Origin of the sequence: Roseivirga sp. (assembly GCF_965216855.1) — a bacterium.
Classification (GTDB): Bacteria; Bacteroidota; Bacteroidia; order Cytophagales; family Cyclobacteriaceae; genus Roseivirga.
The window spans coordinates 4197230-4254900 of the sequence record NZ_OZ244204.1 but is presented as its reverse complement, the minus strand read 5'-3'; the positions used below and the strand labels follow the sequence as shown (position 1 = coordinate 4254900).

At 41.9% G+C, this 57671-nt stretch carries 55 protein-coding genes and 1 tRNA gene (2 of these 56 running past the window's edge); 16 read left to right on the top strand and 40 right to left on the bottom strand.

The features are described from left to right. Positions 1-587, top strand: the end of a protein-coding gene (locus tag ACOOEY_RS18780) for an amidohydrolase family protein (protein ID WP_420386264.1). It extends 838 nt beyond the left edge of the window; the window shows 587 of its 1425 coding nt (coding positions 839-1425); the start codon falls outside the window, past its left edge; the stop codon is at positions 585-587. A 107-nt stretch (positions 588-694) separates the two neighbouring features. On the opposite strand, the gene ACOOEY_RS18775 is transcribed toward ACOOEY_RS18780, so the two are convergent. The 8 genes from ACOOEY_RS18775 to ACOOEY_RS18740 form a co-directional block, all read right to left on the bottom strand. Then, positions 695-1168, bottom strand: a complete 474-nt coding sequence (locus tag ACOOEY_RS18775) for an ankyrin repeat domain-containing protein (protein WP_420386263.1) — start codon at positions 1166-1168, stop codon at positions 695-697. Positions 1169-1273: 105 nt separating this feature from the next. Further along, complete coding sequence (locus tag ACOOEY_RS18770; RefSeq protein WP_420386262.1) at positions 1274-1912, bottom strand: flavin reductase family protein; 639 nt, start codon at positions 1910-1912, stop codon at positions 1274-1276. A gap of 164 nt (positions 1913-2076) precedes the next feature. Then, positions 2077-2694, bottom strand: a complete 618-nt coding sequence (locus tag ACOOEY_RS18765) for a pyridoxamine 5'-phosphate oxidase family protein (protein WP_420386261.1) — start codon at positions 2692-2694, stop codon at positions 2077-2079. Positions 2695-2696: 2 nt separating this feature from the next. Beyond that, a complete protein-coding gene (gene gap, locus ACOOEY_RS18760; RefSeq protein WP_420386260.1) occupies positions 2697-3686 on the bottom strand; it encodes a type I glyceraldehyde-3-phosphate dehydrogenase in 990 nt (329 codons plus the stop codon). 5 nt (positions 3687-3691) lie between these two features. Further along, complete coding sequence (locus ACOOEY_RS18755) at positions 3692-4105, bottom strand: DUF1348 family protein (protein WP_420386259.1); 414 nt, start codon at positions 4103-4105, stop codon at positions 3692-3694. Positions 4106-4185: 80 nt separating this feature from the next. Continuing rightward, the gene (locus ACOOEY_RS18750) at positions 4186-4734 is read right to left on the bottom strand and encodes a carboxymuconolactone decarboxylase family protein (RefSeq protein WP_420386258.1); all 549 of its coding nucleotides are present in this window, start codon (positions 4732-4734) and stop codon (positions 4186-4188) included. 223 nt (positions 4735-4957) lie between these two features. After that, positions 4958-5521 (bottom strand): TetR/AcrR family transcriptional regulator, encoded by a 564-nt coding sequence (locus tag ACOOEY_RS18745; protein ID WP_420386257.1) that lies wholly within the window; start codon positions 5519-5521, stop codon positions 4958-4960. Between the two features lie 136 nt (positions 5522-5657). Continuing rightward, positions 5658-6572, bottom strand: a complete 915-nt coding sequence (locus ACOOEY_RS18740; RefSeq protein WP_420386256.1) for an SRPBCC family protein — start codon at positions 6570-6572, stop codon at positions 5658-5660. A 211-nt stretch (positions 6573-6783) separates the two neighbouring features. Here ACOOEY_RS18740 and ACOOEY_RS18735 point away from each other — a divergent pair, with 211 nt between their 5' ends. Continuing rightward, positions 6784-7449: an OmpA family protein gene (locus ACOOEY_RS18735; RefSeq protein ID WP_420386255.1), complete on the top strand. Its 666-nt coding sequence runs from the start codon at positions 6784-6786 to the stop codon at positions 7447-7449. 11 nt (positions 7450-7460) lie between these two features. Here ACOOEY_RS18735 and ACOOEY_RS18730 read toward each other — a convergent pair whose 3' ends face one another. Next, a complete protein-coding gene (locus ACOOEY_RS18730) occupies positions 7461-8363 on the bottom strand; it encodes an SMP-30/gluconolactonase/LRE family protein (RefSeq protein ID WP_420386254.1) in 903 nt (300 codons plus the stop codon). 66 nt (positions 8364-8429) lie between these two features. Here ACOOEY_RS18730 and ACOOEY_RS18725 point away from each other — a divergent pair, with 66 nt between their 5' ends. Continuing rightward, entirely contained in the window at positions 8430-8657 is a 228-nt protein-coding gene (locus ACOOEY_RS18725; RefSeq protein ID WP_420386253.1) for a DUF3820 family protein, read from the top strand. On the opposite strand, the gene ACOOEY_RS18720 is transcribed toward ACOOEY_RS18725, so the two are convergent. Beyond that, entirely contained in the window at positions 8650-9798 is a 1149-nt protein-coding gene (locus ACOOEY_RS18720) for a serine hydrolase domain-containing protein (protein ID WP_420386252.1), read from the bottom strand. The two genes, ACOOEY_RS18725 and ACOOEY_RS18720, sit on opposite strands and share 8 nt — an antisense overlap. A gap of 63 nt (positions 9799-9861) precedes the next feature. Between ACOOEY_RS18720 and ACOOEY_RS18715 the strand changes: the two genes are divergently transcribed. Then, on the top strand, positions 9862-10215 hold the full coding sequence (locus ACOOEY_RS18715; RefSeq protein WP_420386251.1) for a hypothetical protein: 354 nt from the start codon (positions 9862-9864) through the stop codon (positions 10213-10215). A 108-nt stretch (positions 10216-10323) separates the two neighbouring features. On the opposite strand, the gene ACOOEY_RS18710 is transcribed toward ACOOEY_RS18715, so the two are convergent. The 3 genes from ACOOEY_RS18710 to ACOOEY_RS18700 form a co-directional block, all read right to left on the bottom strand. After that, on the bottom strand, positions 10324-13236 hold the full coding sequence (locus tag ACOOEY_RS18710; protein WP_420386250.1) for a TonB-dependent receptor: 2913 nt from the start codon (positions 13234-13236) through the stop codon (positions 10324-10326). Between the two features lie 266 nt (positions 13237-13502). Next, positions 13503-14267 carry a LytR/AlgR family response regulator transcription factor gene (locus tag ACOOEY_RS18705; RefSeq protein ID WP_420386249.1) on the bottom strand — a complete coding sequence of 255 codons (765 nt, stop codon included), beginning with the start codon at positions 14265-14267 and terminating at the stop codon, positions 13503-13505. Further along, entirely contained in the window at positions 14264-15286 is a 1023-nt protein-coding gene (locus tag ACOOEY_RS18700; protein WP_420386248.1) for a sensor histidine kinase, read from the bottom strand. Before ACOOEY_RS18700 ends, ACOOEY_RS18705 begins: the two co-directional genes overlap by 4 nt. Positions 15287-15528: 242 nt before the next feature. Between ACOOEY_RS18700 and ACOOEY_RS18695 the strand changes: the two genes are divergently transcribed. Then, entirely contained in the window at positions 15529-17934 is a 2406-nt protein-coding gene (locus tag ACOOEY_RS18695) for a TonB-dependent receptor (RefSeq protein WP_420386247.1), read from the top strand. Positions 17935-18113: 179 nt separating this feature from the next. Here ACOOEY_RS18695 and ACOOEY_RS18690 read toward each other — a convergent pair whose 3' ends face one another. Next, positions 18114-20054, bottom strand: coding sequence for a CHRD domain-containing protein (locus ACOOEY_RS18690; RefSeq protein WP_420386246.1), 1941 nt, complete (start codon positions 20052-20054; stop codon positions 18114-18116). 144 nt (positions 20055-20198) lie between these two features. On the opposite strand from ACOOEY_RS18690, the gene ACOOEY_RS18685 reads away from it, so the two are divergent. Then, positions 20199-20738, top strand: coding sequence for a DUF1905 domain-containing protein (locus tag ACOOEY_RS18685; protein WP_420388669.1), 540 nt, complete (start codon positions 20199-20201; stop codon positions 20736-20738). 143 nt (positions 20739-20881) lie between these two features. Continuing rightward, positions 20882-21340: a CBS domain-containing protein gene (locus ACOOEY_RS18680; RefSeq protein WP_420386245.1), complete on the top strand. Its 459-nt coding sequence runs from the start codon at positions 20882-20884 to the stop codon at positions 21338-21340. Between the two features lie 69 nt (positions 21341-21409). Here ACOOEY_RS18680 and ACOOEY_RS18675 read toward each other — a convergent pair whose 3' ends face one another. After that, positions 21410-21694 carry a GNAT family N-acetyltransferase gene (locus ACOOEY_RS18675; protein ID WP_420386244.1) on the bottom strand — a complete coding sequence of 95 codons (285 nt, stop codon included), beginning with the start codon at positions 21692-21694 and terminating at the stop codon, positions 21410-21412. A gap of 17 nt (positions 21695-21711) precedes the next feature. On the opposite strand from ACOOEY_RS18675, the gene ACOOEY_RS18670 reads away from it, so the two are divergent. After that, positions 21712-22323: a DUF6134 family protein gene (locus tag ACOOEY_RS18670; protein ID WP_420386243.1), complete on the top strand. Its 612-nt coding sequence runs from the start codon at positions 21712-21714 to the stop codon at positions 22321-22323. A gap of 8 nt (positions 22324-22331) precedes the next feature. Here the strand turns inward: ACOOEY_RS18670 and ACOOEY_RS18665 are convergent, their stop codons facing one another. After that, complete coding sequence (locus ACOOEY_RS18665; protein WP_420386242.1) at positions 22332-22901, bottom strand: hypothetical protein; 570 nt, start codon at positions 22899-22901, stop codon at positions 22332-22334. 291 nt (positions 22902-23192) lie between these two features. On the opposite strand from ACOOEY_RS18665, the gene ACOOEY_RS18660 reads away from it, so the two are divergent. The 3 genes from ACOOEY_RS18660 to ACOOEY_RS18650 all read left to right on the top strand — a co-directional run bounded on the left by ACOOEY_RS18660 (position 23193) and on the right by ACOOEY_RS18650 (position 24832). Beyond that, positions 23193-23266, top strand: a tRNA-Asp gene (locus tag ACOOEY_RS18660). A gap of 123 nt (positions 23267-23389) precedes the next feature. Then, entirely contained in the window at positions 23390-23632 is a 243-nt protein-coding gene (locus ACOOEY_RS18655) for a zinc ribbon domain-containing protein (protein ID WP_420386241.1), read from the top strand. Positions 23633-23956: 324 nt separating this feature from the next. Continuing rightward, positions 23957-24832: a hypothetical protein gene (locus tag ACOOEY_RS18650; RefSeq protein WP_420386240.1), complete on the top strand. Its 876-nt coding sequence runs from the start codon at positions 23957-23959 to the stop codon at positions 24830-24832. A 116-nt stretch (positions 24833-24948) separates the two neighbouring features. Here the strand turns inward: ACOOEY_RS18650 and ACOOEY_RS18645 are convergent, their stop codons facing one another. The 4 genes from ACOOEY_RS18645 to ACOOEY_RS18630 all read right to left on the bottom strand — a co-directional run bounded on the left by ACOOEY_RS18645 (position 24949) and on the right by ACOOEY_RS18630 (position 32004). After that, positions 24949-26229 (bottom strand): hypothetical protein, encoded by a 1281-nt coding sequence (locus ACOOEY_RS18645; RefSeq protein ID WP_420386239.1) that lies wholly within the window; start codon positions 26227-26229, stop codon positions 24949-24951. 26 nt (positions 26230-26255) lie between these two features. Beyond that, the gene (locus ACOOEY_RS18640) at positions 26256-30038 is read right to left on the bottom strand and encodes a hypothetical protein (protein ID WP_420386238.1); all 3783 of its coding nucleotides are present in this window, start codon (positions 30036-30038) and stop codon (positions 26256-26258) included. 419 nt (positions 30039-30457) lie between these two features. After that, positions 30458-30946: an Imm52 family immunity protein gene (locus ACOOEY_RS18635; RefSeq protein WP_420386237.1), complete on the bottom strand. Its 489-nt coding sequence runs from the start codon at positions 30944-30946 to the stop codon at positions 30458-30460. A gap of 2 nt (positions 30947-30948) precedes the next feature. Beyond that, a complete protein-coding gene (locus tag ACOOEY_RS18630) occupies positions 30949-32004 on the bottom strand; it encodes a pre-toxin TG domain-containing protein (protein WP_420386236.1) in 1056 nt (351 codons plus the stop codon). 311 nt (positions 32005-32315) lie between these two features. Here ACOOEY_RS18630 and ACOOEY_RS18625 point away from each other — a divergent pair, with 311 nt between their 5' ends. After that, positions 32316-32630, top strand: a complete 315-nt coding sequence (locus ACOOEY_RS18625; RefSeq protein ID WP_420386235.1) for a helix-turn-helix domain-containing protein — start codon at positions 32316-32318, stop codon at positions 32628-32630. Between the two features lie 386 nt (positions 32631-33016). Here the strand turns inward: ACOOEY_RS18625 and ACOOEY_RS18620 are convergent, their stop codons facing one another. The 15 genes from ACOOEY_RS18620 to ACOOEY_RS18550 all read right to left on the bottom strand — a co-directional run bounded on the left by ACOOEY_RS18620 (position 33017) and on the right by ACOOEY_RS18550 (position 49323). Then, positions 33017-34117, bottom strand: a complete 1101-nt coding sequence (locus ACOOEY_RS18620; protein WP_420386234.1) for an RHS repeat domain-containing protein — start codon at positions 34115-34117, stop codon at positions 33017-33019. A 271-nt stretch (positions 34118-34388) separates the two neighbouring features. Beyond that, complete coding sequence (locus ACOOEY_RS18615) at positions 34389-34754, bottom strand: hypothetical protein (RefSeq protein WP_420386233.1); 366 nt, start codon at positions 34752-34754, stop codon at positions 34389-34391. Between the two features lies 1 nt (position 34755). After that, positions 34756-35025 (bottom strand): polymorphic toxin type 17 domain-containing protein, encoded by a 270-nt coding sequence (locus ACOOEY_RS18610; protein ID WP_420388668.1) that lies wholly within the window; start codon positions 35023-35025, stop codon positions 34756-34758. 181 nt (positions 35026-35206) lie between these two features. Then, positions 35207-35647, bottom strand: a complete 441-nt coding sequence (locus tag ACOOEY_RS18605) for a hypothetical protein (protein ID WP_420386232.1) — start codon at positions 35645-35647, stop codon at positions 35207-35209. Positions 35648-35653: 6 nt separating this feature from the next. Next, on the bottom strand, positions 35654-36862 hold the full coding sequence (locus ACOOEY_RS18600; RefSeq protein WP_420386231.1) for an RHS repeat-associated core domain-containing protein: 1209 nt from the start codon (positions 36860-36862) through the stop codon (positions 35654-35656). 466 nt (positions 36863-37328) lie between these two features. Further along, positions 37329-37733 (bottom strand): hypothetical protein, encoded by a 405-nt coding sequence (locus tag ACOOEY_RS18595; protein ID WP_420386230.1) that lies wholly within the window; start codon positions 37731-37733, stop codon positions 37329-37331. Between the two features lie 10 nt (positions 37734-37743). Continuing rightward, positions 37744-43146 carry a DUF6443 domain-containing protein gene (locus tag ACOOEY_RS18590; protein ID WP_420386229.1) on the bottom strand — a complete coding sequence of 1801 codons (5403 nt, stop codon included), beginning with the start codon at positions 43144-43146 and terminating at the stop codon, positions 37744-37746. Between the two features lie 5 nt (positions 43147-43151). Further along, the gene (locus ACOOEY_RS18585) at positions 43152-43655 is read right to left on the bottom strand and encodes a lipocalin family protein (protein WP_420386228.1); all 504 of its coding nucleotides are present in this window, start codon (positions 43653-43655) and stop codon (positions 43152-43154) included. A gap of 483 nt (positions 43656-44138) precedes the next feature. Then, positions 44139-44951: an ABC transporter permease gene (locus ACOOEY_RS18580; RefSeq protein ID WP_420386227.1), complete on the bottom strand. Its 813-nt coding sequence runs from the start codon at positions 44949-44951 to the stop codon at positions 44139-44141. Further along, positions 44948-45853, bottom strand: coding sequence for an ABC transporter ATP-binding protein (locus ACOOEY_RS18575; RefSeq protein ID WP_420386226.1), 906 nt, complete (start codon positions 45851-45853; stop codon positions 44948-44950). Before ACOOEY_RS18575 ends, ACOOEY_RS18580 begins: the two co-directional genes overlap by 4 nt. 23 nt (positions 45854-45876) lie before the next feature. After that, positions 45877-46413: a DUF4252 domain-containing protein gene (locus tag ACOOEY_RS18570; protein WP_420386225.1), complete on the bottom strand. Its 537-nt coding sequence runs from the start codon at positions 46411-46413 to the stop codon at positions 45877-45879. Positions 46414-46592: 179 nt separating this feature from the next. Then, complete coding sequence (locus tag ACOOEY_RS18565; RefSeq protein WP_420386224.1) at positions 46593-47129, bottom strand: DUF4252 domain-containing protein; 537 nt, start codon at positions 47127-47129, stop codon at positions 46593-46595. A 13-nt stretch (positions 47130-47142) separates the two neighbouring features. Then, positions 47143-47694: a hypothetical protein gene (locus tag ACOOEY_RS18560; RefSeq protein ID WP_420386223.1), complete on the bottom strand. Its 552-nt coding sequence runs from the start codon at positions 47692-47694 to the stop codon at positions 47143-47145. Continuing rightward, positions 47684-48196, bottom strand: coding sequence for an RNA polymerase sigma factor (locus ACOOEY_RS18555; RefSeq protein ID WP_420386222.1), 513 nt, complete (start codon positions 48194-48196; stop codon positions 47684-47686). Before ACOOEY_RS18555 ends, ACOOEY_RS18560 begins: the two co-directional genes overlap by 11 nt. 110 nt (positions 48197-48306) lie before the next feature. Further along, positions 48307-49323 carry a tetratricopeptide repeat protein gene (locus tag ACOOEY_RS18550; protein ID WP_420386221.1) on the bottom strand — a complete coding sequence of 339 codons (1017 nt, stop codon included), beginning with the start codon at positions 49321-49323 and terminating at the stop codon, positions 48307-48309. A gap of 113 nt (positions 49324-49436) precedes the next feature. On the opposite strand from ACOOEY_RS18550, the gene ACOOEY_RS18545 reads away from it, so the two are divergent. From ACOOEY_RS18545 to ACOOEY_RS18530, 4 genes are all read left to right on the top strand, one after another. Then, positions 49437-50132 (top strand): hypothetical protein, encoded by a 696-nt coding sequence (locus tag ACOOEY_RS18545; protein WP_420386220.1) that lies wholly within the window; start codon positions 49437-49439, stop codon positions 50130-50132. A gap of 55 nt (positions 50133-50187) precedes the next feature. Then, the gene (locus ACOOEY_RS18540) at positions 50188-51720 is read left to right on the top strand and encodes an arylsulfatase (RefSeq protein ID WP_420386219.1); all 1533 of its coding nucleotides are present in this window, start codon (positions 50188-50190) and stop codon (positions 51718-51720) included. A gap of 4 nt (positions 51721-51724) precedes the next feature. Next, a complete protein-coding gene (locus ACOOEY_RS18535) occupies positions 51725-52147 on the top strand; it encodes a DUF1801 domain-containing protein (protein WP_420386218.1) in 423 nt (140 codons plus the stop codon). A 124-nt stretch (positions 52148-52271) separates the two neighbouring features. Beyond that, on the top strand, positions 52272-52619 hold the full coding sequence (locus ACOOEY_RS18530; protein ID WP_420386217.1) for a hypothetical protein: 348 nt from the start codon (positions 52272-52274) through the stop codon (positions 52617-52619). On the opposite strand, the gene ACOOEY_RS18525 is transcribed toward ACOOEY_RS18530, so the two are convergent. From ACOOEY_RS18525 to ACOOEY_RS18505, 5 genes are all read right to left on the bottom strand, one after another. After that, positions 52616-53935 carry an ABC1 kinase family protein gene (locus ACOOEY_RS18525; protein WP_420386216.1) on the bottom strand — a complete coding sequence of 440 codons (1320 nt, stop codon included), beginning with the start codon at positions 53933-53935 and terminating at the stop codon, positions 52616-52618. The genes ACOOEY_RS18530 and ACOOEY_RS18525 overlap by 4 nt on opposite strands. Before the next feature lie 9 nt (positions 53936-53944). Further along, on the bottom strand, positions 53945-54610 hold the full coding sequence (locus tag ACOOEY_RS18520) for a TetR family transcriptional regulator C-terminal domain-containing protein (RefSeq protein ID WP_420386215.1): 666 nt from the start codon (positions 54608-54610) through the stop codon (positions 53945-53947). Positions 54611-54673: 63 nt separating this feature from the next. Next, positions 54674-55954, bottom strand: coding sequence for an erythromycin esterase family protein (locus ACOOEY_RS18515; protein WP_420386214.1), 1281 nt, complete (start codon positions 55952-55954; stop codon positions 54674-54676). Positions 55955-56048: 94 nt separating this feature from the next. Further along, the gene (locus ACOOEY_RS18510; RefSeq protein ID WP_420386213.1) at positions 56049-56741 is read right to left on the bottom strand and encodes a LytR/AlgR family response regulator transcription factor; all 693 of its coding nucleotides are present in this window, start codon (positions 56739-56741) and stop codon (positions 56049-56051) included. Then, positions 56738-57671, bottom strand: the 3' portion of a protein-coding gene (locus ACOOEY_RS18505) for a sensor histidine kinase (protein WP_420386212.1). 134 nt of this gene lie beyond the right edge of the window; 934 of the gene's 1068 nt are visible here — the last part of the coding sequence; its start codon lies beyond the right edge, outside the window; its stop codon occupies positions 56738-56740. Before ACOOEY_RS18505 ends, ACOOEY_RS18510 begins: the two co-directional genes overlap by 4 nt.

The following is a 57671-nucleotide window of genomic DNA, read 5'->3' as shown; positions in this document are numbered from 1 at the left end:
CGGCCTATAATCACCTGTATCGCACGATGACTGAGGGTGAGAGTTTCCTCAATACCATTCCAATGGAGCAGATCACCCCTGCTATTCAATTCCTGGGGAAGAAAAGCCTGGAAGAATGGAAGGCACCCCAGCAAAGTAGCTATGACTGGACTATGAAGAAATATGCCTTTATGGAATACCTGGTAGAATTACTGGACCAGGAAGATGTGCCTCTGCTACTAGGTACCGATACAGGACCTAACCTGACGGTTCATGGCTGGAGTGTACACAGAGAGATAGAGCTTCTGCAGGGAATGGGAATGAGTAACAAGAAGATTCTTAAATCTGCTACAGTCAATGCCGCTCCCATTTTAAACAAAGGTAATTTCAGTGGAAGCATCAGGGCCGGAGCATATGCCAACTTCCTGGTGGTAGATCAAAACCCCTTGACTAACCCTGAGACAATGGAAATGCCCATGGAAATCTATCTGGGTTCAACTCATTACAGCCGGGGAGATCTCCTGAATATGAGACAGTATGCCATTGATAATTTCTATCCCTGGTACTTCTCTGCCGGACAGTTGATCAACAGTGTGCTTTTCAAATAAAGGGGGAAGGCTTATTAAAACATAATACAAGCAACAACACCGATGACCTTAATTTCCGGTGTTGTGATTTGAGTGGGTATCGGTGCGCTTGCCGATACCTGTTTTTTTTAACTGAAAGCGTCAATAAAGGCCTGATTTCCCTGGGCTTTGGCATGGTCAAGTGGAGTCATGCCTCTGTTGTCTTTAATGGTATGGTCTGCCTTTACCTTCACCAACATGTCAATGATTTCCGGCTTACCATAGCCTGCAGCATAAGTCATGACATTAGCACCATTGTAGTTCCTGGCATAAACGGAAGCTCCCTTTTCCAGCAGATAGGCTACTATATCGGGGAAACCTTTGAATACAGCTCCCATCAACGCGGTATTGCCGGCACCGTCTACCTCATTGATTTTAGCTCCCTTGTCTATTAATATTTTCAATATATCGAGTCGATCGAAGTAAGCGGCCATAATGAGCGGTGTAAAACCACGGTCATCAGCTTCATTCACCAGGTCGGGGTGTTCGTCAATTAAGGAAGTTACTGCTTCCACCGAATTGGAACGGATAGCTTGCTGAAGGGACATAATGAGTTCACTCATAACTGACAATGGTTGGTTTTTAATGGTTTACGAATCATAAATGTCTGGTACACCTTGCCTGAAATCAAATTGATAATCTTTAAAGCTTATAGATGCTGACAATATCTAGGCTTTTTGTTCCGGTGTCCATTCACTGACTCTGGCATATGGAAATGTATCTTTCTTCTCTAACTGATAGTAGCTGTTCAATCCCGAAATACCCGCCAGGTTAAGCTGATCTAAATGAATATGGCCGGCTTGATCTACAGCATCATCATTGACAAAGAGATGTTTGATTTCACCAATGAGCATAATGGTGCCATTTCTTTTGATGGGTAATTCTTCCACCAGCTCCATGCCAAGCTTCAAGGGACTCTCTTTGACGAAAGGGGCATCAAAGTTTTCCAGATAGACAGACTCAAAACCACATTGCTCAAACTCTGACTGGTCTTGCTCAAATTTTGCAGAAGTATAATGTGCCTGCTCCCGATGCTCCACACTTACACTGTTAATGGTGTAAATACCGGTGGCTCTGATGTTCGCATAGGTATGTCGTGGTACTTCATCCACCGGCCGGGTCACCATACCAATTAGGGGCGGGTTACTTCCCAGGTGAATTACCGAAGAGAAGATGGCCAGGTTTTCGTGCCCTTCCCTGCTTTTTGTCCCGATCAGATTGGCTGGTTTTATTCCACTTACTGAATTGATCAGGTTTAGCCGATAGATTTTATCCAGTGACTGTATATCGTTTCCGCTTAGATACATGCTGCATTTTTCTAACCAACACCACCCGAGCCAAACTGTTTGAAGATGCCGGAATTATTGCGGAATAAGATGAAAGCTGAGCCGCTATAAAGTATAATCCCCTTCTACCTGCTCATGCTTACAGGCGAAGGGGATATTGAAGATGAAAAAGGACTAAATCTGGGTTATCTAGCACCTTCAACCAACTCACGTAACTGCTTCACTTCATCTTCAAGTGTTTTGATATAATGAGTCTGATCTTCTAAAGCTTCTTTGATATCCTGTTCGGTATATCTCGGGGTAATGTGTTGGGGACAGTTCCAGTCGAATGCTTCGACATGGTAAAGGATAATCCGCTCCGGTTTAGCCTTATATCCATCTGTCCATAACCACGACTCCAGTTCAGGTCTTTCACCCAGTTCAACTACCTCGGCCCTGGCATACAACTTCATGCGTGCCCTGTTGGGATAATCCATCAGAATCAGCGCTACTTTGTCGCTGTGCTTTACATTACCCAGGGTAATGAACTGACGATTTCCGGCAAAGTCGAGAAACCCGAGGGTTTTATCATCTACCACTTTTAAGAAGCCCTGAGGTCCTCCTCTATGTTGTATGTAAGGAAAATCATTTTCGCCTACACTGGCTACATAAAAACTATCTCGTAATTCGATAAATCGGGTTTCGTTGGCGGTGAGGCCATCGTAAGAACCAAACTGCTCTACCCGCTCATAACTTTTTCTGCTACCATTCTCCGTCTGCAATTGCCTGATGGAGTCGGTAAATGCCAGTTTAGCGTAATTCATGTCTACAGACTTAAAATTTCTCTGATCATCTGATTGGTAAAGCCCCACTCATTGTCATACCAGGTGAGTACTTTAACCAGGGTTCCATCGACCACTTTGGTCATAGGCAAATCAGCTATTGCTGCATAGGGGCTTTTGATGATATCGGATGACACTAATGGCTCACTGCTGACTGCAAAAACCTCCTGATATCTATCCGTGGCCGCTTCTTGTCTCAGTATTTCATTGATTTCATCCACGCTGGTTCTTCTGCTGGTTACCAGGGTAATATCTGACAATGAACCCAGTGCTACAGGTACTCTTATGGCCATACCATCGAACTTACCCTGATATTGGGGCATCGCTTTAGTAGTGGCTACGGCAGCTCCGGTAGTGGTTGGAATCAGGTTATTCATTCCTGTTCTTCCCATTCTGAAATTCTTGGCAGAAGGTGAATCTACCATGGTATTGCTGGAAGTATTGGAGTGAACGGTAGTCATAATGGCCTTCTCTACTCCTATTCTCCTTCCCAGAATTTCAATGACCGGACTGATATTATTGGTCGTACAGCTGGCGCAAGAAAAGATATTGGTTTCTCCATTGGCTGAGTTCACACCATGTACTACAGTAGGAACATCCTGACTTTTACTCGGTCCGGAAAGCACTACTGTTTTGGCTCCTGCTTTAATATGACGGGCGGCATCTTCCTGTTGGGTGAAAATACCAGTACTCTCAATGACTACATCGATATTCAGTTCAGCCCAGGGCAGGTCTTCAGGGTTTCTTTGATTATAAAAATGGATAGGCCTGCCATCGATCACCAGTTGCTGTTCCTGATGGCTCACTTCGCGTTCGAAGGTGCCGTGCATACTGTCATATTTGATGAGGTAAGCGATATTCTCAACAGAGGCGATATCGTTTACGGCTACTAGTTCAAGTTCGGGTGTATCAAGGATGACTTTGAGCGATGCGCGGCCAATACGGCCCATTCCATTGATGGCTATTCTTTTCATGTTGGTTAGAGTTTTCTTTCAGATGCCTGTATAGGCAGATCGTTGATGCTGGCATAGCGCCTTTTCATCAGTCCATTGGCATCGAATTCCCAGTTTTCATTTCCGTAAGCCCTGAACCATTCTCCAGCTTCATTCTGGTATTCGTATTCAAAGCGGACGGCAATACGGTTGTCGGTATGTGCCCAGTATTCCTTTCTGAGCTTATAGTTCTTTTCTTTCTTCCATTTCTCTGTGAGAAATGACCTGATCTCTTCACGGCCATTGACAAACTGTGAACGGTTTCTCCACTCACTGTCGACTGTATAGGCCATTGATACTCTTTCCGGATCCTGGCTGTTCCAGGCATCCTCAGCCATTTGAATTTTCTGTCTGGCAGTTTCTTCAGTAAATGGCGGTACGGGTAACTTTTTGGTTTCCATGTTGCTTTGGTTTCAGATCAGGGCCGGCATTTCTGCCGACCCCTTTCATTGATTATCAACCCAACTCACATGATAAATTCTTATGCTTCAACAGCATCCAGTTCCTGAGCCATTGGGAAGTCTACAGGAATCTGAGTAAGATTATGCAGGTAGTTCATTACTACTTTGTCTCCTACAGCGATGATCACATCTACCAGGTTACCTTTGGTATAACCTGCATTGTAGAAGTTCTCCAAAGTGCTGTCGCTTACTCTACCTCTGTTGTTGTTTACTTCAGAAGCCAATTTCACAAGAGCATCCAGTTTATCGCTGAATGAAGCATTACCAGCTCTAAGCTCAAGGATTTGCTCGTCAGTAAAACCATTCATTTTACCGATTGCAGTGTGTGCGCTCTGACAGTATACACAGCCATTGCCTTGGCTTACCGCCAGGTTAACAGCCTCTTTTTCTTTGTTTGAGAGTGAGGTTTTTCCTTGTTGGAACTGCAGATAGTTACCCAGTGCAGTTTCTGAGTGTGCCATAGCGGCATAAAGGTTAGGTACGAAGCCGACAGCTTTTTTCAGGTTATCGAAAATAGCCTGATTACTTTCGCTTACTTCTTCTCTGGTTGGTACATTAAAGGTTTCCATAATTGTTTGTTATAAATGTTTGTTACAAATACTTTAATTATATACAGACAAGTCTGTTCGTTTTAATCAAAGCTTTCAGAAGGACTCAAGCCTTCTTCAAATTTTTGATGACTCTACCGAAGACAATCGATAGTTAATTATTCATCCCCTCTGCTTAAACTCTTTTGTTATTGCGTCAAAGACAAACTACAAACAGACTAGTCTGTTCTTTTAGTTCAAAATATTAAGAATTTTCTTTAATTATTTTTTCGAACATGCCTTTAGCGGTCAGAATCGGCCATTCTGCCCTAAATAAATGACTCTCCATCAATGCTACTTCATACAATAAATAGAGATGGTTGGCTACTTCTTCGGGTCTGTTGGCTTTCAGGTTGTCGGCCACCAGTTTTTGCAGCCAGGCTTTGAAGCGCTTCTTCTGATTCTGGATTTCTGTGTTCACCAGTAAATCGTCATGCGGCATTTCGGCAATGGTGTTCAGACTCCAACAACCTCTGAAGTTTTTCTGAAAAAAGAATTCGTGGACGAAATCGATCACGGCCATCACCCTATCTGGTCCTTCGGGAACACTTTCTACTTTAGTGCTCAGGTCTTTCATCAGCTGTTGGTCCATATGACGCAGGTATTCTACGCACATCTCTTCTTTAGACCTGAAATGTTGATACATACTGGCCTTGGCCACTCCGGCCTTCTCCAGAATCTCATTGATTCCGGTTCTGTTATAGCCTTTCTGATAGAAAAGCTCAGAAGCCGTATTGATCAATCTATCGCGTACAGGTAACTTTTTCATAGCTTTAAAGACAGAGAACAGACAAGTTTGTATATATGTTCAATTTTACCAAATCTAATTGGCATTATTGCTCTATAATGAGAGGTAGGGGTCTGATCAACCTTACCTGTAGAACCGAAGACCATCGATCAGGCAATCACTTCACAGCAAATCGAATTGCAGACTGGTATTCCAATGGGTCGGTGGTGGAAGGATCATTGAGGTACTCCTCAAAAGGGTGAATCTTCTTATTATACCTGAACACTTTGGAGCGTTGTAAATTGCTCATCAATGACCAGGCATTACCTAAATGCTCGTATGGTCCGGTATGTACCACGGTATATACAGGCGTGGCTGGTACTTCTCCGGTAATGAAACCACCAGGAAGATCATCAGGGATTTTGCTCACGGGAATCGCTACAGTATACTGACATGTGCCTTTCACGAACTTCCATTGATGGTAAATAGAAATAGGATTGCCATTGACCAGATCCATCTTATCGTGCATATAAGCCCACATCTTGTCAAAGTCCTGGGACATTTCAGTACCAAGATCCGCGATCTTACATTGCTTTTTGATGCCTATGTATTGACAACCGGCATAGTTTCCTTTTTCCTGAATTTCCAGCTTGGAATGAACTTCTCCATCCTCAACATAGTCTTTCAATAAGCGCAGCCCTCTCTCATAGTCCATACCTACGAAAGCCTCCATCATTTTGGTCATAAAGAACATAAAGAAAGGCATAGAACTATCCATGGTCCAGGTGACAGTTGTTTGCTCTCCTTTAGATTTCAGGATAAATCCTACTTTGGCCTTTGACTTCCATGGCTTTAAAAATACCAGATCAAGATCTACCCGCTCATTTTCCTTTTCTGAAGTGATGGTCATATGACCGGAACCGGTTCGTTCTCCCTCCCACTCGTAGTATTTAGCATCGTCTCTTACCGTTACCTTAGTTTCAGGTTCCAGGATTAACCAGGGAGACCAGGCGGTCCAGTGGTTTAAGTCATTGATCTTTGAGAAAACTTTGTCTACCGGTGCGTTGATCTCGATAGACTTCGAAATGTTCATCTTTGCCATAGTCGAAAAAATAGTGATTGAATATAGACATTTTAGAAATCAATTGTTAACCGTCTGAACACTATTAGCAAGATTTTCATTTTGATAAACTGTTCTCATTTCGACAAGACTCTGTTCTCAGAAAAGCTCATTTCCTTCTAAAAAACGAGGTTTTCTTCCGGTGGCATACCGATTGACCATAGAGGTATCAAAATTCTAAACCATGAAAAACAAACTGAAACTATTTACGATCACACTTTTATCTGCTTTGGTTCTTTACGGTTGTAAAGCCAGTAATACTTTAAAAGGAAGTGCCATTGGTGGAGCTGCCGGTGGTGTTTTAGGCGGAGTGATTGCAGGTAAGGACAATACAGCAACAGGGGTAATTATTGGTGCAGCTATTGGTGGTACGGCCGGTGCATTAATCGGTAAAAGAATGGATAAGCAAGCCGAAGAATTGAGACGCGATCTGGAAGGTGCTGAAGTAGAGCGTGTAGGTGAAGGAATCAAAATCACCTTTGACTCAGGCCTTATGTTCGCCACCAATCAATCGACCCTGAATGTCAACACCAAGACCAATCTTCAGGATTTAGCCACTGTGCTTCAGAAATATGAAGACACTAACGTATTGATTGAAGGACATACCGATAGCACAGGAGAAGCTGCCTACAATCAGACGCTTTCAGAAAAAAGAGCCTCAGCCGTACAGGATTACCTGATTAGCCTCGGACTTGACTACCAAAGACTTAGCATTGCCGGCTATGGTGAATCGCAACCCATTGCAGACAACAGTACCGCTACCGGCAGACAGGAAAACCGTAGAGTAGAAGTGGCCATTTATGCCAACGACAAAATGAAGAGAATGGCCAAAAGAGGTGAGCTGAATTAATCCGCTCCTTCTTACCACTTAAGATGTAAGACTCTGATGACCACAGGACCTATGTTTCTGTGGTCATCGTTTTTTCCAACCACATCATTCACATATAAGAGGTTATGATCGGGGCTAAAGGCCAGGTCATTGGGAAAATGAAATGTACTTTCATCCGCATCGCCATCTTTATTCCCTGCTTCTCCGGAACCCGCCATCAGCATCTTATTGCCTTCCATGTCTATGGCCCAAATCTGATGGGCCTTTCGGGCCACAACGAATAAAATACCTCGGTAGAAAACCAGGTGTCCATTATTACTTCCCGGTAATGTAGCAAAGACACTTACATTGCCTCTTGGGTCTATTTTTATGATATCTCCATTGGCAAAATTAGCTGCATAGAGGTTCCCACCGGGGTCCATTTCCAGGCCGTTGGGGCACTTGAGTAAATCGCTCTTGGCGAAAACGGTAGAATTCATCTCCGAATCTATCTTCTGAATAGTGCCACTTCCACAATTAGCAACAAAAAGTGCCTCCGGTGCTTTGACCAGGCCTACCGGGCTGTATATTCCTTCGGAAGTGTAGTCGGTCACCGAACCATCAGCATCAATAACACTGATTTTATTTCCACTGATGTTGCTTTGATAGAAGCGTCCATCGGGGCCTATATCGCTCCCTGAGGCTCCATTGATCTGATCAGTGAATACCGAAACTTCTCCTATGGGGCTGATTTTAAAGACCTCCTTTCCTCCTGCCTGATTCAGGATTTTACCAAAGTTACTCATGTAAATATTTCCCAGCCGGTCAACTTCCATGCCTCCACTGCCTGCATCGATGGTATCAGTAAGTGTTGTGACCTTTTCAACTTTTGGGAAACGTTGTGCCATCGCTGACTGGATGACTAAGAAAAATAGTATGGTGTATTTGAGTTTCATAACACCAAAAAATTAGAGTTAATTAAGCGTTCATTGGGAAAAAGATATAAGATTTGCCCTTGTTCTATGGAAAACCAGCCTGACCCTACCCTGCTACTGAGTCTTGTAAAGCATGAAATGCCCTTTGGAAAATATAAAGGACAAAAGCTCAGCGATCTCCCTATTCACTATCTGGAATGGTTCGCCCGCGAGGGATTCCCGCAAGGCAAACTGGGTATGCAGTTACAAACGGTTTATGAAATTAAGCTCAATGGACTGGAAGATATTCTCCGTCAGCTGAAAAAGGCTATTTAACAGCAGCCAGTACCTTCTGCATCATCTCAGCTATTTTGTTAGGCTCCAACCAACGGGTAACTACCACCATATTGTTGGTCTTATCTACAATGATAAAGTTTCCTCCAAAGCCGGCCGCATAATAAATTCCTTCGTCTTCAACACCGGCCCATTTTCTCGGGCCTCTGTTCAACCACCACATATAGCCATAGCTCTCCATGGCTTCGGAAGGTTGCTGAACGGCTTGAACCCAATCTTTAGAAATTAACTGGTTACCATTCCACCGGCCTTCATTGAGGAATAGCAGGCCAAAGCGGGCATGGTCATAGGTATTGATAAAAACACCTCCGCCTGAATGTCCTCCGCCCGTTACAGATTGCATTTTAACACCATCTACATTCACCCATGCTTTGTCGCCTCCATACCACCTCCAGGTGGTTGAGGCGCCAATAGGATCCATAATTCGCTCTTTTAACACCTGTGGTAAGGGTTTTCTCCAAACCTGAAGAAGGGAATAGGCTAAAACGTTCACCCGCACATCGTTATACTCCATTTCTGTACCTACAGGAACAGGCTTGGCTAATCTCCAATCGTCAATATCTCCTCTTCGGGGAGGTCTGTCTGCCCAATCGTATAGTCCGAACAGCTGACCTGTCCAGGCTGAAGATTGATTGAGCAGGTGATGCCATTGAATGGTCTGGTTATGCGCACCATCGAAAGTACCATCCCATACATAGTCCTTCACAAGATCAGCTGTACTGGCGATCAAACCATCGTCAACCGCTAAGCCCGCCATGGTGGAGAGGTAGCTCTTGGTCACGCTAAAGGTCATATCTACTCTATCAACATCGCCCCACTGCGCAACGATGTAGCCATCCTTGATAATCAAACCGGCAGGCCCTCCTCTTTTCTTAGTCGGGCCGAGAATTTCGTGGAATGGTTCTGACCTAAAGCCTTCCAGAATAGCCACCCTTAAATCACGGGAACCTGAGTATTCGTTTTCCTCTGCAAATTTCACTGCTGCATTAAGCAGCTCCTGACTGAGTCCCAGTTCATTGGCTGACCTGGCTTCCCAGCTTCCTCTTGGAGGAAAATACTGTTGGGCCGCCGTCTGGAAACTGATCAAAACAAAGACTAAGATGGATATATACCGATTAGACATGGCTATGAGATTTTGGTGTAGATTTATGAATTATTTAGTCTAATCACAATAGCATTTTTACCGATGGAATTGCCTCATCCTTTTTATTCAGGTTTTTCCACTGCTCTTTATCTGCTGCTGATCTACCTTCTTGTCGTAGGTTTTCTTCAGCACTATCGGATGGAGTGGTTAAGACATCCTGTATTGAGGCGCTCTTTAATTCCGGTGGGTGTTATAGCTCTGACCACCGGTTTCTGGGGGCTCATTAGAAATACTCAGGAGACTTTTGATGCTATTGAAGCAGCTGGTGACATAAGCCCGTCTTTGGTAGCAGGAGCAATTTCCAGTGGTTATCCTTTGCTCCACCTGGGCTTACTTTGTCTGATTGTAAGTTTGGTTTTTTACTATTTCAATCATAAAAAAGAAAGGAGGTCATGACACCTCCTCTCACCTAATCGAAAACATGAACAACTCTGTTATTCACGTTCAGGACCCAAAAATAGCAAAGCTTTGACTTTGTCAAGTACATTTCACTTTTAATTTATTCTAGAAAGTGTAATTGAGTCCAATTCTCATTTGCCATCTCGACTCTATACCGATATGATCTATATAGGAAGAGCGTTGGCTAAGATCGAAGAAGTAAGCAGGCTCTCTTATTCCGGGGTTCACTGTAATTCCCAATGGCTGTGTACTGACTGGTAATTTTCTCACTCTCCACTCAGAATTGAGGAGGTTATGAAAGTTGATAAGGTCTATGGTCAATTCCAGCTTTTGATCATTCCAGCTGATGGCTTGTGAAGCCCTTAGGTCAAGCCCCCACTGCCAGGGCATTCTAATGCCGTTACGTTCCACATACTCTCCTCTTCTCGAGCTTAGGTAAGGATCTTTATTAATGAAGTTATTGAAGGCCACCTTCTGAGCATCGATCAATGGCACAGAACCGGCAAAACTATAGTTAGCAATTTCATCTGCAGTAGGTATATAGAGCAGGTCATTATTATTAATGCCATCACCATTAGCATCTCCTGCATAAGTGTAGTCATATCGCCCTCCACGAGTAATATCATTCAACAGACTCAAGCCAGTACTCATTTTACCATAGCTGAAGGTTTTACCAACAACGGCCAGCACTCTATGCTGATTTCCAAAAGCTGAAGGACTCAATACGGCTGCATTGGTATTGTCTACCACTGCATTGGCCGCCAGGGCGTCACTCAATATGGGTGATGACATGGAGCTGATATTCTGTGCATCGAGATAGTTATAAACTACCATCGTATATATATCATTGGTCCATTGTCTTTCTACAGACAGGTTGAAATTGACACTTCTTCCCTTGCTTTCTGATTCGAGTACATATGCATCCTGTTCAGGATTACCAAATGGATTTTCAGCCCTGTCAGTTGGCTGATAATACAGGCGGGAGTCTACACCTGCCAAAGCGGAAGACGGAGCTGCCAAACCATAGTTCCTAACTATCGGTGCATTGATATCCTGAGTGTAGGTTATACCTGCTCTGACCTGAAAGCGCTTCACTGTTAAGTTAGCTTCCAGGTGGTTTCTCCATACCTGTGGGATTCTGAAATCTGCCCCCAAAAGGGCATAATTATAATATTCTGATTGATCGACCTGATTGTTCAACCAACTACCTGGTACACGACCATTGTATATTCCGGAAAGCAAGGAAAGGTGCAGATCTGATTGATCTTCGGCCCTGTATTCCAATGCTACTCTCGGTGAGATGAGTAAAGGGGTATCGGGTAACTCGCTGTGATCAAATTGTATCGTCTGCCCATTATTATCGAAATAATTTAGCTGTGGAGCGTAACTACCTTCGAACAGGTTTTGATTAGGGTCAATGATTCCTCCCTTTCGATTGATCGCCTCCAGTATTTTATCAGCGGTATTAAAGTATGTCGGCTTTTCCACCCTGATGCCCATTGACAGGTCTAGTTTCGGGTTAATTGAAAAGTCATCCTGAATGTAAAAGGCGAACTGGCCGAATGCATTTTCTGAGCGATCCCAGCTATTGGTTACCGTTCTCTGGATATGCTCTTGCCTGGCCCTGGCTACTACCGGATCGAAGAAACCTAAGGACACAAAAAGGAAGAAGTCATTCATGCTGGTGAAGCCTGTTCCGTAGGTTCCTCCTGGATACCCCAAGTCATTCGGTTCGTAGGCATCAAAGTTGAGCGAAGCATCATAAGTATATTTTTCAAATGACAATCCCGCAGTTAATGAATGCTTACCGGCCTGATAGGCGATTTCATTATTAACCTGCAACACCTGCTGATCAATCCGATTATTGATTGAAAATGGCTCATGACCAGCTACTATGTAGTTGATGCCATTTTGCCTGATATTAATGACTGGGAATGGAGAGCTCATAGGGTCTCTTGAATCGCTGGTATGACTGTATCCTGCCTGAAGTTTATTCGTCAACCCCTCAGATAAACGGGCATCCCATTGCAACATCGCTCCATGAATTTCACTATTGGCCGTATACCCTGAGTTCTCGAACTGAAGCACTCCATTATCTGGCCCCCGATGGCCCAGCAGGTCAGAAGCAGCATTGCGTTCGGCTTCTCCGGAAAAGTAATTGTAGCTCAGCATGAGCTGATGATTTGGGTTCAGTTCCCAATCGAATCGAAGGAAGGCTTTATTACTGTTTCTCTTTCGGGTGAAACCCTCGAACCTTCCGGGGTCATAGTCATACAGGGAAATAAGTGCCGCACTTACAAAGCTGATGTCATCAAACTGTACACGCGACTCATTGGTTTCTCTTTCTGTTCCCCGTAATGCCACAAAGTTGGAGCCCGGTTCTTCACCAGACTCTGTTTCAAAGCTGGCGTAGTAAAAGAGTTTGTCTTTTATAATAGCTCCTCCAAGGTCGAACCCGCCCTGGAAGAGTGAATGGTTGGCTAAATCGATCGACTGTCCATTGACTTTATTCCCGGTCAATGATGCTCCGGAATAGTAGCTAAAAGCGGAAGCGAAAGTCTTATTATCTCCTCTTTTCGAGGTGAGTTCAATCAGTGCTCCATTGAAGCCCGATTTTGAGAGATCAATGGGGTTGGCCAGCACTTGTATACGATCGATGGCCTGCATGGAGATCATCTGGGTATTGACCTGGTCTCCGTTAATTACACCGTCAAAACCAAAAGAGTTGTTGATAACAAGGCCATTGAGCGTATACCGGTTGTAAAGCGGATTATAACCCAGAAATGAGCCCTCACTGTAATAGGGAACCAGTTTATAGAAATCTCTGAACTGCCTGTTGATGTTGGGAACAGTACTGAAGGTAGATGAATCTAGTAAATAGGCACCAACGGATACCTTTTGGGTAGTATCTGCCTGAGATGAGTTAGTGCTGTTGTTGATAATCTGCTGTTCAGTACTTTGGGCCTTTATGATCTGGCTTAAACTGAAGAGGATGAGGACAGTTAGGATTTGTTTCATGAAAATGGATAGTCTTAAATCTAACAATCAAAAGTCAGATAGTCCTTACTAAACCATAAAAAAGGAGGCCTCACAACCTCCTTTTCAACTTACTCTGTTAACAAAACTAATCTTAAAATAGGGCAGCCTGTAAAACAGACCACCCCGACTCAACCAACTAATCAGACACGCTTCACTTATTGTGCAGCGGAATTTCTTGTATTGTGCCTAGATGTACGAGGTAAAGAAGTGGTTTGGATTTAAGCGGGGTAGATTAATTCAAAAATTTATTGATCCAGCCATTTTTTGAACTCCGTAGCCTTCTCTTCTGAGACAGTCACAGGTTCATCTGTTTCGAATGATGTCTTAATTAACAGCTTGCCTTTGAAGTATTTCTCGACAGAGCGAATGAATCTAAAATTGATGAGGAATTGCCTGTTGGCTCTAAAGAACTGCTTTGGATCCAGTTGGCGGCTTATTTCATCCATCGTCTGATCCATAATTAACCTCTCATTGGTAAAGGTTTGAAGAAAAAGCACTCCGCTTTTGATATGGAAACAAGCTACATCTTCAGAAGGTACTGAAAGTAGTTTACTGCCCTGTCTCACCAAAAAGCGGGATTTATATTGCTTATCGGTCAACTGGATACTGGAAATGAGGTCTTTGATTTCCTGCTGTTTATCTACACTAAAAATGCTTCTAAGTTGCTCCAGCTTGATCAGGCTTCTTCTAAGCTCTTCCGGTTTTATGGGTTTGAGCAAATAGTCGATACCATTGACCTTGAAAGCATTGAGCAGATACTCATCGAAGGCGGTTGTAAAGATTACGGGAGCAGGCACATTGCATTGCTCAAATATTTCGAAGCTCAATCCATCACTCAGTTGAATGTCCATAAAGGCCACATCGAGCCTCTCCCCTTTGCCGAACCATTGTACAGCGGATTCTACACTGTCGAGGACATCGATCAGTTCAAGATAGGGAATGAGTTCTTCAAGAATCTTATGTAGTCTTCTGAAAGCGGGTGCTTCATCTTCAATAATCAATACCCTCATATGGCTTCAAACATTCCTTCTTTATGACTTTCAACCTCCAACAATGGCACAGAAACCAAAAAGCTGTTATCATCCTGCTGGATGACTATCTCTTTCTGACTGAAGAAAGCATAGCGCCTTTTGATATTGTCCAGACCAGTCTTGGTCGATTTCTCCAGTGATTTTTTGAGTTGCAGGTTATTGCGAACCACAATATTGTTCCTTTGGTCTATATATACCTCAATATGCAGTGGATGTTGCTTGCTCACCACGTTGTGTTTGATGGCATTTTCAATGAGCATCTGAATAGTTAAAGGGGCAATATGCCGGTTAAGTTCTTCCGCTGCTATCCGAAAATTGGCTGAGAGATTCTCCGGGAATCTCATTTTCAACAAATACAGGTAGGCCTCAGCAAAGCTCAGCTCTTCCTTTAGGGTGACCAAATCTTTTTCTTTGTTCTGGAGAATATAGCGGTAAACATCGGATAGGTTATCGGTAAACTCCTGTGCCTTATTCTGGTCTTCGGCTATCAGGGTGGAAAGCGTATTCAGGCTATTGAAAAGAAAATGAGGACTCATTTGATTCTGAAGCACTTCGAATTGCGTTCTGATCTGTTGATTCTTTAAAGCTTCATTAATTCTTATGGTATTCTTCCATTGTTCAAAGAAATAAATCGCCTCATACATCATTCCCACCACTACTCCGGCAACCAGCGTGGGAATGGCCTTGTTAAGGTTATAATCATCAATACCTGTGCTGCTACCTTCAATGTAAACACAGATGAGAAAGTCGCCTGTGAGCATAATCGCCACCAGCGACAGAGAGGCATAAATGAGGCGTTTAGGCGTTTGCTTGATCAGCGGAAACCGCCTTCTGAAATAGAAAAACATATAGCAGGCACTATTCCAGTAAAATGCGGTATAAAGGAGGGCCATTACATACTTTTCACCAAAGGTCTCTCCGGGGTCTGTACCGAATACCAGCGACATGATCAAAGCCAGAACAGGAATACCAATGATTCTGATATGTATTTCCTTCATTTTCATACCCCAAGTAAAGATAATCTTTAAAACGAAAGTGTCTCTATCCTTGACAAACCCCGGTATAGGCCAATGAAACCGGAATTTTCAATACTCAAACCTTTAGAGTCAATTTTACCTGACATTTCAACTTCATTACTCCTCTTCCCTGCTTCGATATACACAATCCCCAGCTTAGCATTAATTCCATTTATTAAGGCAAAAGCCGATTCTAGATTCGAACTGAATCAAAAACCATCAAAATGAAAAATATTAAACTATGGCTATTCGCTATTATACTCTTCGGGTCGGTACAGGCCATGAGTCAGACCCAGGTGGTCAAGGGCAAGATCTATGATGCCCAGAGTGAGTTTCCGCTTTTTGGAGCAAACATTATTCTGTTGGACTCTGACCCTATTGTGGGCGCAGTATCTGATCCGGATGGAAACTTTAGAATTGATAATGTGCCTGTAGGACGTCAGGTCTTTGTGGTGCAGTATATCGGTTATAAGACCATTACCTTACCCAATGTGCTGGTCACAGCCGGTAAAGAGGTGGTGCTCGATATTAAGCTGGAAGAATCGGTAGAAACACTGGAGTCTTTTGTGGTTACTTCTGATGCTGATAAGGACCTGCCCCTAAATGATATGGCGAAGGTTTCGGCCAGAACCTTTGACCTGGAAGAGGTTACCCGTTTTTCGGGAGGACGAAATGACATTGCCAGGCTGGCCACTACTTTCGCTGGCGTAAGTGCACCAAACGACTCAAGAAACGACATTGTCGTCAGGGGTAACTCTCCCACCGGCCTGCTCTGGAGAATCGAAGGCATACCTATCGGTACGACCAACCATTTCGCAACACTGGGTACTACCGGAGGTCCGGTCAATGCACTAAATACCAACCTCTTACGGACTTCTGATTTTCTGACAGGAGCTTTCCCCGCAGAATATGGCAATGCCAATGCAGCCGTATTCGATGTTAACTTTAGAAACGGTAACACTGATAAGGTAGAGTTTACCGGACAAGTGAGTGCCTACAGTGGTGCTGAGCTGATGGTAGAAGGCCCTATTAGCCGTAAAAATGAATCTTCTTACCTGGTTTCCTACCGCTATGGTATAGCCAGCCTGGCAGCTACTGGCACCAGTGCCACTCCATACTATCAGGACTTATCTTTCAAGGTGAACCTCGGTCAAACCAAAATTGGTAAGGTAGAATTGTTTGGGTTTGGTGGTACCAGTGATATCGACTTTCTGGGTGATGAAATTGATGATACCGACCTCTTTTCTAATCCAAACCAGGATGCCTTTATTGAAAATGAACTGGGGCTGGTTGGTCTGAGCCATACAATCCGTTTAGACAACACTGCTTACCTCAAAACTGTCTTTGGTGCTTCCACCAACTTTAATCAATACCTGCAAGACAACCTTATTAAAGATAATAATGGCAATACGCTCAACAGCTACAGAGCTACCAATGTCTTCAACCGTGAAAATCGCTTCACCGTGAGCTCAACCCTCAATAAGAAGTTCAGTGCGAGATTCAATTTAAGAGCAGGACTGGTGAATGAAAAATACGATCTGGATCTATTCACTTCAGATCGCGATAACCGCTCGGAAATCCCTGATGACAACAATGACGGAATACCTGATTACCTGGTCAATATTCGGGACTATCAGGATGGATACCATATCACTCAGGTATTTGCTCAGGGAGAATATAAGTTCAATGATGACTGGAGCCTTACCGGTGGTATACACAGCCAATACCACGGCTTTACCGAAGACATGTCGCTAGAGCCCAGGCTGGCCTTAAGCTGGCAAGCAGACAACTCCAAGCGTTTTAGTCTGGCCTATGGCAGACATGCACAAAGTATTGCCGCTCCTATCTTGTTTTTGAGAGAAGAAGTGGCCGACAACCAGTTTGAAATGACCAATCGCGATCTGGAATTTATGTACAGCAACCATTATGTATTTGCTTTCGACTGGAACCTGGCTCCCAGCTGGAGATTAAAGGCTGAAACCTATTATCAGGACATTTTCAATGTGCCCGTACAGGCAACACCGAGCAGCTATTCCGTAATCAATGAAGGGGCTGATTTCATTTTTGACGAAGAGGGTTCATTGGTTAATGAAGGCACAGGACGTAATCTGGGATTAGAAATTACTCTGGAAAAGTTCTTTAACAATGACTTCTATCTACTGGCTACCACTTCAATCTTTGATTCCAAATACAAAGGCAGCGATGGTGTAGAACGCAACACCGCTTTTAATAATCAATTTGTGTTGAACACACTATTCGGAAAGGAATGGAAGTTTGGTGAAGGCGGCAGAAATGCCTGGACTTTTGACACTAAGTTGACTACCGCTGGAGGAAACCCTTACACACCAATTGACCTGGATGCTACACGAGCTAACGCGGGTAGAGAGGTCACCAGAGATGAAATTGCCTATTCCGAAAAATACAACAGCTATTTCCGTTGGGATGTGAAGTTTGGTGTGAGGTTAAACAGTAAGAAGAAGAATGTTTCACATCAGTTCTTTATCGACCTGCAGAATGTAACCAACAGGAAGAATGAATTTGTGAAACGGTATAATGAGGTAACTGATGAGATCAATGTGGTAGAGCAAATAGGCTTCTTCCCTGACATTATGTATAGAATTCAGTTTTAAAAAAATAAGAGGTTGTCTCAAAAGCCTGCCCATCGTCACCCTGAACTCGTATCAGGGTCTCAATAGATTCTGAAATAAATTCAGAATGACGTGATCTGGCAAACTCGAGACAACCTCTGGCATTTTGCTGTGTTCAGCATTAGAACACCATGCTCATTTAAACATATGAACTACCAAAATTAATTTGCGTTAGCTCCGATGTCACCTTGGGCAACCAAAGTAGCCAGGTCGTTTGCACTTTTGTGGATGTTTACATAACCATCGAATGTTGCTATATCAGAATAACTGATGGCTGAGTCATCATCCAGGGTTCTCATGTTGGTCATACTCATACCGGTAGCACCGTCTACATTGTTGAAGGTGAACAGTATCGCTCCGCCTTCCGCAGCCGAATTAGCATGAATGTGACCTGGGTGAGAATCCGTTGAGATGGTGTTCTGCAGTTGAATCTTAATCAATGTTGTACCATCCTTTCTTTCCATAAACTCAATGGTACCACTGGTTCCCTGCTGATCTCTCTCCTCCAAATCATAAGAGATTGTATTTCCAGTCAATTCATTCGATCCAATATCTCCCTGAGCAATCAAAGTTCCCAGGTCCGAGACACTGTTATGAATGTTGATATATCCATTGTAATTAAGTAACTCTTCATAAGTAATGGCGGTGCCATCGTCTTTCATTCTGATACTGGTCATACCTACACCGGTAGCACCGTCAACATCATTCAGGGTAACCGCAATGCCCCCTGATTCGATAGCGGCATTATCATGTATGTGACCCGGGTGAGCATTACCGGCAGAAGTACCGTTCAATTCTACTACAGCCAGTGCAGTACCATCTTTTCTTTGCCTGAAGGTTACTGTACCATCAATGGTAGCCACTGCTACTGAACCTAAATCATATGAATAGCTTTCACCAGTCAGTTCGTTCGAACCTATATCGCCCTGAGCCACGAGAGTCGCCAGATCTGATGCACTATTATGGATGTTCACATAACCATTGAAGTCTAGCAATTGAGTATATGTAATTGCAGTTCCATCGTCTAACATGGCAATGTTATTTACACTCATGCCTGTGGCTCCATCTACCGGATTAAAGGTATAAGCGATACCGCCTGACTCTGCTGCTGAATTATTATGAATGTGTCCAGGATGCATATTTCCATCAGAAGTACCCATCAATGACACAACAGCCAAAGCTTCTCCGTTCACTCTTTCTGAGATGGTGAATGTACCACTGATACCTGCTACTGCTTTTTCCATCAGATCATAGCTCTTGCTTTGACCAGTTAATTCATTTTGTCCGATATCACCCTGAGCTACCAGTGTTCCGAGGTCAGACATGCTATTATGAATATTGACGTAACCATCATAATTCAATAGCTCATCATAAGTAATAGCAGTTCCATCATCTTTCATTTCAATTGATGTCTTACTAACACCGGTTGCACCATCTACAGCATTCAAACTGATAGCAATGGCTCCACCAGTGGCGGCATTATCATCATGGATATGACCAGGGTGCATATCGCCTGATTGAGTTCCACTGAGCATAACGGTAGCCAAAGCTGTACCATTAGCTCTTCTCTCCAGCATGAACGTACCGCTCACGCCATCTACATCCTTCTCGTAAAGTGCATAAGACTCAGACTCACCTGTCAATTCATTGACGCCAATATCTCCTTGTGCTACTACTGTAGCCAAATCTTCAGCACTCAGGTGAATGTTTACATAACCATCGAAGACAATGAGTTCTTCATAACTAATAGATGTTCCATCATCGAGCGTAGTCACATAGGTTTCGCTCATTCCTGTGGCACCATCAACCGGAGTTAATGAAATGGCAATGTCACCACCCTCTGCAGCCGTATTAAAGTGAACGTGCGCTGGATGAGAATTACCTGAAGAAGTTCCATTCAGCATTAGCGTAATAATACTTCCGCCCTGATCTGCTTCTTCAATTTTCACACTACCCGAAACGCCCGAATTATTCAAAGCACTTAGGGTAAAACTATCTTCCATACCAGTAGGCATGGGAACGGGATCGTCATCACTACAGGCTCCTACCAGGATAGCCAAAATAAGTAATGTTAAAAACTTAAGGTATTTTGATAATTTCATAGGTTTATTTTTGGGTTCGCTTCATTTACGAACCCAGAAGCCGGGCTGGATTACCTAAGTCGTGAGAAATGTTTAATTTTTATTGCAAATCATTAAACAAATAGATTTAAGGCCCTTTTTTAATTTGTCTTTTTCTCAACATTTATCTCAGAACTGATCGAAAGCATTACTTATCATACCACACTTGAATACTTCAATTGGTCTACCTGGTATTATCACTTCCCGGTTGATAGTGCGACCACTAAAAAGCTGAGCAGCCCGGACCATAAAAGAGTAATATGTCTGGTCAATGGTGAGGTAAAAATGAACAGTGCCTTAATGCCCTGGGGAGATGGCAGCTACATTATGGTTAATAAAAAAATCAGAGAAAGACTAGGGCTTAAAGAAGGCGATCCGGTGACTTTACAGTTAAAGAAAGATACTTCTGAATACGGCATGCCCATGCCTGAAAGTTTACAGGTCATGCTGGACCAGGATGACACAGGGAGCAATTATTTTCATGCATTGACTCCTGGTAAGCAAAGAAGCCTGATTTACCTGGTGAGCAAAGTCAAGAACATAGATAAGCAGATCAATAAGGCGCTGGCCATACTCGACCACCTAAAGGATGTAAATGGTCAACTCGATTTTAAACTTCTGAGCGAGAAGATTAAGGAATACAACAATAGAAGCAACCTGACTTGATTCTGAATAAAACAACTTTAACGGTCTTTTATATGGCTTAAATATAAATTAGGCAGTTGTTTATTTTGTATTTTCAGTTTAAAACACTACATTCTATCTCTTTCACTTTTAGACTCAGCTATAATTTTTAAACGAGAATGATTATGAATTTTACAGGAGCAAAAGCACCCGAAGCGCCCAAATCAGTTAAGGAATACAGGCCCATTACTGACTATATGACCAGAGAAGTCATCACCTTTCATCCGCTGCAGAGTATTGCCGATGCAATGGATGTCTTTTTGGAGCATAGAATCTCAGGAGCACCTGTGGTAGACGATGACGGAAAGATTGTTGGTATATTATCTGAAATAGACTGCATGAAGATTATGGTGGACGAAGCCTATCATAATCTTCCTCATGGCAAGATCACTGTCATACAATACATGAGCAACAACGTTGCTACAGTACCTATTACTGCAGACGTGCTGGATGTGGCCTCTAAATTCCTGCATACCCATTACCGAAGATTCCCGGTAGTGGATTACAATGGAAAATTAGTCGGACAAGTGAGTAGAAGAGATATACTCCAGGCCACCAGAGACCTCAAAACTTCTACATGGTAAAATTGTTCCGGCCGGAAAAGCGAAACAGAGTCTACTCAGGCTCTGTTTTTTTATGCGCTAAACTTAGAATCACCAGACATCCTTCCATTCAGGGTGCCTCAATAAGGTCGCTTTGGCAAATGGACAAAGGGGCAACATCTTAATCCCCTTTTCACGAACATAAGACACTGCATGTTCAACAAGCTGCAAGCCAGCCCCCTGCCCTCTCAAAGAATCGTCTACTTCTGTATGATCTATAATGATGCGGTTTTCCCCGGCAATAGAATAAGTCATTTCCGCTACTTTGTTCCCTTCCTGCTCAATGAAAAAACTTCCCTTTGTTTCCGTCTCGCTCTGGTGTATCTTGAATTTCATACTTTTTGAAACTGAATATGAATATTAAAGTTCAGCAAGTCCTGAAACAAGTTATTTTTATTTCAACCCTCGGTCTCTATGCCTTATCTCTGTCTGCTCAGGAACTTGTCTATGAAGGCTTTCTGAATGATAAAAAAGTAGGTGAACTACAGGTGATCCGGGAGGTCAATGATGAGAACACCAAGATTATGGTAAGCAGTCTTATTGAAGTTCATGCTTTGGTAAAGATTTCTGTTGAACTGAGTTCCGAATCCATGTATGTCAATCAGCATCTGATGCAATCATCGGCTACTACCAAAGTACATGGCGATGTGAGAACAGACATTCAGATGATTAAAAAGTCAGGATACTACAGTCTGGAAAATAATGGAAAAAGTAGTCGTATTAATAAGTCAGCCATTCTTGGCGCTGATCTGCTCTACTTCGAAGAACCGATCAACATCAAAAGAGTATATGCCCTGGCAACAGGAGATGAGCTGGAAATAGTGAAATCTGATGAAGATGAGAATGCCTATTATTTTCAACACAATGGAAAAAAGGAGTATCACAAATATGTGGAAGGTGTACTCCATGAAATAGAGATTAACCACATGCTCTACAACATCACCTTTCGCCTAAAACAGAACTAGCCAATTGATCAGTCAAGCATAAAGCGGTCCTTTACATTAAAGACCATGGTAAGTGATCGGGACCCCATTAGCGCATAACCTTTAAATTTCTTCATCATCTTTGAGATTAGGGGCAATTCCCTTTCCACCTGGCAGGCATCGCAGAAATTATCAATTCTCAACACTCCCTTGCTGCCATAGGTCATAAACTTCAGTTCCAGGTTTTTGACGTTAGGCAGGCTCCCCAGGTAATAAGTCAGCACTTTCACCAATAGATTAAAATCTGCCATCAACATAAACTGACTGCTGATCTGCCTGAACTTCAATGAACTGGGAAGTCTGGTTGAAATATCCTCTACCAGTTCGTAAGGATCTATCGGCACCAGTTGAGGCTGCAACCCATCTATTTCTTCCTTCAAAGATTCGGACTGATTCAGGTTATTTCCCTCACCTTGAGTCTGCTTAGGTCGGTTAAACGCTCCCATGACATTGATATCCAGGTCAGCCCACTTCAATAGTTGATTCGATTGATAAGAAACACTGGAAGAGTCCGGATCGTGGTCGGTCCGAAAAGACGAAAGTTTGGCTAGATTTTTCATGGTTTTGTTGTTTCATATACCCAAAGTTCCGTTTCTCTTCTCCCGTATTATATCGCTAAAAACCTAAATGGAGGAATTAGGTAAATCCCTTAGTTGACTACCAGCATTACCTAGAAAAAACAGCCCAGGATGGGACTACCATACCTGATTCGAAAAAGACAGTTTATAAGTCGCTGGCAATGAGACACAAGCTGAAAGCCGCTGAAAAAATTGAAATATTTTCACATATGCTGTTTGCAAATCAAAATGAAGCTACTACTTTTGCATCACCTTAAACAAAAGGGACAGTACGGAGCGGTAGTTCAGCTGGTTAGAATGCCTGCCTGTCACGCAGGAGGTCGCGGGTTCGAGTCCCGTCCGTTCCGCTTAAAAAGCAAAGGGTTACAAGTGAAAAATCTTGTGACCCTTTTTTATTTGTATGGAATTTGTATTAAAACCTTCTTAATTCTCCCATTTGTAATTCACCATTATTTGATTGTAATTGAAGCATGGGAGCTTATTTAATACTTTGGTTTATTTGCGGAGTGGTCGCTTCTCTAATTACACGCAGTCGTGGAAGAAGTGAAATAGGAGGTTTTTTCCTTGGAGCCTTATTAGGACCTTTAGGCATCATAGTGGCCTTAGTCGTTCCTAAAGACCCTTCTAAACTGGGGTATACAGAATGTCCTTATTGTGCTGAATACATTAAGCCTAACGCAAGGGTTTGCAAACATTGCGGTAGAGACTTATAGAGTTAAGTTGATGCATTTAAATATTCTTCATAACCAGTGCTTAAATCTTTTTAGTTCTGAAACATACAGTCTAAATAATCCTTGGTCTCTCATTAAAGACCTTTATCTGAAATCCCTTTCTCTTTGTATAATTTTCTGATATAACTCTGGGCTCTTACTTGAGAGTTTCTCTAGGTTGGTTTCAATATTGTCATCATAGACTACCAGATCTGTGATACCATAAATATTCATTGAATTACACCAACGGTAAAGAGTTGCACAGCTTACGGCATAGTGTTTGTCGAACTGCGCACTGAAAATCTTTTAATAAAACTCAACTCATTTATGAAAACAACAACCATTGGGTACAAACAGAAACCAGTACACAACCTCCTTTTCTTACTCTCATTCTCTGTATTTGCGATGACAATTAGCTCCTGCAGTCAGGATGATACTTCAGCAATACCTGAACCTCCTCAAGGTGATTTGGTCTTCAACTCACAGCAGGAACTCGATGATTTTAACTGGCCTGAATTTTCGGTGGTCAAGGGAAGCCTGATCATCGATGACTATGAAACCGAAGCCAGTAGTCAGGTTACAGACCTGAGCGCACTAAGTCATATCACGACAATTGAAGGAGATTTAGAGATCAGAAACACCAGGAAGTTAATGACCCTATCAGGGCTGGAAAAAATAGAGACGGTCAATGGCTCCATTCGAATCTATGAAAACCTGAAGCTGCAAACCACAGAGAGCCTCTCAACACTCAGCAGCCTGGGTGAAGGAATCACCATTACTGACAACAGAGAATTACTGGACATTAAAGGATTACAAGGACTATCTGGCGTAGCGAATGATGTCTTTATCAATGATAATCCAAAACTGAGCTCACTGGAGGGACTAAATCAAATCAGAACCATTGACGGGGGACTACACTTAATCAATAATCACAGCTTGTCTACTCTCAATGAATTGAGTGCACTGGAGCTGGTTAAAGGGCGGCTGTCTATTGGTGGCAATACCAACCTTTCGAATCTTGATGGATTAAACAAATTGATTAAACTGGATGGCAATCTGATTATTAACTATAATGATCAGTTGGCTAATTTCTGTGGCTTATCTAACCTACTTCAGAATGGATCATACAATGGCCAAAGCATAATCCACGACAACCTAAAAGTAGTATCTGATCAGGATATTGCTCAAGGAAATTGTAAGTAGGTATGCCTAATGGTTTGGTAAGCCCCTGACAATACAGACGAATACCAGACAAGCAGAACAACAAGTTTCAGGCAGTTCTTAGGCTAATGTAAACTCGCCTGAAACTCCCAATCAACCTACAACTGAAAGCCCAGTCTAATTATCCATGGGCCTGCATTTGGGCTGTTTTGTTTCTTATAAAAGAGATCATAAAAAGTAGTAATATTCAATCTGACTTTGTCTCTCAGTACTATGTGCCTTCCCAAACCAATCAAAGCGGTTCTATACCATGTAAGATCGCTTAAACCCTGATCCGTACTTTGCTTACGAAACCTGTTGATTTCATAATTAGATTGTATATAAAAAGTCGAACTGAGGGCATATCTGCTCACCGCTCTAAAACTTACAAGATCATTAGCGACATCTTCTTGTAGATTATTTACTTCTCTCTTTTCAAGGTATATTCTTCCACCTGCCTCTATTCCTGAGCTTAATCTTTTGTTGAAGGGATAGACAAAACTGGCGGTAACATCGAGCGAAATCGGTTTATTAGAGTTGAGGCTAATGTTCCCTCCTACCTGAGTTCTTTGCATCAAGCTCTGTCCCTGATAGGGATTGTAATTACGTGGGGCATCTTCAAGACTTTCAAGGCTGGGGAACTCCATTTTGGCTTCATTCATTTTTACCAGGGCTTCATCGAAACGCTCTTGCAGGCTTTCCCCCATAGCTTCCAGCTCCGCTGCCTTTTCCTCGAGCTGGTCTCTGACAAAGTTATTGGTCTGAAGCTTACTCATATCCTTCCTGTACCCTTTAGGTAAGGCCTTAAAGTCTTTGACGTGGTCCAATTTTTCCTTGACCAGTTGGGCTTGAGGTAAATTTTCTATAGAAGATAGAAGAGCCTCATCCCAACCCTCGAAGTTAGCCTTATACTGCTCAAGGTCCTCAAGGACTTTAGAAGTGCCCTTATCAAGCCTCCTCATGTTTTGTGCAGTGAACACATCTTTTACCTTTAAAGTATCCTTATTGAGCTGCTGAATGGCTTCTATTTCATTTATATGAGCAATGCTCTCCTTCAACTCATCAGAAACCGGTAACTTTTCAGGCGTTTGTACAATCCAGTCCTGTATTTTTTGCTTTGCCTCAATGCCTTCCGTGTTCAGGCTGTCATCTAATGATTGAGCATAATTGGTTATTAAGGAATCTATCTGAGTGGAATTCAGCTCAGGGTATTGTCTCGCAAGTACCTTGCTACCCTTTCTTTTTAACTTGTCCAAGTCCTTTAGCAAGCGCTTGTTAGATCTGCTCAAATCTGACATGTCCGAGCTAATCCCACTTTCTGAGGCAGAAATGCTCTGCGACAGCATACTATTCCCTACTATCAGGCACAACAGAAAGCTTAGTGCTATTGAGCGCATCATTCGCATAGAGAAAAGATCATTTGGCACTAATTACAGGTTTTCTTCACATAGATGGTTGCGTCCGATGTATTCTCAAAACCATTGGTACTGTTGGTAAAAAAGTCAAGCTTAGTATTGCCATCCCAATTATTAATATCTGTACTTCCTACATATCTTACTTTAAATGTCTGCGTAGTATTAGGCGGAATGTACATGGCTAATTCATAATTTCTGGATAAGCCTGTTCTCCACTCTCCGGTACTTGTAAAGATTAATTCAATACCATCATCCACATCATTATCATCAATTTCGACATAAGCGACTTCCAGATAGTCATTACCGAGGTTCTGTACGGATACCGTGGTTTCTATAAACGGATATTCAACAAGTGCACAAGTAGATGGCAATATCATATCTCGTTGGGGTGTATCTACTTCAGCACTAAGACTAAAGGTAAGATCCGGGTTACCTAAGACATTTTCTCTTAAACTCACCGTAACACTTTCTGAGGAAGTTGTTGATCCAGCTGTAAAGGTTATTGGTAAATCGAAATAACCGCCTGGTGCAATAGGGAAATTAGAAACGCTTGTGGTAAACTTGGCATTGGTAAATGACACATCGCTGATGTTCATTACATCATTTCCCGTATTCTTGATCCTGTACAATTGAGTTTTATTACCACTTGGGGCCACATTTCCATAACTCAATTGACTTGAGCCCAGCGATAATTGTTTATAAATCCCTTCCTCAAAATTATAGTTAATAAACTGTACAATGTTATCATCATTGTCACGGACTAACTGCAACCTGTCTTCATTGGTATAGGAATAGCTTATTTTTAAATTGTTAGGGTCATGCTGTGCGATAAGACCAACATATGGGTCATAATCATAAGTGGTCACAAAAGCAGTTTGTGTATTGGCATGACTTCTAATATTTGCTTCATAATTAGCCCCTAATGAAGTAGTATAGGCAGCCGATAATTGATCATAGGTTATACCCTCACCTTTTACTATTGGCAGCATCTTATTATGCCCCCAAATAAGAGCACTATAAACACCTGCCCTGTCTTTAACTTCCAATAAGTTGGTTTCCGAATCATACTTTGTGTATTCATTCAGTAAAACATAACCAGCATCGAAAGTACTTCCATCAGTGGTTGGGGTGTGGGTCCCATCGGATATGTCATAACTATAGTCTTTGTTCAACACAATATTTCCATGGCCGTCTTCAATAAACTCATTGGCCTGAGCCGAAATAACCTCACCATTTCGTTCCTGAATAACTTCAATAACAGGAGATACTATATTTCTGCTTATCATTTCATTAATATCCGTTGACGGGCTTGCTATATCATTCGGCCTGGTAAACCTGGTCTTAATCAAATCGCCATTAGAATCAAGTAATGATTGCTCCTTTAACTGGTATAAACTGTTGTAAGTGTAATCTGTAGTTTGGGTGACATCTGCATTACTGTTTTTTATAACTTCTATTTTCTGTTGAATGCCAGTAAATGTTTTGGGTAGTGTATATGGGTGCCATGAAGCCATGTACCCTCCAGTAGCTGTTGGGCTACCAAAATGAATCTTCATCCCTTTTACTTCACTAGTCACCGTATTGTAATAATCAAATGTTTCCTGCATCACTGATGAACTGCTGGCATTTCTTGCATCCATGAAATTCAGCTGGCCATTTTTAAATGTCTTAACCTGCTTGATCCTGTTTGTTGATTCCAAATTTGGTTCAAAAACAGTCTCTTCATTCTCGAATGAATAAATAGTAGAATAACTTTCACCATTACCAACAAAGGTCTCTACTACTCTGGAATAACCGATATTGGAACCATCGGCCGAATTGGCAGCTAAGATTTCACTAGACGGTACAACTCCTACATAATAATTACTACCAGTTGGTGAGAACCTCATATAGAAGTAGTTCCATAGTGGTGACATCAATATACCGGAGGAGGTACTATTATCAGCCAATTGGTACTGATAAGTCCTTTTGAATGCCAGCGCATTTAACTCTGAATAGGAAGATATTGACTTGACTCTTAAGCCTCCGCCAGTTACATTCCCGGCAGCCCCTGAATCATCCACCGCCTCAGTTCCCTTTTTGTCAATAGCACCTCTCACATAATATTCATTCAGTTCATATTCATATTGATTATAGCCACCTGTAGGATAATATACTCTCTTTAGTGTCCCTATCTGACTGTTTTCAAGACTTGCCTGCATATTAACGGTTTGATAATGAGTCACCTCCCAGGGAGTTGAACTCAATGTCCCTGGCCCATGGACTGTATAACCAAAACGATTCATTACCTCACTTCTGTTGGAGGGAATATCACGCAGGAAATAACCAAAATTATCTATTCCAAAATTAGATTTATTGGGCAATCCATTAAACCCGTAGTTATATTCGAAACGATAGACCTGATCATCTATAGTTAGTTTATCTAATCTACTTCTCATATACTGCAGTTCCATATCATCTTCCACATTTTCATTCAAATACTCCTGGTGAAAATAGCTCTGATGAAAAGTAATGTCTTTACTAAAAGTTGATGCCGGGTCCAGGCCCTCTATCTGAATACCCGTATACCGCTGAGGGGCCCAGGCACTGCTGGTAGACATGATATAATCGCTATCTCCCGTCACAGTTAAAGGAGCCAGATCATTGGATTCCAGATCATGTCTTTCTTCCATATTAAAGGTTATTCTCAGTTCATTTGGTATTTCAATCTTTGATAAGTATACATGTTCCTGAATCACTCGGTAAACCGGGAAGTATGACCGTTGCTGAGACACATAATGGGGCCCTCCAGTGTTAGCCACCGTTTCAACATAATCTTGGATATTAGCTTGGTTGTTATCATCATAGTAGGTGTACGAAAGGTAAAGTTGCGCGGCAGTACCACCTACAGGTATCCAGTCAGTTTCCCACCTACCATTCCCAAATGTAGGTTGGGTGATAGATACATATTTGCTTTGTCCACTGGTCTCCAGGTCGTACTCGAAGTTCAGGAGCTTACCATTCGGGGCTGTGATACTTGTGAGGTACCAACTGGTAATCACCCTATACCTGCCAGAGGTCTGAAGTCCTGTCAAATCATTATAAGTACTTACGTTTTTCCATTGCGTCAAACCCACACCTGCGGTACCTGATACTGTAGTCGTTCTTTCCCTGGCGCTAAAAAGTCCCTGAAAACCTTCAGGTGTTGTAATGGTAAAATTTGACAGGGATTCGTTGAATTCAATTTTTGTATCGTCAAGTGTTAGTTTTTCTATCGTCAGGCTTTCTCCCTGAGTAGTTTTTTTCTTAAAAACGAACTTACCCGAATAACCGAAGAAGTTATAATTAAACACATCAGGTTGAGTATCTACTCTTCCATTCTTAACAATATCCCAATAGGAAGAATTAAGTTGAAAATCTTGAATTGGATTTAATTGGTATGGATATCCAATACTCCCCACCCCGTTATACAAATCGTCAATACCTTCAACTGTTCTGGAAATCACAGCCGTTGCATTTAAAGACCAGCCCAAGCCTACTTCGGTGGCCTCTTGGTTGACCATGATTCCTTTTGAATTATAACTAAGGCTTAATGGAATTTTCATTCCTTCAAAATCAAAGCTGTACAGCGGAATGCCAAGGCCACTCAAACCGGTATAAAGGTTGGGTTGCTGAGCTTCAAAGCTGGTCATTTCATAGGCTGCAGGAGTAGGTGGAGTAATTCCCTGTATGCCCTGACCTAACAAAGAAGTTCTAGAAAAAAAAGCAATAAAAAGAAGAAAACAGACTGTGCTGTAGCGCAAATCAAGATTCATTGACGTGTATGCTTAATGTTTAAACAGTGAGGTTTAAATATATTTTCTTTGTTTCTAATAAGCTAGTTTTTAGCTAACTCATTGCGCAAAAAAGACCTAAGGCTTAATGGAAATCCCAAGATCAGAGAAGGCATCACAATTTCTCCGAAATGACCTCTATCTCCATAAAGCCTTTTCATCTCTATAACCTTTGTTTTGAATATACTGCAATACAGTAATACTATTAGCTACCAATCGCATAACCTTTCTAATCTCAGTAAGAGTAAGATCAAAATGAACCTAATCAATCCAAAAAATGATTCGGCTTGTTTTCCTGAATTTAATAGCTGGTCTCAGCGAGATGCTAAGACCAGAGGGGAAGGGTCACAACTCAATAACAAAAAAGCCCTTACGGGGCTTTTATACAATATTGAAGAGTACTATTTATTCAATATCTCTTCCCCATCAACAAGGAGTTTACCAGGCTTCCAGAAATTATCAAAAAGGCTTATTAAAGCCTCTTGATTATCTCTTAGATCATAATATTCATTTCCTTTCGGAAGAGATAAAACGCAACTATTTCTATTAAATGTTTTAGTCCCGTAGGCTCCTATATTGAAACTTATACTCACAGACTTATTACCATCCTGATCCCCTGTCCAATAAGATAGTCGTGCACCTAAATCATCAAACTTCTTATCCCAATTTTTAAGAATATCATCATAAACGTACTTTTCGTCTAACGAAACTTCTCGTAATAAAGCATCCTTCTTACTCTTACCTTTCTGATACCACTTACTAAACAAATGGGGATTATGCTTTTTAAGCAAAGTTAAAAAAGCCAAAACCTTTTCTGAGCATTCTTCAATTGTAGCCCTTTCATTAGACATCCATATTGCACTTATCGAACTCATTTGTCTATTTATCATACCTAGATTCTTGGTGTATGTATTAATTCTATGCCTTCAATCCCTTGCTCTTTGAATAATTTCTGAGTTGCCTCCATTACACTTTTGTTTTCAAAATGCCATTGAATCTTAGCCCCATCGGCTGCCTTCAACTGCCGATTCGCCTGATTTAACAATCCATCTGCACCTTTCCACCAACTATGGAACCCCCCATCTTTGTTCACAAAATTACCCATACCTGACTTAGCATCCAATAAGATACCACCATCTGCGAGCTCGTCAAATTTCACACCATTAAGCTTGAAGCTCTTTGTTGCATCTACTCCAGTGATTTGCTTTTGGTAAGATGCCGCAGCATCGCTCATGCTTTCACCTGCATCAATCCATCTTCCCGAGCTAAGTAAATTATCAGACATTTTTGTCATGTCAGAAAGAGTACCAGCCGTTCTTAACTCACTTAAAAGTAGCAATCCAGCAGCCCTACTAAAACCACTTAATTTCTCCCCCGAAACAAGATCTTTCCCCGTAAACACTTCTATGAACCCTTTCACATCACCAATAAATGGTATTACATCCACTTGCATAGCAATGTCTTGCTTTTTCTCTGTAGGATTTCGAGACGACTTCATGGCCGTGGCCTGTACATTAGCCTTTACCCCTTCTGCATTATAACCATAGAACATATATTCAAGCCCCTCAAGCTCAACCCCATTAATCACTCTGTTCTCTGAGAATGCGTATGGACTATTGTGAGTGTAGTCAGTGGCCAAAGGATCAATATTAAAGAATCTTCCAATCGAAGGGTCATGGTTTCTCCATTTGAACTGAACCCAATCTAAATCAAAGTCACTTGTTCTCTCTTGTCCTTGGAAGGTGTTGAAATCATTAACCTTACTCAAAGGAGCACTAGTAGACAATGCCTGTATGTTCATCCCAAAAGGATAGTAATGATCCTCCTGTATGATTTCTCCTTTGGTATGGGTAATCCAGAGATCGTCAAAATAGACTGGTGCATTATTATTGCTCTCATTGGATACATAGACATAAATAAAGCCTGCTTTATCTATGTTCTTACTCAACGAGGTTAAGGAAAACTGATCGGCCGTATTGCTTACCTGGCTAAATCCTGCAGTGATATAGACAATGTCCTAAACTACCAAGCACTTACTTCCTTCAAATCTCAGCAAGATCAAAATGAACCTAATCAATCCATAAAATGATTCAGCTGGTTCTACCAAATATTATTACGGGTCTCAGCGAGACGCTAAGACCAGATAGAGAGAGGGGTCAACGTTTCCTTTCTCAAATGCAAAATTTAAACGGTTTGTTAAGAACACTTTAGTTCCCTAACTTCGGGTAATAGTTCGTTTTACTGTTTTATTCGCATCTCATGAGTTTCGGAAGTAGGTTATTGGAAGCTCGGAAAAGAAGGGGGCTGTCACAGTTCCTGGGAACAAAGGGGCCGGTCATCGGACGAGATGAACGAGACGAGGTAAAACCCTCTGTGGAAGTGGTGATCAAAATAGCTGATGCCCTGGGCGTAAGCCTGGACTTTCTGGTGGGCAAAACTTCTATGGAGCTAGATTCGGATGCTCTCAAAAGACTGGAAGAGATTTCAGCACTGCCTGATGATGAAAAAAGTAAACTCTATATGGTGGTAGATGCGCTACTAAGAGACTTTAAAGCTAAACAGGCATACTCATAAAAAAACCAGCTCCGCAAAACGAAGCTGGTCTTTTCTATCAAGTTAGTTGCTAACACTTTTTAAACGTAAACCGCAAAGTGGTTACTTGATTATTAAGCCAATAGATTTACAAAATGATTGTAGTTCCTTGACTTGCGAACCTATTAACGCTTTAATTTTTGAAGAATCTTTTACAGCTTGATTCAGTCTATGTGTTGTTGACATTAGCAATTCAGAAGATACAAAAGACGTATCTAACAGCATTTGAATCTCTTCTGACAATTGCTTATCTCCGTTTTCTCGAAGTATGGTTATGATATTGCGAATTTGACTTATATAGTCCATTTCAATTACCTCCTATTGTATGAAAACTTTCTAACCTTACCCCATTTGCAGGTGTCACAACTTCAATCCCCCCCTGAACCGGCAACACTTCCTGGGGCTGCTGGTGCTGGCCTTGTAATGAAGTTTGTACCTGGTTGTAATCTACCTATTTCGATAAAGTTAGCGTTTTGTATGTTTTCAACTGGTATACCGTATATTTTTGAAAACCTTTGAGGGTCAGATAATGGGTTTTCTAAGGCCCAAAATTGGGCTTCTCCTGCTTGACTTCTTCCAGTCGTACCAATTCTATACAGCCTCTGACCTGAACTAACACTAGAACGCGCAGCCATTGCGTTTGGAGCTAAAGACTGAACTGCATCACCGTAAGGCGTAGCAACAGATGGTAATTTTGGAGCAGCCTTGACAGCACTACTTTGAACCCCTCCTTCTAACCCGCCCATTACAGTGGTCATTGCATCCGTGTAAGCACTTAGGTAATCTGTACCGCCTTGAATTGATTTACTAAGTGATTTTAACTTGGTTGTCTCATAGTGCTGTTGCTCTACTTCAGCTGGGTATTCATCAATTGGATCGTTACTGTACTTCTCATGCCTAATTTCATTCACCGTATATTCAACTCCACTCTCAATCATATTAACACCACCAAAAATCAGCCTTCGAGTCCAACCTGCAAAGAATCCCAGTCCTCCACTTGTCGCTGGACTACTTTCCAATGCAATTAGAACTGCTTCGGTTTTTCGAGCAGTTTCAGTTTTCTTAATACTAATTTTCTCAAGACCTTCTAACTCAACGTGTGATGTTATATGATTTTCACTAAAAGCATAAGGGCTATTATACAAATATTCTTCAGCCAATGGATCAATATTAAAGAATCTACCAATCGCAGGATCGTGATTTCGCCATTTGAACTGGTACCAGCCAAGGTCGAAGTCCTCTGTCCTTTCCTGCCCCTGGAAAGTATTGTAGTTATTTGGTTTGCTTAATGGTGCCCTTGAACTGAGTGCTGCAATCGACAAACCGAAAGGATAGTAATGATCTTCCTGTATGATTTCTCCTTTGGTATGGGTAATCCGGAAATCGTCAAAATAGACTGGTGCGTTATTATTGCTCTCATTGGATACATAGACATAAATAAAGCCTGCTTTATCTATGTTCTTACTCAACGAAGTTAAGGAAAACTGATCGGCCGTAGTGCTTACCTGGCTAAATCGTGCCATGATATAGACAATGCCCTAAACTAACATGCACTTACTTCCTTCTAATCTCAGCAAGATCAAAATGAACCTAATCAATCCACAAAATGATTTAGCTGGTTCTACCAAATATTATTACGGGTCTCAGCGAGACGCTAAGACCAAAGGGTGGATAAATGTTTATATTGATGACCTCTAAATATTGCTAAGGCAAGGTGTAGATTACTTACTTAAGCTCCAGCTATTCTAAGTGTACTTCTTGCATTGTAAAACTAACCCATGTCAGTCCCGAGATTCTCATAGATTTATCAGTAATCCCAGATAGGTCCAGATACCCATCATACTGACCCTCATGAATACTTAAAGACCATTCTGCCGATACCTTCTTAATGCACAGGAGTACCTCATGAATAAGACTTCCCGGAGTGAATGAATCCAGGTCAGTAGTACCTTCTATTTGTATTAAAGAAGAATCCTTCCAATAAACTTCTTTGGATATAACATTAAGCTCAACCTTTGTTTCTCTTAAAAAACGTTCTAAAATCTTACCCGCCTTATCTATTGATTTCGTTTTTGCGAATAAACGCCAGTATAATTCATACTTCATATTACTTGTGCGTAACAACACCATTTAGAGAAATATTCACATGCTTTCCGTCCCTTGATAACCAGCCTATCATCTCCTTGCCTTTATTTGATAGTTGTACATCCCATTCAAATGCCTCTCCACCAGTTCTTGAAGGTCCTTTTTTCCAAATATTGCCAAACTTATCTACATAACCACCATTTCTCTTTAGCAAGCGACCATTTTTGATATCTTGAGGTCGTGGTATAAAACTGATTTTACCCCTTGTCGTTAGTCCATTTTTTTTATTAATGCTTTAGAACTAACTATTAGTTTTTTGCTAGTATTTATGCCATTAATAACGGCTTTACCCCTACCCATCGAAGTTATATCAGGTGGTGTGCCAGTTACCTGAAGTGGAACAGGTTGAGGCGGCCTATCAATAAAAAAAGACCAGCTTACGACTGACCTTTCTGGGCTTACTTATTCTATTCTTAACCTGATAGTTTCTCAAAGGCCATAAACTGTGGAGAAGATTCGATCTTATTAATTAAATGATGGATATTCCCCTTAACCACTTCCAAATCCTGATCTATCAATTCCATACCATTCATCAAACTGTATTCTAAAACCTCTTCAAGAACTGCTCTATAATCTTTTGAAAAGTCAATCCGTAACAGAACCTCTACTATACTGTCATCCTCTGCGATCAGCTTTAAAGTATGTGATCCTTCTTCTCCGTACTGGATTATTTCATTACTCCATGATTTCCCAAGGGGTAAGATCTTATCAAAAGACTTAAAGTCTTTTGTGGAGTACTGTCCATGCCAAAAGTCATAGCTTTCAAGCATCCTCTTGTCCAATCTATCAGTTACTGATATCTCAATCAGTGATGATTTTGGAACAACTATCAAGTCATATTGCCAAACAGCCATGATCTATTAATAATGTGTATAAACCAAATCCATTGGTGTCCTATAACCTGTGACTTCTTCGGCTGGAATACTCTCCATCCCAAGTTCACGAGCTGCTCTTAGCCTATGGTGCCCATCCACTACGTATCTTCTACCGTTGTAAGTAGTATATTTTATGGGCTCCCTTATTCCATTCTGTTTGATATCTGCCTTAAGTTTAGCAAACTGCCTATTAGACATGGTTATACCATGAGTAGCCTGAACGTCATAAACACCTGTAAGTTTCACCCCTGTACTACTGCCGCTATACCTGGCCGAAATAGTTACACCTCTAGTGGATGGCATCCGACCTGCTCCCCCAAGGTACAATGAACCCGTCGAATAAAGAGCAAAAATTCCTAATCTTGCAGACCGCTCATCAACAGTATTTAAATAGTTATTGGCTGTGATTGGCAGGTATTGACCAGCACTCTCTCGCCTCTCCAACTCTCTAGTAACTGGATTACCACTTCCCAGATCAAGAAGTATGCTTCTCATTTCAAAATCTGACCTATCATAGTAATAGTTAGTGTTGTTATTTGAAGCAGTAGAAGGGTTACTCGAAACATCTTTCCACTTGCCACCTCCCAAATACTGCCAAGAGCCTTGATTATTTGTTACCAATGCCCCAACAGCATAAATCTCATCAGCCTCTTCGCCTTGAGGACAAGTAGGACAGTCCCCTAAAGGGTCATTAAACCTAATTGGATTATTGTCCATACTTGAATACGGACTCTGATCAAACATCAATTCTGAAGCAGGGTCTACTTGCCACCATCTACCGAGAACAGGATCAAGTACTCTGAACAAAGTCTCATAACTTTTTAAGCCAAAACCGGAATGAAATTCAGAACCTTCATTGTACTTAAACTGATTAACTTTACTCAAAGGAGCATTGGAAGACAATGCCTGTATGTTCATGCCAAAAGGATAATAATGATCTTCCTGTATGATTTCTCCCTTGGTATGGGTAATCCGGAGATCGTCAAAATAGACTGGTGCGTTATTATTGCTCTCATTGGATACATAGACATAAATAAAGCCAGCTTTGTCTATGTTCTTACTCAACGAGGTTAAAGAAAACTGATCGGCCGCATTGCTTACCTGGCTAAATCCTGCTGTGATATAGACAAAGTCTCTGTCGAACAAGATATAGTTCAGATAGGCTCGGGGTTTGTTACTATCTCTTTCTGGCATTATCCTCTGGCTGAGCCCCCAAATTACTCACCAATAACCCCGATTCCTATAACACCTTTTCATCCGTAAAACCGACATTGGTAAGAATAGACTTAGTGAACATTCCTCTTAAGCATCTGCCACTATAAGAGGAGAAGAAATCATCTGATTGCCCTGGCCCTAGATGTTTCTCCTACTGAAATTCTAGAGGCTACTTGTTTCGATCTAAAATTACGAGCATAAAAAACCCTCCAAAGAGGGTTTTATGTTTTTAACTGATAATTGATAACATTACCCAAGTGAGCGCTAGTGGGTGTTTGACCCTGCTACCCTGAACAAGATCACCACCATTCAGAAGCTGCTTGACTAGAACAGGGAGCATATACTTTTTGTGCTGGATGCCATGCTCAGGCTAGGGCTGCTTATCAATAAAAACCAGTTCCATTGTTGAAGCTGATCTTATTTTATAGCTATTTCTACGCAGATATCAATCGTACCATAGAATATTCTCCCCTAAGTCTTCAATATCATAACGCCCTATACTGGATTCAAGGATATCAAGTTCATTATGGTATACACCAAAACACATAGCATTTAAGTATCTGCTGTAGCCATCTTTATCATCAATCTTAAAAATTAGATAGTTCTTGTCTTGTTTAAAAAGATATTGACTGCCTAAAACATTCCTTACATCGGAATCTGTTGGAGTAGATATTTCAAACCCATCAAACTCGGTAGACATAAGGAGGTTGACAACCCCTTTAAAAATGATGTCAATATTGTGGTCTCTCCCCTTATGTTTTTTACTTCTTATCAGGAGTTGACGATGGCTAGCATTGTAATCCAAAACAAAAAAACGTTCTCCTAATTGACTGTATATATGTTCTCTCATTTTCTCTAAGTTAATTGAAGTCAACATCGAAAATCTCATCTCCAACATAAGTCTCTCCCTGATAGTGGAATGTAGTTCTTGACCAAGCCTCATTATTCTGATAGAGCTGACTCATTTCCCAATTGGTACTTGAACGACCAGGGTCTCTGATCATATCCCATACATTTCCATCTATGTTATCCAAGCTAAAATGAAGCTCAGATTTAGGATTATTAAGAATATCAATAAAGCTCGATTTCCAATTGGCGTCTTTCATTAAATGACTACCTCCTATATCATCCGCTAACTTCATGGCCTGATCGCCAAAACCAAAAGCGTATTTCTGACTAGCTCTCATCATTGATGCAGCCCTACCAACACCTGCTCCGAATGCTCCTAGTAAGTTGTTTACCCCAGCATTCTCTATTTCACTAGGTGTTGAGACATTACCTTCAAGATCGTGAGCTGGCAAATCTGATAAGCCTATATCATTAAAAGTTTTAGTCACTGAAATATGAGCATCGTCAACTCCACCCAAGAAGCCATCCACAAGTAGTCTTCCAAATGCTGATCCTATTGGCGTTGCTCTATTAAATTCTCTAAATGCGCCAAACAATGTGTGCTTCCTTGGACCAATAGTAGGCCCTTGTTTAGGCGAAGTTTCAAATGCCAAAATTTGAGGGTTGGCAAATATGGCCACCTCACTTGCGTGAATAATCTTACCGTCAACTTCCTGTTTAGCTCTTCCTGTTTGCTGAAACAACTCTAATCCTTCAAGCTCTCTACCTAATCCTAGCTTGTTTTCTGCAAAAGCATAGGGACTGTTGTAAACATATTTATCGGTTAATGGATCAATATTGAAAAACCTACCAATTGTCGGGTCATGATTCCTAAACCTGAACTGTATCCATCCAAGATCGAAGTCTTCTACTCTCTCCTGCCCCTGGAAAGTGTTGTACTTGTTCGGTTTGGATAATGGAGCACGGCTTGAGAGTGCAGATATATTAAGACCAAAAGGATAATAATGATCTTCCTGTATGATTTCTCCCTTGGTATGGGTAATCCGGAAATCGTCAAAATAGACTGGTGCGTTATTATTGCTCTCATTGGATACATAGACATAAATAAAGCCTGCTTTGTCTATGTTCTTACTCAACGAGGTTACGGAAAACTGATCGGCCGTATTGCTTACCTGGCTAAATCCTGCTGTGATATAGACAAAGTCTCTGTCGAACAAGATATAGTTCAGATAGGCTCGGGGTTTGTTACTATCTCCTGTATTGACCAATATATTGGCTGTCTTTGCTGTTACCTCAGGAGAGATATTCCCTGTCTCTGAACCAACCGGGGCTGCATTGGTAATAGTGGAAATTAATGGGGCTATGATGTTTAAGGTTCCATTCTGGGTATTCCCTGTAAAGCCTCCTGAGTGATAACTATAGACCTCCATATCTACCACATCTCCCGGCATTACCTGCAACAACTTACCAGGCCCCAGTTGACGGGTGGTCAACGTTCCATTTAATCTGGCTGATTCATTATTGTCAATACCCTCTACAGCAGAATGGTTAAACACCATAGAATCGCGCACTGCTTCCAGGTTGAGAAACAAACTCTCTTCATACTGTTTGAGGTCTACATTGTCCGGGCTTGGTGTAACATCGGTCTCCATGGTGGCCAGATATGGTATCTGAATCGTCTCGGTGGTAAACGTAACCCGGGTGTTACCTAAATGATCTTTCAAATAATAGTCATAGACATAGTCATTACCGTTGAGGTCATTCTCACTAAGCCTTACCCTACCCTCGGCTGTGGCCAATTGCTGAAACTGGCTATTTTCATAGATGAAGCCCCCACTATAATCGGTTGTGGTGATATTGCCATCGTCATTTACGGTTTTAGACAGCTTTATTCCGGCTGCATCATATTTAAAAGTGATGCTTCTGTTATTTGTAAATGTAACGACTTCGGGCAGGTTCAGGTGATTGTAGGTTATACCTGTAATCTCTTTATTACTGTCCTGGATCATATTACCGTTGAAGTCATAACCGTAGTCATTTCCACTGGTATTTTTGTCTTCAAAGCCTTGGGCAGGATTACCACTATCTGTTACAGACAGCAACTGGTTACCTGAATAGGCATAAGCCAAATCATCATCGGCCACAGAAGTATTGGTTGCAAAACGCTGCAGTCCTTTGATGTTACCATTCAGGTCATAGGAGGCAATATCAACATCAAACTTCGCGGTTGTTGTCCAGATTGGTTCAGTTTCCTGCTTATATGAGTAGTCTGCAGAACCCAGTCGGTTCATGGCGTCATAACTATACAAATAGGCATTTTGAACCTTGCCATCATGGCCTAAATCACTCCATTTGGCTGCACTGATGTTTCCGTTAAGCAACAGGGAATTCGATAAACCTGAAGCTGCTGTGTTGTAGAAGAGTTCTAGTCCAAAATAATCCCCATCACTGTCTGCCAAACCAGCATCGTTGATACTGGTCAGCCAGCCTCTGATGTTATATCCATAATCTACGGACTGTTTGAAACTGCTTCCCAAATCAGTAGAGTGTAGCTTTTTATCTATAATCTCCCCTATTTCATTGTAAGTATTGTGGACCATGATCACTTCAGGATCGGAATTCACCTGGTGTGTCGCCTGGGTTAATCTGTTGGCATGATCATAGGTGAACTTCTCCAGAATGACGGTTGAGTTGGTTCCGTCATTATGTGTGCTTTTGGTCTGGGTCACTTTTCCCGCAAAGTCAAATTCATTGGTTATGCGATCAAAGCCTGAAGCATTCAGGTGATTGGTACTTTGAACCTGGATGGTTCTGTAACGGTCATCATAATAACTCACTGTTTTCAACCAGGTATTGGTACCATCCAGAATGCGCGTCTGAGCTCCCACTACCTGTCCTTTAACTGCTGTATTTGCTGAGGCTGCATTACCCAGCTCCTGCACATAGGAAAGTCCAAAACCGGAGGGTAGATTTGCATAGGTATCATAATAGGTGGCGCTGAGATAGTTACTTTCCCCGCTCACTTGCGGAAAAGCATTATTAGTGTAGTTCAACACGGCACTGCCTATAGATTCAAAAACAGGATTGGAGGCATTATGGGTATCGACAATACCCTGCATTGTGGACTGATCAACAGCACTACCATGTGTATAGAAACCGGTCAGTACCGGTCTGCTGTAACGGTCGTACTTCGTAAATGTCCATTGGTTGTTTACTCTTTGGTTAGCATCCTGGGTTAAAATAAGCCGGTCCAGCTTATCATAGACCATGTAAACCCAGCCCGCTCCGGGCACGCGTTTGGCCGTCATCCTTTGTCTTCCATCGTAGAGGTACTGGAATGCCCAGGTATCAAGAAAGTCAGAGCTAATTCCATATGAGGTTATTTCAGAGGGTGTGTCAATAGTTACCCCGGGTAAAAGCGTTACACTGGCACCACTGGTATACAGGTAAGATGAGCCGGTATAATTGGCTGATGTTACTTCTAAATCTGTAGTCACCAGTTCATAGCCGGCTGGTACATCTCCAAGGCTTTGGTCTCCAATGGTCTTGTTGGCCTCCGGTGGTAAAACAACCGCAATATTATTGAAGTCATCATACACATAATAGGTATCAGCCCATGGGTCACCTACTTCACCTGTCTCTACCCTTTTGAGAACCGTACGTCCCAATTTATCGGTAAACTCCACCATCTGGTTTCCATCCTCGTCTTCGGTAATCACTTTTGTGAGTTCTCCGGCAGCATAGAATCCATTGGGGTTAATCGGGATGTTAGCATCGGTGAGTTCATACCTAATCACTTCGCTGGTGGCATTGGAATTATAGTCCATGGTTATACTTCCTGCTCCGGGTTGCCATGCTGCGCCAGCAGATCCCTGTTCAAGAATTCTACCCATAATAGACTTTTCCAGTATGGCTACCTGATAAGGATTAGGGTCTGTTGCAGACACCTCGGCAGACTGATAAAACTGGTATTGAGGGCCGGAAGCATAATTAGTAACCCCATTACCTAGTGGATTATTCTGATACAGACCGGAGCCCCCTGCAACGTAGGGTAAATAAGCCACTGTCCTTCGACCATATTCATCATAAGCAATTGGTGAAACCAGATGATTCTGCGAAGGTGAGGCCTGTACTGCGATGGACTGTGAGGCTCTTCCAAGACCGTCTACATACTGTATACCGATCGTCCTCTCACTCACTTGTAAAGCTCCGATTTGGCTTGGAAGGGTTACCCCCTCTGCTTCTATAGCAATATTGAAAACATAATTGTGTGCTCCCGGATCTAAAAGGATCGAAGAAGTGATCTCAAAAGGTTCACTTGTACTGGACCCACTTATTCCTGATTGCTCAATGGTTAATGTATAGGTACCCGTTTGGGTGGCCGTTAATGAAGAAGCGCCAGAACCAACAGACACACCATCACGCTTCCAGCTGTAGGTTGCATAAGTGTCGTCTGCTGTTAATAATACCTCATCTCCACTGGCACTTATGAATTGGTTACCCAAAACAATGATCTGCGGCTTCTTGAGGGTCGAAGAACTGGCATCCGCTGAATAATTAGAGATATAGCCTTGACCCAGGGCCCTCACTTTATAGTAATAAGTAGTATTAGGGTCGAGGCCATTGACAACAATAGAATTGGCCTGTGTAGTCTTTGGCCCATAATTGGGAACCAGGCTTGTAAAGGAGGCATCTTCAGACACCATTAACTCATAACTGTTGGCACCTGTAACTAATGTCCAGTTGGCTTGAAATGATTTATCTGTGGTATTGCTTGCCGCATTGATCGAAGGGGTACCCAGGGTAGTAAATGCCAGTACCTTGGAAGAATAGTCTGAACTTCCACCGGAGTTAACTGCTTTGAGACGGTAATAATATAATGTACCCAGGCTCAAACCAGTAACCTCATGACTTACTGTTGCACCTCCCGATATAACCTTACCATCATAGCCCGATAAGTGAGTACTAAATTCAAAATTGTCGGAAACATATAACAAATAACTGGTGGCACCTGTAGATGCCTGCCAATTGGCCACAAAGGAATCGGAATCCTCGCTTGAGGCATAGTCTATTACAGGGGGTGACGGTATCGGGGCCGTAACTGTAACCGGAAAGTTAGGAACGGGCTCTACATTACCATTGACAGTGACAAACGCCCCTACCGATTCATTCCCTTCTTCTGACCAGGTTATTTCGACCTGATTATTCCCTATATCCTGCCAGGTCACATTATTACCGGTAATCTCCCAAGAATTAAGACTCATTCCTGCCTCAAGGGTATATGTTCCTGTAACACCAATCTGTATTGTTGGCGGACCGGTAATTGGGGATTCCAATTGCTGGTAGGCCAGCACGTTGCTTATGGATATGAAAAATAATAAAGCGAAGAAAGAACTAACTAAAGCTTTGTGCATGTCTATTAATTGGAAAGTCTGTTTAAAAATAACTCTGGAAGAACGGGCTTATACTTGCCTTCCAAATCCATTTTCAATACCAGTTTTTTATTCTTGAGTTCGATTACATAATACTTTCTAACCAAGCCACTTTCATCTGTCAGGATAATACTGCCCCCATTATCTCCAAGTTCCCAATTAGACACACTGGTCTTGCCATCTGCCCTAATAATATCGACATAGTGATCTGACTTGAAATGATACTTCAGATCAATCAATTGATCATTCACTTTTTTAAGCTGTTGAGCATTCATCTTTTTAAGTTGCCCATCCATTTCTTTTGAAGTAGTTTTCCGGGACTTTGAAAAGTCTAGCTGCCAGATACCTACCAGATTGGACTCCTCTAACTTAACTAGTTCACCATCCTGAGCAGACAGGCTTGAAGTCAGGAAAATGAGGATTGATGCCAGAACACACCTTTTAACAGCTTTTAATAGATAAAAGCATCGATGAGCAAAACCTTTTGCCATAGTTCGATTGGTAAGTATTGATTTGAAAAAAGATTCCTGAAAAGGGGAAAAAATCATGTGCGTTTAATTGATTCTCAATCTAGTGAGTCAACTTAAAATATCAAAGAATTCTAATTCCGTTTCTCAAACATTTTATAAAGCAAGCTCCTTCGGTATCTACATTACAAGACACATTGCGAACTATAACTCATTATCTCCCCCAAACGCCCTGTACGGCAATCTGATTATTAACTATAATGATCAGTTGGCTAATTTCTGTGGCTTATCTAACCTACTTCAGAATGGATCATACAATGGCCAAAGCATAATCCACAACAACCTAAAAGTAGTATCTGATCAGGATATTGCTCAAGGAAATTGTAAGTAGATACTATAGCTTAGCCTAAGCTTAGCATGATTTCAGACAGCTAAATCACAAAAACACAGGAACAAAAAAAGCCCCTTCTATAACAGAAGAGGCTTTTTAGTATTGAACATAAGTAATTATAAATCTCTTTTGACCACTAGTTTAATGGTAGCCCAATAGAACAATATCATAAAGCCTACCACAGCTCCCAGTTCTGGAAGCGTAATGTAGTCCTGCACTTCCTGGAAAATATACTTAGGGAATGGTATGTGTATTAACTGGTTAGTGGCCTTTACTGGCAATACATAACCAATCCAGTCATAGCCGAGGTAAGTCATTCTGCCCCATATCACATTCTCCACTACCAAGGTCCAGAAGATCAGTACTCCCATAGCAATAATGGATTTCTTGATCAGTGTACCGACAAACAGGGTAAAGATCAGGAAGGTGAATAGCTGTAAGGCAAAGGCCAGAATAAAGTAGGCATCTTCAAAAATAAGACTGAAGCTTACTTCTGTTGAGTAAATCAGACCGGTAATCAACCCTAAAACAAAGAGGAAGGCCGCAGAAATAGCACTGAGGAATCCGGCCATTACGATCTTACTCATAATGAATTCACGCTTGCTCAAACCATCAATCACGTTTTGCCTGATGGTTCTGTAGGAGAACTCATTAGTCACAGAGAAAATCAGGCTGAAACCCAGTAAGAGCTTAAAGAAAATGGCTACACTGGTAATGTTTTGCCAGATATCAGGAAACTCATAGAAAGGGATAATGGTCGGGTCTAACCCATCCATATCGAAGTCTTCTATCTTGCTCTTCAGGTATTGGAAGAAAGGCATTACCCCCACACAAATAATAAAAAGGGCAATCAGGTACATGCTAGCCAGGATCTTAAACGATCTGCTGGGGCGTACTTTTCTTAATTCAATTCGTAATAATCGCATCATGATTGACCTCCTTCCTGTCCTTTAAGTATTTCAAGGAATTGCTTTTCAAGGCTCTTGGTTTTTACCACTAGGTGCTTGGCTGTAATTCCCTGATCGAATAAGTATTTGTTAATATCGGCAGCGCCATAACCATCCTCCATGGTAAGAATGTATTTATCGAGCTCTCGTTTGAGCTGAGTATGCATACTGGAAGCATTGAGTACCTCTTCCAGGTTGTCGGCCTCGGCTTTCACCTCTACACTCAGGCTTCCTTTGCCTACATCTTCTACCAGGCCATTATGAATCAGCTTACCTCTTTGCAGCACACAGAAGTGTGTACAAACTTTTTGCACTTCATCCAGCAAGTGACTGGCTATGATGATGGTTTTGCCACTGTTGGCAATATCAATGATTAGCTCTCTGATTTCAGCAATACCTTGTGGATCCAATCCATTAGTAGGTTCGTCCAGAATCATGACTTCAGGATCACAGAGTAATGCCGAAGCAATAGACAGCCTCTGTTTCATCCCCAGAGAGTAAGTTTTGAACTTTGAGTCTTTTCTTTCCTGCAGACCTACTTTCTCCAGCACCTCTTCCACCCTATGGTAAGGCACTTCCTTGATGTCGCAAACGATCATCAGGTTTTGAACCCCGGTGAGGTAGGGGTAGAAAATTGGATGCTCAAGGATGGCTCCTATTCGCTTTCTGGTATTGGTACTACTCTTTTGACCAAACCACTGAAAAGTACCGGAAGTGGGATTAATAACATCTAGGATCATACCCAGAGTAGTTGTTTTACCACTACCATTGGGCCCCAGAATTCCAAAAACGTTGCCTCGCTTAACCTCCAGATTGAGGCCGTCAAGGGCTTTTATCCTTCCATAGTGCTTGGAAAGATTATGAATTGACAATACAGTATCCAAATCGTGATTGTTTTTTGTTGACCTTATCTAAATGCTTCAGACAAACGAAGATTATCTGAGCTTCCATTGATGAACTGAGAGAGTTCGAGAATTTTACTTACATCGGGGTACCCCTCTATGTCGATGATGTTGAAACCATCTTCAGTACGAACGATGACAACGAATCCTTCCGGTTCTCCCCTGCTTTCTTTCATCATCACATTCATGAGGTTCCCTTCTATTCTTGCCGTAATGAGATCTTCATATCCCTCCTGATGTACATCTTCCACCAGCTGATCGATCATTTGTCGGCTGATATCTGAAGACTCTTCATAGTTGAAGAATTTAATTTTCTCTATGCCATTAATCATCTCAGACAGCTGAGGTAAATCGGCCATATCTTCACCAAACTCTTTCTGTAAACCCATTTGCATACGGGAATACATTTTGAGGGTGCTCTTGTAAAAGAAAAGTTTCAATGAGGGTCTGTGATCGCTGCGGAATCGCTCTACACTACGACTTTGGGCCTGAGCACCAAAGGCTAAAGAGCAGCATAAGATCAGGGTAAAAAGCTTTTTCATGTGTAAAAGGGTTTAATCTCTTTGGTACACATGGAATTCGCAAAAACATAGTTTTTGACAATAAAGAGTCAGCCAGTTTTTGCTCATTACATACATCCAAATTTTGAGCTTTTGACTAAAAATAAAAATCAGGCTGGTGACCAAATCAACCACACCAGCCTGATTAAGTTAAGGATTTCTTAGTTGCCTCCTCCTCTTTGATCGAGGAATTCGAGCTCTTCGAAACCTTGCATTCCAATCTTCTTGGAAAGCTTATATAGTGCATTCAGATCGATGCCATCGCCTACTATGCTAAGGAGGCCGAACTCATCGCTGCCACCCATGACCATGAATAGCTCATCGATTCTATTATTCTTTTCTTTGATCAGGAACCTGATGTCCTTGTCGTCATCTCTAACTGACATCAGCTCTTCAAAGTCTTTTCCTTCAACCAGTTTGATGGCTTCATTGTACATTTTTCTACCATCAACACCACGTTCTTTGCCTAAGACCTGAACTCTCTTGATTTTTCCCAGAGACTCTTCGATCATTTTTTGTTCATCAGCATTATCCATTTCCAGCTTACTAATCATCTGGAACATTTTTCCACTGAAGTTGATGTGCGTAAATGAGGTATCGGAAACATATTTTCTAAAGTACTTCGATATCGCATCATCCTGAGCATTTGCACTCAATGCAAACACTGCCATCACCATTGTTAATACTAACTTTTTCATATTCGATTTTTGACTAATTATTTTCAACATTCATTTCACTTAACATTTCAAGGCCTTCTGAAGCCTCGCTAAGCTTTCCAAAGTCTGCAAATTCTGAAGGCACTTTGCTGAGGTTATTCAACTCATTCAGCGTATTCTCTCCTTTATTCAGAAGTTGGGAAACCATTAATAATTGCTTTTTCAATTCTGCATAAGCCACTTCAGGATTTTCGAAAGTATCTTCTACTTCATATGGCTGTTGTTGCTGATAGTACAGGAAACTACTCACACAGAGTACGATCACTGCGGCAGCCACACTGGCATATTGCCTGAAATAACCTCTAAGGCTGATGACCTTCGCACCTTTCTCTTCTTCCATCTGGTCTATTTGGGCCAGCAATTGGGTATCAAAGTCATCGTCTAACCGGGCTTTTTGCTTTTCTCCAAAGTGTGAGAAAAGTGCTTTCTCCTCTTCCAGTTCATCGTCTTCAGAAGTAGCGAGCAATTGACTTAGCTCCTTTTCTTCTTCCTGACTGGTTTCGGCATCCCAGTATTTCTTTAATAGTTCTGATGTCTTAAAGTCCATAAGCATCTACTTTTATTAGGCTTTCTTTCAATTTTCTTCTTGCTCTGAACAGATTGGTTTTCACCAGATTAATATCTATTCCGAGCATATCGGCTATCTCTTTATAAGCGTAGCCTTCAATATCACGGAGATGCATTACTTCCCTTTGTCTGTCTGGTAGCTCTTCAATAAGTCCCATGATTCTTTTCATCAGGTCACTTCTTTCGGTTACTACCAGCGGGGTATCTCTCTCCTTTCTCGTATCGAACTCCACTTCGAACAAATCGGTTTTCTTCACATGCTTACTTCTCAGTTTATCAAGCGATTTGTTCCTTGTGATTTGCATGCACCAGGCTTCCAGATTTTGAATCTGATGAAGTTCATCCCTTTTCTCCCAAACCTTTATCAGGCTCTCCTGAACAACATCTTTAGCCAATTCATCATCCTTCACAATGTGAAGTGAGAAACGATAAAGCTTGTTCTTCAAGGGTAGAATTTCCTCTTTGAAGCGTGATACATCCATAATCAAAAGGTAGACGGCAATAGGTTAAACTAAGTTAACAGCCATGTTAAAAAATTCTATGATTTTCAGTAATTGACTGAAAACCAACTATTAAAGAAAGAGAGTTTAGATTACTTACAAACCTTGCTGCGAAGTGAAATGATCTCAGAAGAGTCTTCAATCTCTTGCTCCAACTGGTCACAAGCCTCTGAGAGAAGCCCTTGCTCGCTTAGGGTTTTAGCCCAGTAGAAATGGAGAAGCGGAATTTTACTATCGAAACGAGCAGCCGTTTCGAAGTTGCGAATGGCATCTTCATAGCTTTCTTTTTTGAGAAAGAGGATTCCCCGGTTTCTATATGCCCAGGCATTCTCGGGTGCTCCTATAATGGCCCTTCTAATATCTTCAGCAGCGGCATCGAGACTATCCATTTGTAAAAGCAGGTAACCTCTGTTGTTATGGTAATATGGATTTCCGGGGTCCATTTTTAGGGCCTGATCGAACCATTCTTCGGCTTTCGCTAACTGACCGGTTTCCATGGCAATCATCCCACGGGTATTGTAGATATTGGGCTCCGAAGCATCTATGCCTTCAGCCTGCGTCAAGAGTGACTGAGCCTTATCCATCTGTTTGAGCATGAAATAGCTATTGGCAGCATTGACCAGTGCTTCAGCATCTTTGGGATCTTTCTCCAACGTGACGTTGAAAGCATTAATCGCTTGCTGATAATCGCCAGATTCGTGATAAGCAATCCCCTTGGTAAAGTAAACATAGGCGGAATCAGGAAACCTCCTCTCCAATCGACTTAGGTCTTCCAGCGCTTTTTCATAACGACCATCAGCCAGGTAGGCATTGGCGCGATTTCTAATGGCATCGGGATAAGCCGTATCTATCTGTACAAGGATGTTAGAATAATCAATAATGGCTTCGGTATATCGGCCGTCCTGGTACAGTGCTACTCCTCTGTTGTTCAGGGCCTCTTTATAATTGGGTTTTATGGTCAAGGCCTCATTGTAAAAGCGTATGGCTTTTTCCAGTTCTCCATTGTTCAATGCCTCGTTGCCCTTAATGAAAAAGCGTCCTGCTTTATCTTCATCGGAATCACATGATAAAACAGAAAGGACAATCAGGAGGAAGAGTAACTTTTTCATAGCAATTTGTCGGCAAATTACGTCATCATCAGGAGTATAAGCAAAGGAAGATACCGTTAAAACGCCCCATTAGTGGCTTCATTTTTGCTTGATTTGGTCCTAAATTAACCACTATGAAAAGGATAGCCACACTCTTACTCACCTTCTTTATTGTTCAGATATATGCTCAGGAACCAAAATTGAGTCTAACAAACCATACGAAGGACACTTTAACAGAATCCAGAAAACCGTTTATTCAACTTTCCTATCAAGGCAAAAATATACCCTGGGGTAAAAATGCCAACCTGGATGCCATCGACCCAAGTTGGATTTCTTCTGTTACACTTTTGAAAGATAATTCCGCAATTTCTCTTTATGGTAAAGATGGTGCTGATGGCGTACTCATTGTTCAGTTAAAGAGCTCTCCTGAAATCAGGTCTTTTTTTGAGAAAGAATCAGAAATCTACCGGAAACTTACCAAAGTTGATCTTTGGCAGGATGCTTCGAACCGGGACTTTGAAAGCGAAAAACGCACACAAAGCATGAAGCAACAGTTCATTACAATCGATGGGGAATCTGTTGATTTTGAAGGTTCTTCAATGGTTATTATAAAGCACAAAGGGGAAGAATTAAGAATACAAAGTATCAATGCATTGAAAGACACCAACGTAGAATTGATAAATTCAATTGAGGTGCTAAAAGATGAAGAGAGTCTTAAAAAATATGAAGCCACTAAGCAGAAGGGGGTTATAATTCTGGAATTCAAAGAGGGAAAAAAAGCAAATAGAGCATTCAAGGAATTGAAGAAAGCTACCAAAAGGAAGAAGTAGTACCTTCTCATCAATTAGTGAAATCGTTTTTCTATTTTGGAGAAACGATTTTTTTATGCGCCTCCAACCACTCAGTTTCCTCCTGCTTTCCATTCTGATTTTTGCCTGCACTCCAGAGGAGAAAACTACTCCCCCCAACATCGTATTGATTCTTGCCGATGATCTGGGCTATGGCGAGCTGGGGAGTTACGGCCAGAAGATCATACAAACACCTAACCTGGACCAACTGGCTGCTAATGGTATGCGTTTTTCGCAATTCTATGCGGGATCACCCGTTTGTGCCCCCTCCAGGTATGTATTATTGACCGGAATGCATACGGGTCATGCCTACATCAGAGGTAATGATGAATGGACTGAGCGTGGAGATGTTTGGAACTATAAAGCGGCTGTTGAAGACCCGGGACTGGAGGGTCAAAGACCGATACCTGATTCTATTGTTACCATGGCGGAAGTTCTGGCCCAGTCAGGTTATCAGTCCGCTTTAGTAGGGAAATGGGGGCTTGGGGCTCCAAATACTGAAGGGGTACCTAATCAACAGGGGTTCGATTATTTCTATGGTTACAACTGCCAGCGCCAGGCGCACAACCTCTATCCTGTCCATGTATGGGAAAACGATAAAAAGGTGGCTTTAAATAATGATACTATTCCCCCGGGAAAGAAACTGGCAGAAGGTGCTGATCCTAATCAGGCTGACTCATATAGTGATTATTATCAAGCTGACTATGGACCTGCCAAAATGCATGAAAGTGCCCTTAGTTTTATCAAAACACGGGATAAAGACAGGCCCTTTATGCTGTATTATGCTTCTCCTCTTCCGCATGTGCCCTTACAGGTTCCGGCCGAATATCTTGAGAAATACAGAAAAATCATTGGGGAGGAAGAACCGTACCTTGGACAAAATGGCTATTTCCCTCATCAGTATCCCAAGGCTGCTTATGCAGCTATGATCGATTATCTGGACCAGCAGGTCGGTGAACTCATTCAGACCTTAAAGGATGAGGGTGTATACGAAAACACTCTGATCATTTTTACCAGTGACAACGGACCTACCTATGCCGGAGGAGTAGATCCTGAGTATTTCAATAGTGCAGGGCCATTCCCTAATGCTTACGGACGCACCAAAGGCTTCTCCTATGAGGGAGGCATTCGCGTTCCTATGATTGCTTCCTGGCCGGGCAAAATTGAACCAGGCTCTACATCTGACCATATCGGTGCCTTTTATGACATTCTTCCCACATTGGCAGAACTCTCTAATACACCGCTCAATAAGGCAGTTGACGGTTTAAGCTTTGCCTCTGTTCTGCAGAGTGGAAAGCCTGGCAAAGAGCATGAATACCTCTACTGGGAGTTTCCTAGTTACAATGGCCAGCAGGCCGTAAGAATGGGTAAATGGAAGGGTATTAGAACCAACATGATGGATGGCAATCTGGACATTGAACTTTATGATTTGGAGAATGACATGGCTGAAACAGAAAATGTAGCCAATGAATATCCAGACATTGTAGAAGATATCCGTAAAATCATGGAGTCGGCTCACGAAGAACCGGCTATCAGTAAATTCAGCATTCCTGTGATTTCAAAAAGATAGATTTATGGCAAAGAATGAAAACAAAACCCAGGAGAATGACGGCAGTGTAGATCATTTTCTAAACAGTGTTAAAGATGACAAAAAGAGGGCCGACAGCTTTGAGATTAAGGCTTTAATGGAGAACATCACCGGAAAGCCGGCTAAGATGTGGGGTACTGCCATTGTGGGCTTCGATGTATATCACTACAAATATGAAAGCGGACGTGAGGGTGATTTTATGAAGGTAGGCTTTTCACCCCGGGCCCAAAATCTTACACTCTACATTATGCCTGGCTTTGGCAGGTATGAAGAATTAATGCAGAAGCTCGGGAAGTATAAAACCGGTAAATCCTGCCTCTATATTAAGAAGCTGGAAGATGTCGACAGGTCGGTTCTCGAAGAACTGGTGAAAGAATCCTACGATTACATGACCAAAAAATACGGGTAAATACAGGTTAAAAGAACTTAGCCCAAATCAGTGAGAAACCTGTCTCTAGGTGTATCACCTATTTTGTATTTATTGTAAATTCCATGGTAGGGTAAGCCCTCATGAGTCGGTAATAAGTCTGTATATGAAAAGATATTTCACCTATCTCTTTGCCATTGTACTGTTTATAGTCTGCATTTTCAATGAAAGACTGATACCTGAAAACATTTCAGACCGCTTTCTGGGTGTTGTAAAAAGAAACATCAAGAAAGACAAACAGGAGTTACTGGCTGATATGAAAGAAATAACCCGCCAGGGTTTGATCTACTTCGAGGTATATGATGGCAGCGGAGAACTGGTCACCGTATTAAAGGAACCACAGGATTTTGATCAGGATGCTATGAAGGGCTTCGGCACCAATAACTTCTCCATCAAATCAGTGAGCAAACACAGCCTGATTGGGCAATTGCAGCTAACCAATACCTTACCTTAGGCTACTACTTTAGCAGCCCATTCCGGTTTAGTCGTATTAACTACGGCTCCTAATTCATTCAGAATATTATATAAGCCAAAATAGGTTCGATTAATATATAAGCCGTCTCTGGCTCCTCTTGAACGTTGCGAGGTTCTGAACTTCTTAGATTCAGAAATCACCTCTCCCATTTTGAATATCTCGGCAAAGTATCGATCATCTCCAAAGTCGAAGACTTCCTGGTGAAATGGTTTTCCCAATAGCTCCATCAGGTCTTTTACTACACCTGAGAAGTAAGCTTTGTCTTCTTCGGTGTCTTCATCATAGATAAACTGAAGCTCTTTGAATCTTCTTTCCAGTTCACTGTCAGCTGTAAGCATGTCCTTTCTGATCAGACTGAAATAAGGATCATAGAACTGGTCCGGAATCTCCTTAACACATCCAAAGTCGATTACTCCCAGGTTACCATGATCATCAATAATGAAGTTACCCGGGTGCGGATCAGCATGCACTTGTCTGAGTGTATGAATCTGATAATCGTAGAAGTCCCACATGGCCTGCCCTACGCGATTTCTGGTTTCCTGATCCGGCTGGGTCTTAATAAACTCCTTAAGCACCTTACCTTCCATCCAATCCATAGTGATTACCCTATCTGATGAATACTGAGGGTAATATTTGGGGAAGTTGAGATGGGGAATATGGGAACAAGCCTCCGAAATTTCTACCGATCGCTGTACCTCCAAATGATAATCTGTCTCCTCCAGCAACTTGGTTTCTACCTCTTCCATATAATGATCGAGGTCACGCTCATTGAGATTCATCAGGCGAACAGCAAAAGGGCGTACCAGTTTCAAATCAGACTTGACGGAATTGGCGACACCGGGGTACTGAATCTTCACTGCGTACTTATGGTCGCCAATGGTAGCCTGATGCACCTGACCAATTGAGGCTGCATTCACTGCAGACTTGGTAAAAGTGTCGAATATATCAGATGGATTTTTCTTAAAGAACTGCTGGAAGGTTTTCACTACCAATGGATAAGACAAAGGAGGGGCAGAATATTGTGCCATCGAAAATTTATCCTGATATGCAGCCGGCAGCATGTTTTTATCCATACTCATCATCTGAGCCACTTTCAAGGCACTGCCTTTCAATTCACTGAGTGAATCATATATATCGCGTGCATTATCAGCATGCAATTCATCCTTGCTCAATGAAGGGTTTACCGCCTTTTTAGCATAATGCTTTACATAGTTTCCACCCACTTTAGCACCTGTCTTCACAAATTTGGCCGCACGTTGGACTTTGGAAGTAGGTATTTTCGACTGCTCCTTCATGTAATGTTCTTATCGGTTTTGGAATAGGAATTTGCCAAAGTCTACTATGGCATCGAGAGGACCTCGGCCCATCAGGTCGAAGGCCAGGTTGACTGATTTTTCAATCGCAGCATCTGTCTTTTCAAAGGCCTTGCTGTCGTCTTTAATCCAGAAGCCAATGACAAACAGGAATTGCAGCCAAAGCGCATCATCGTATTTCTTACCAATGACGGGTCTTTTCTCAATTTCCTCAGTCTCCTCTCCTTCCAGCAAAAGTTCATTGACCCAATCTTTAAATGCTTTTTTGACATCCATGAGGTAATAGGGTGTCAATTCAGGTCTGATCTTCTTAGGAACTGTTTGCAGAATGTAACTTCTATGACTTTTCAGTCGCTCGATAAAGGTGTAAAAGAAAGCGAGCATCTTTTCACGAACGGAATACTCATCATAAACTGAATCGCCTTTGACTGTTTCCAGGGTCTCATTGAAAATCATCAACCAGATATGTTTTTCAATGTTTTCGAAAGAGTTATAATGTTCATAAAACTCTTCCTCCTTGATTTTCAACTCTTTAATGAATTTAAAAACAGACTCAGGGGCTTTGCCATGTTCCAGCACATGAGCGATATATCCTTCCCTGATTTTCTCTGATGGAGACTTTCTGGTAGTCCTTTTCGCTGCTTTCTTTTCTTCCATGCCTGCATAACACCTGTTTGCAGAAAAAGGTTGAGAAAATTAGCACAAGTATTTACCCCTTTTTTACTTTTTAAATTCGTTAGCTTCCATTCGCTCAATGTAGAAGACAGCATCGGCCATATTGGACCAAATTCCCGACATTTCTCCATGCCCATAAATCCTGGCTGCGAAACGTAATCCTTTAAGTCTTTCATGGTTCAGGCCAAGAAAAGCATAAGGCATTCCGGTTTTCTTAATCTGTGCTTCCAGACTCAGTGGATGCGCTGTTCCTAAGTCCATCGGAGGCCTGTTCATGCTCCCATAATTACCTCCTGCGCTGGTAAAAGCAATGGAATACAAACGCTCCTGATAATCAATCTTAAGGTACTGACCAGCAGGCACCATGGCTTGCTCAGGCGCCTCCTCCCCTTCAAATGTACCTAAAAGTGCTCTGCCAAAACCCAAGTGAGAATTAGCACCCCAGGCGATAAGCTTTTCTCCGGGATACAACTCATTCATAATCAGCTCAAAGTTTTCGGCCATTCGTTTATCGCGAATATTGAATACATGAGGGGTATTAGAAGGATTCTGCATATCGGCATTGGTGAACAGACTGATGGTTGAATGGAGGTTCTGAATGTAGCGTGCCATTACTAAATCCTTTCTGCTCTGACCTGCTGTAAGAATGGCCTCTGAAACTGCATTCACCTCCTGTTCTAATTGGTCCTTTTCAGCCTGACTTAAAGGGGATCTAAAAAGCTGCGCTATATTTTCATAAGCCTTCCGGAATTGTGTGTATTTATTTTTCCATTGCTCACCCAGTTGATCCGTCAGGTAGGCATCGATCTCCTGGTACCTGGCAGCCGGAGAAAGCACTGAACCCGTTGGCTGCATATCAAAACCAGCAAGAATGAGAGGATGCTCCGTTTTCGACTGCTCCAAAATATACTCGAATAAAGGCTGCACCTGTTTGCTCTTTGCCCAAACCGGGAATATCCCCAGGTCGAAAACGGCTAAACTATCGGCTCCATTTTGAATAGCTTCCCAAACCCGGTAACAGTCGGCCAGGCCACTCTCGAAGGCCAACACATTATATCCCATTTCTTCATGGAGGTATTTGATTAACCTGGTTTTGGCCAGAAAGGAAGAACCATCACCATGCCCCTGTTCACCAAGAAGGACTATTTCGACTCTTTCTAATTCTTTTTTAAGAAAACTGAGGTCTGAGTAATCAGAAGTGCCAGGTTCAATGCTTTCAATCGGCTGAAGATGCCCCTTCAGGAAATCAACTGAAAGTGTATCATTGGCCTGTGCCGATAAATTGAGGCAAAGAAAACAGGCCAAGGTGGCGTAGATAGATTTCATAGTTTTTGACTTTTCAAGTCAAGTATATGAAGCCCGGTTAAGCTTGTTATATGAAATCTACCAACACTGCTTTTCCCTATACCAAAGCCTTTGGTCAGGCCATCCGCTTTTGAATCAACTCATCGAGAGCAGCGCGATAAGATTCTCCTACAGGAATGAATTGGGACCCTACTTTTACTTTACCCTTTTCCAGCATTTCAATAGCCTTCACCGCAATTACATAAGACTTATGAATCCTAAGGAATCGGTCTGAGGGAAGAATAGGTACCAATCGGGAAAAGCTTTGTAAAGTCATGATTTTATCTTGCCGGGTGACGATGCGCAGATAGTCTTTCATTCCTTCTATATAGAGGATATCATCGAAGGCTACCTTCACTATTTTATATTCCGCCTTAACAAAAATGTAGTCATCAGATTCAGGTTTAGAAGACTCTGTAGCTTTTACCTTTTGAACAGCCTTAAGAAAGCGATCGAAGGAAATGGGTTTCAGCAGGTAGTCCAGTGCTTCCACTTCGAAGCCTTCTACAGCAAATTGATGATAGGCCGTAGTAAATATAATAGCCGCTTTACTCCTGGCAATTCTGGCCAATTCCAGTCCAGTGAGGTCAGGCATCTGAATATCAAGTAAAATCAGATCAACATCATGTTCATCGAGGAAATTCAGTGCGTCCAGCCCATTTTCGAAGGATGCCACATGTTTCATCCAATGAAGCTTCTGCACATAGGTCTCCAGAATATCAACGGCCAGAGGTTCATCATCTACTATTATACACTTGAGTTGGGTCATGGCTGAATTCTTAAAGTAATCAGGTATCGGTTTGACGAAGGACGAATGGATAATGTGTACCGGCCGGGATAAATCAGTTCAAGTCGCCTCTTAATATTTTCAAGGCCAACGCCCCCCACTCCATCTTTCGATTGGCTTAATCCTGTCGGAGACATCGGGTTTTCCACCTGAAACATAATCTCTTCATTGGCCTTGAGGTCTATCTTAATGCAATGCCTTTGATTGAGTTGATAACCATGTTTAAAGGCATTCTCTATAAAAGGCAGCAATAAAAGTGGTGCTATCTGATGGCGACTCACATCTCCTGAAATATTGAAACTCACCAGATCATCAGCTTTAAATCTCAATGACTGCAATTCAATAAAGCTCTTCAGGTGATATACTTCCTTTTCCAGTGGCACAAAGTCAGTGTCTGACTCATAAATCATATATCGCATCAATTCAGACAGTTGCATAATGGCATCGGGTGCCAATGGTGATTGCTTGAATGATAGCGTATGAATGTTATTAAGGGTATTGAAAAGGAAATGAGGATTAATCTGTGACTTGAGAAAGGCCAGTTCACTGGTCAGGTTTTGGGTTTCCAATTCCTTTCTGATTCGCATATTTCGGAAATAGTCGAAGGTGAACTTACCAAAGCCGGCCATCATGATCACAAACAAGCCACCCAAGGTACGCACCAGAAAGACGGTCCAGAATTGTGTGCTCACTATGCTGGTGAACGGGCTTAGATCATCAGGAAAATAAATGATCAGGAACTGATCGATGAGGAAACGAGAAAGCGGGTAAATAGCTAAAATAACGATTACCAGCCCGGTAAAGAACCAGCTCTTCTTTCCCCCTACCAGGTATTGAGGAATGGCTTTGGAATAGAAGTAATAGAAAAGGGGCACATCTGTAATCACTATACTCAGTATGTAAGTAAAATGG

Coding starts and splice junctions, on each gene's coding strand:
- ACOOEY_RS18770 (WP_420386262.1), bottom strand. CDS start 1,912: ATGTATCTAAGCGGAAACGATATACAGTCACTGGATAAAATCTATCGG.
- ACOOEY_RS18625 (WP_420386235.1), top strand. CDS start 32,316: ATGAGTTTCGGAAGTAGGTTATTGGAAGCTCGGAAAAGAAGGGGGCTG.
- ACOOEY_RS18605 (WP_420386232.1), bottom strand. CDS start 35,647: ATGGCTGTTTGGCAATATGACTTGATAGTTGTTCCAAAATCATCACTG.
- ACOOEY_RS18520 (WP_420386215.1), bottom strand. CDS start 54,610: ATGGAAGAAAAGAAAGCAGCGAAAAGGACTACCAGAAAGTCTCCATCA.
- ACOOEY_RS18515 (WP_420386214.1), bottom strand. CDS start 55,954: ATGAAATCTATCTACGCCACCTTGGCCTGTTTTCTTTGCCTCAATTTA.
- ACOOEY_RS18700 (WP_420386248.1), bottom strand. CDS start 15,286: ATGAAGGAAATACATATCAGAATCATTGGTATTCCTGTTCTGGCTTTG.
- ACOOEY_RS18730 (WP_420386254.1), bottom strand. CDS start 8,363: ATGAAACTCAAATACACCATACTATTTTTCTTAGTCATCCAGTCAGCG.
- ACOOEY_RS18670 (WP_420386243.1), top strand. CDS start 21,712: ATGAATATTAAAGTTCAGCAAGTCCTGAAACAAGTTATTTTTATTTCA.
- ACOOEY_RS18710 (WP_420386250.1), bottom strand. CDS start 13,236: ATGAAACAAATCCTAACTGTCCTCATCCTCTTCAGTTTAAGCCAGATC.
- ACOOEY_RS18750 (WP_420386258.1), bottom strand. CDS start 4,734: ATGGAAACCTTTAATGTACCAACCAGAGAAGAAGTAAGCGAAAGTAAT.
- ACOOEY_RS18535 (WP_420386218.1), top strand. CDS start 51,725: ATGGCAAAGAATGAAAACAAAACCCAGGAGAATGACGGCAGTGTAGAT.
- ACOOEY_RS18690 (WP_420386246.1), bottom strand. CDS start 20,054: ATGAAATTATCAAAATACCTTAAGTTTTTAACATTACTTATTTTGGCT.
- ACOOEY_RS18545 (WP_420386220.1), top strand. CDS start 49,437: ATGAAAAGGATAGCCACACTCTTACTCACCTTCTTTATTGTTCAGATA.
- ACOOEY_RS18725 (WP_420386253.1), top strand. CDS start 8,430: ATGGAAAACCAGCCTGACCCTACCCTGCTACTGAGTCTTGTAAAGCAT.
- ACOOEY_RS18555 (WP_420386222.1), bottom strand. CDS start 48,196: ATGGATGTATCACGCTTCAAAGAGGAAATTCTACCCTTGAAGAACAAG.
- ACOOEY_RS18645 (WP_420386239.1), bottom strand. CDS start 26,229: ATGATGCGCTCAATAGCACTAAGCTTTCTGTTGTGCCTGATAGTAGGG.
- ACOOEY_RS18525 (WP_420386216.1), bottom strand. CDS start 53,935: ATGAAGGAGCAGTCGAAAATACCTACTTCCAAAGTCCAACGTGCGGCC.
- ACOOEY_RS18530 (WP_420386217.1), top strand. CDS start 52,272: ATGAAAAGATATTTCACCTATCTCTTTGCCATTGTACTGTTTATAGTC.
- ACOOEY_RS18565 (WP_420386224.1), bottom strand. CDS start 47,129: ATGAAAAAGTTAGTATTAACAATGGTGATGGCAGTGTTTGCATTGAGT.
- ACOOEY_RS18740 (WP_420386256.1), bottom strand. CDS start 6,572: ATGAACATTTCGAAGTCTATCGAGATCAACGCACCGGTAGACAAAGTT.
- ACOOEY_RS18655 (WP_420386241.1), top strand. CDS start 23,390: ATGGGAGCTTATTTAATACTTTGGTTTATTTGCGGAGTGGTCGCTTCT.
- ACOOEY_RS18680 (WP_420386245.1), top strand. CDS start 20,882: ATGAATTTTACAGGAGCAAAAGCACCCGAAGCGCCCAAATCAGTTAAG.
- ACOOEY_RS18640 (WP_420386238.1), bottom strand. CDS start 30,038: ATGAATCTTGATTTGCGCTACAGCACAGTCTGTTTTCTTCTTTTTATT.
- ACOOEY_RS18600 (WP_420386231.1), bottom strand. CDS start 36,862: ATGCCAGAAAGAGATAGTAACAAACCCCGAGCCTATCTGAACTATATC.
- ACOOEY_RS18705 (WP_420386249.1), bottom strand. CDS start 14,267: ATGAGGGTATTGATTATTGAAGATGAAGCACCCGCTTTCAGAAGACTA.
- ACOOEY_RS18650 (WP_420386240.1), top strand. CDS start 23,957: ATGAAAACAACAACCATTGGGTACAAACAGAAACCAGTACACAACCTC.
- ACOOEY_RS18735 (WP_420386255.1), top strand. CDS start 6,784: ATGAAAAACAAACTGAAACTATTTACGATCACACTTTTATCTGCTTTG.
- ACOOEY_RS18510 (WP_420386213.1), bottom strand. CDS start 56,741: ATGACCCAACTCAAGTGTATAATAGTAGATGATGAACCTCTGGCCGTT.
- ACOOEY_RS18590 (WP_420386229.1), bottom strand. CDS start 43,146: ATGCACAAAGCTTTAGTTAGTTCTTTCTTCGCTTTATTATTTTTCATA.
- ACOOEY_RS18675 (WP_420386244.1), bottom strand. CDS start 21,694: ATGAAATTCAAGATACACCAGAGCGAGACGGAAACAAAGGGAAGTTTT.
- ACOOEY_RS18745 (WP_420386257.1), bottom strand. CDS start 5,521: ATGAAAAAGTTACCTGTACGCGATAGATTGATCAATACGGCTTCTGAG.
- ACOOEY_RS18550 (WP_420386221.1), bottom strand. CDS start 49,323: ATGAAAAAGTTACTCTTCCTCCTGATTGTCCTTTCTGTTTTATCATGT.
- ACOOEY_RS18755 (WP_420386259.1), bottom strand. CDS start 4,105: ATGGAAACCAAAAAGTTACCCGTACCGCCATTTACTGAAGAAACTGCC.
- ACOOEY_RS18715 (WP_420386251.1), top strand. CDS start 9,862: ATGGAATTGCCTCATCCTTTTTATTCAGGTTTTTCCACTGCTCTTTAT.
- gap (WP_420386260.1), bottom strand. CDS start 3,686: ATGAAAAGAATAGCCATCAATGGAATGGGCCGTATTGGCCGCGCATCG.
- ACOOEY_RS18665 (WP_420386242.1), bottom strand. CDS start 22,901: ATGAAAAATCTAGCCAAACTTTCGTCTTTTCGGACCGACCACGATCCG.
- ACOOEY_RS18570 (WP_420386225.1), bottom strand. CDS start 46,413: ATGAAAAAGCTTTTTACCCTGATCTTATGCTGCTCTTTAGCCTTTGGT.
- ACOOEY_RS18595 (WP_420386230.1), bottom strand. CDS start 37,733: ATGAGAGAACATATATACAGTCAATTAGGAGAACGTTTTTTTGTTTTG.
- ACOOEY_RS18775 (WP_420386263.1), bottom strand. CDS start 1,168: ATGAGTGAACTCATTATGTCCCTTCAGCAAGCTATCCGTTCCAATTCG.
- ACOOEY_RS18765 (WP_420386261.1), bottom strand. CDS start 2,694: ATGAATTACGCTAAACTGGCATTTACCGACTCCATCAGGCAATTGCAG.
- ACOOEY_RS18635 (WP_420386237.1), bottom strand. CDS start 30,946: ATGATAAATAGACAAATGAGTTCGATAAGTGCAATATGGATGTCTAAT.
- ACOOEY_RS18580 (WP_420386227.1), bottom strand. CDS start 44,951: ATGATGCGATTATTACGAATTGAATTAAGAAAAGTACGCCCCAGCAGA.
- ACOOEY_RS18695 (WP_420386247.1), top strand. CDS start 15,529: ATGAAAAATATTAAACTATGGCTATTCGCTATTATACTCTTCGGGTCG.
- ACOOEY_RS18720 (WP_420386252.1), bottom strand. CDS start 9,798: ATGTCTAATCGGTATATATCCATCTTAGTCTTTGTTTTGATCAGTTTC.
- ACOOEY_RS18540 (WP_420386219.1), top strand. CDS start 50,188: ATGCGCCTCCAACCACTCAGTTTCCTCCTGCTTTCCATTCTGATTTTT.
- ACOOEY_RS18615 (WP_420386233.1), bottom strand. CDS start 34,754: ATGAAGTATGAATTATACTGGCGTTTATTCGCAAAAACGAAATCAATA.
- ACOOEY_RS18585 (WP_420386228.1), bottom strand. CDS start 43,655: ATGGCAAAAGGTTTTGCTCATCGATGCTTTTATCTATTAAAAGCTGTT.
- ACOOEY_RS18560 (WP_420386223.1), bottom strand. CDS start 47,694: ATGGACTTTAAGACATCAGAACTATTAAAGAAATACTGGGATGCCGAA.